A 44671-nucleotide genomic window follows, 5' to 3' on the forward strand; every position below is an offset into this window, starting at 1 on the left:
CAGCGTGACCTTGATGCCGCCCTTGGCCTCGCCGTCCGCGAGCAGGCCGACGACCTTGCCCGCCTTCGCGGTGAGCTCGATGCCGAATTCGACGCTGACCTCGTCGGGCCGCACCGCCCGCAACGGCTCGGCGAGCGAACGCGCGACGCTGGTCACGACGGCCTGGAGGCTCTCGACCCGGGCCTGCACCTGCTCGGCGAAGTCCCCGTAGCCGATGTCCGTGAACGCCGGCCCCGGCGGGCTTCGTCAGCTCCTCCGCCCCGGAGATCCGCGCCCAGACCGGTGTGCCGTCCGGCATCTCGATACGCGTGATACGAGCCCCGCCGTCACCCATGAAAACCCCCGTTCCCCCAACTACCCGCAGGCTAACGGCAGTACGCCGCCGATGCGAGAGACATGGAGCATGACGCCGGGGCTCGGCGGGCCGGTTCTCGACGGACTCGCGCGGCTGCCGCGGACCGCGCCCGAGGACGTACTCCCGGCCTTCGCGGGGCTGTCACCAGGCATTAGGCTTGCCGCATGTACTTCACCGACCGCGGTATCGAGGAACTGGAGAAGCGGCGAGGCGAGGAAGAGATCACTTTCGAGTGGCTCGCCGAGCAGCTGCGTACGTTCGTCGATCTCAATCCCGATTTCGAGGTGCCGGTCGAGCGCCTCGCCACCTGGCTGGCCCGTCTCGACGACGAGGACGAGGACGAGTAGTCAGGCCGGCCCGACGCCATCGGCCCCGTCGGCCCCGAACCGGTCGTAGGCGAGTCCGAGCGCTCCGTGCGCCATCAGCAACACCCCCGCCAGGACCCGGCCGCCACCGCGGCGGCTCATCCCCCGGAGGGCGAGCGGCAGCCCGGCCGCCACCTGGGCGCCGCCCGGTACGCGGGCTCCGGGCCGCGCGTCCAGGGGCCGAGGCCGCTGCTCTCGACCGTGTCGGGTTCGACCTTCACCGCCTCGCGCCGGCCGGTCCAGTCGATCGGTTGCGCTTCGGGCCGGTCGTCGGCCGCCGCGTACAGGCGGTCGCCGGGCGTGTCCGGGTCCAGGCCGGGCGGGAGGGCCAGGCCGATGCGGCCGAGGACGGCGAGCAGTCCGCACAGCCGGATGCGGGCATCGGCGTCCGGGTCAGTCCTTCGAGCGCCTGGACATCCGGTACCGGGTCGAGGCCCAGCCGCTCGGCGGACGTACGCATGGCCTCGTCCTCACCGACCGGCGTGCCGTCCGCGAGCCGGACGTATCCGACCGGGCGCCGGAATCCGGACGCGAGCGCATGGCCGGCCCGGCCGCCGTCCCACCATGGGGCGAGGACGGGCCGACCGCGAGCGCCGTGGCCCGGCCGGCCATGACCCGGTCGACCGGCTCCGCCCCCGTGCCCCCGTGCCCCCCGCCATCGTTCAGCCAGGGCTTTCCCGCGGGTACGAGGACGGACCACCTGTCTCCCGCGGGTGCGAGCAGCGTCTGCTCGCACGGCAGAGGGGCCACCGGCCGTACGTCCTCGGGTTCGGCACGACACAGCAGCAGCGCCCCCTCGGGGGATGTTGCGTTCATGCCCCACACGTAGGGCAATTTGCCCATATTTAGCACCCTTTGATGGACCAACGGCGCAGCGGCACCCCTCGGCTTCCCTTGACTTCCCCGATCCGCGATATATCGTGTTCTGCAAGAGACGCGATATGTTGCGTCGCTCCGCGTTCCCCGGGAGGTCAGATCCATGCCTGTGTCGACATGGGCCATCGCCGAGCCCCAGAAGCTGACCTTCGACGACCCCGTGACGTCGCTCAATGTGCGCATCGTCGGGGGCGCCGTCAATGTCGTCGGCACCGAGGAGCCGACCGCCCGGCTGGAGGTCTCCGCGATCGAGGGCCCGCCGCTGATCGTGACCCTGGAGGACGGCGCCCTCACGGTCGCGTACGAGGGCCTGCCGTGGAACGACTTCCTCAAGTGGTTCGACCTCAAGGGCTGGCACCGCAGCGCGGTCGTCTCGCTCGCCGTGCCGGCCGGGTCGGCGGTGGAGGTGGGTGTGGTCGGTGCCGGAGCTGTCGTATCCGGAATCCGCGGGCGTACGGACGTACGGGGCGTCAGCGGCGACACCACACTCGTCGGGCTCGCAGGTCCGGTCCGGGCCGAGACGGTATCCGGCGGTGTGGAGGCCCAGTCGGTCACCGGCGATCTGCGCTTCCAGACGGTCTCGGGCGATCTGACGGTCGTCGAGGGCGCCGGGGCCTCGGTACGGGCGGACTCGGTCAGCGGCAACATGGTGCTGGACCTGGACCCGACCGGGAAGCCCACGGACATCCGGCTGGCCACGGTCTCCGGCGAGGTCGCCATCCGGCTGCCGCACCCGGCGGACGCGACGGTCGAGGCGAACACCGCGAGCGGCGCCGTCTCCAACGGCTTCGAGGATCTGCGGGTCAGCGGCCAGTGGGGGGCGAAGAAGATCACCGGCACGCTCGGCGCCGGGACCGGGAAGCTGAGGGCGACGACCGTCTCGGGATCGATCGCCCTGCTGCGCCGCCCACCGGCCGAGGACGATCCGTACGATGCCGAGCCGACCGGAAAGGTGCTCTGACATGCCCCCCGTATTCGCCCACGGCCGCCTCCGCCTCTATCTGCTGAAGCTGCTCGACGAGGCCCCTCGCCATGGCTACGAGGTGATCCGGCTCCTGGAAGAGCGCTTCCAGGGGCTGTACGCGCCCTCGGCGGGCACGGTCTATCCGCGCCTCGCCAAGCTGGAGGCCGAGGGTCTCGTCACCCATGCCACCGAGGGCGGCCGCAAGGTCTACTCGATCACTGACGCGGGCCGCGCCGAACTGGCCGGCCGCACGGCCGAACTCGCCGATCTGGAAATGGAGATCAGGGAATCCGTCTCCGAACTCGCCGCCGAGATCCGGGACGATGTCCGCGGCGCCGCCGGCAAGCTGCGCAGCGAGATGCGGGCCGCGGCGCACGAGACCAGGCACACCTCCGGCGGCCCCACCGGCCGCAAGGGCGACCGGGAGTCCGTCTTCGGTGACCTCGGCGACTTCGGCGACAAGGAGGCATGGCGCGCCGCGAAGGAGGAGCTGCGCAAGGCCAAGCACGAGTGGAAGGAGCAGGCCCGCCGGGCGAAGGACGAGTCCCGCCGTGCCCGCGAGGACGCCCAGCAGGCCCGCCGCCAGGCCAAGGAGGCCCAGGACAGGGCACGCGAGCAGATGCAGAACGCCGCCCGCCAGGTCCAGGAACACTTCGCGCGGGGCGACTGGCCCTCGGGCGTACGGGAGGGGCTGGCCGAGATCACCGGTCAGCTGGGCAGCTTCGCGAGGACGGGCAGCTGGCCCCCGTACACGAAGCCGGAGCCCGCCGACGCCGACCCGGAGTGGGGCAAGGACACCGCAGGGACCGGCGACCCGGCCCGCGATCTGGACCGCCTGCTCGACCGCTTCCGCGACGACATCCGCGACGCGGCCCGGGACCGGGGTGTCACGGAGGAGCAACTGACGGAAGCGCGCCGCCATCTGTCGACGGCGGCGGCCCACATCGGGGCACTGCTCCGGAAGGACGGCGCGGGGAGCTGACGCGGGCCGGGGACGGAGCCCCGGCCCTCAGACCACGGACGACGGGCTCGGATCACCCGCGCCTCCGTCCCCGCCCCCGTACAACGCACGGTTCACCGTCTCGTACGTCGCGCCATGTGCGGCGAGTACGTCGGCGACCACGCCGGGGCAGGCGGTGAGCGCCAGCAGGAGGTGCTCGTCGCCGATGAAACGGTCTCCGCGCCCCACCGCGATCCGCAGCGTCCTCGTCAGGACGTCCTTCGACCCGCGGGTGAACGGGCGACGCCCCGCCCCCCGCCGCCGGGTCCTGTCCAGCGCACCCTCCCCGTGGGCCTCCTCGACACGGGCGACGATCTCGGCGACATCGATGCCGATACCGGCGAGTGCGTCCGTATCGACCCGGGTCAGCCCGCCGCGGCGGCGCGCGGTGACCAGATCGGCCTCGACCGCCGCGCGACGGTCGGCCAGGCCCAGCGAGGTGATGGCGAAGGAGGCCCGGCCGGCCCGCCGGTCCAGCAGGGCGAGCAGCAGATGTTCCTCGGTGACCGCTTCGACGTCGGTCCGTTCGGCATGGGTCACAGCGCCGGTCACGGTCGCCCGGGCACTCTTGGTGAATCGTTCGAACATCAATGCCTCCCGTACTTCTTGTGCACGGCCTGTCGGCTGACGCCCAGCTCGGCCGCGATCTCCTGCCACGACCAGCCCTTCACACGGGCGCTTCTGACTTGCACGGCTTCGAGTTGCTCCAGCAGCCGTCGCAGTGCGGCGACCGCCCGCAGCCCCACCCGGGGGTCGTGGTCACCGGCTCGTGCGGCGAGATCCGTTGCTTCGGTCATGATGTCAACTTACGTTGACACAGCATCCTCGTCAACCGTGGTTGACAAGAATGCTGTGGAGACCGGCTCAGCCATGCGCCGCCCAGGTCACCGTGACCGTGACGCGAGCCCCCTTGCGGGCCCGGACAAGCACCTCTCCCCCGCGCCTTCGGACCGTGGCGTGACCTGCCACCGCGACCCGCCACTCCCCGGCCGTCGGTGGCAGGGAGACCTCCGTGGCGCCCCTGCCGTCGGCCGTGTAGGAGAGCCGGTAGACGCCGGCGCTGTCGTCGTACGTGTCGGTACGGACGATTCCGGCGACGGCGGGCGCGTACGGCGTGGCGGTCCGTTCCTTGTTGGCCGCGAAGGCGCCTTCCTTGTCCAGTGCGCAGTAGCCGCCGCCGTAGCACCACACATAGCCCGCCCAGCCGGAGGTGTAGCGGCTCAGGGAGGCCATTGCGTCCCGGTAGAAGCGGCCCATCCGCGGGAGCGTGTTGTTCAGCGGGCCCCATTCGCCGACGACGACCGGGATGTGCCGCTGCTCCGGGTACACGGTGACGGCGGCCTCGTACGACTCGATCCAGCCCGCCGACGGGTCGTAGTCGCCGCCCGCCTCCATCGCGGTGTTGTAGAAGTGCGGCGCGTAGACAGTGCGGTGGTCCCTGATCGCACCCAGCCCGGTGGGGACGCCCTCACCGACGACGGGAGTGGGTTCGACGAACAGCCAGTTGGCCCGGTCCACCGAACGCACCGCGCGCGCCAGCCTGTTGTACATCGGGGTGAGCTGCTGGTCCTCGATGCGGCGGGCAGCCGTCGCCAGGTCCTCCCCTTCCTCGATCTCCCCCATCGGCTCATTGATGAGGTCGTAGCCGAGGACGGCGGGGTGGTGCTCGTAACGGTCGGCGACGACCTTCCACATGCGCGCCTGGGCACGCTGGAGATCGGGGTCCTCGTAGAGATGGGTGAAGGCACGCTGCACGGCGGGCTCGAAGTACTCGGCGAACCAGTCGTCGGGGTGCGGGGTGAAGGGCAGACCATCGGTACGGGTCGCCCAGGCCGGGATGCCGCGGTGGCCGAACGCGGGGCCGAAGACGTCCTGGTGGGCGTCGAGCAGCACCTGGATGTCGTACGTGCGTGCCCAGTCCAGGACCCGGTCGATCCGGCGCAGGTACGCGGCGCTGTAGTGGCCCCGGCGCGGTTCCAGATCGTCCCAGAAGATGAGCAGTCGGGCGAAGTCGAAGCCCTTGGCGCGCAGATCGCGGAAGTGCTTCTCGGTGATGGCTGTCAGCGCCTGGTCACCGCGGTGCGCCTTGTCCTCGACGTTCCATCCGCGCAGGGTGAGGGTTCGGCCCTCGTCGTCGGTGAGGCGGGGGATGCCGGTCCGGTCCGGTGGTGCGGGCTGTGCGTCGGCGGCGGGGGCGAGGACCCCCGCCGCGAGCACGGACGAAGTGACGATCGAGGTGAGTACGCTGCCCATCCGCGTCCGCATTCGCATTCGCATTCGCATGGCGCAGATGAGAACAGCTCACCCCGAACACCTCAAGAGCAGGTGAGCACAATCTTTCCGAACTGGTCGCCCGCGGCCAGCCGTTCGAATCCCTCGCGGGCCCGGTCCAGCGGCAGCACCTCGTCGATGACCGGCCGCACGCCGGTCGTCGCGCAGAACGCCAGCAGATCCTCCAGCTCGTCCTTGGAGCCCATGGTCGAGCCGACGATCTTCAGCTCCAGGAAGAAGATCCGGGTCAGCTCGGCGTGCGAGGGCCGGTCGCCGCTGGTCGCGCCGGAGATGACGAGCGTGCCGCCGGGGCGCAGCGACTTCACCGAGTGGGACCAGGTGGCGGCGCCGACCGTTTCGATGACCGCGTCGACGCGCTGCGGCAGCCGCGCGCCCGGCTCGTACGCCTCGATCGCACCGAGTTCGACGGCGCGCTTGCGCTTGGCCTCGTCGCGGCTGGTGGCGTAGATCCGCAGCCCGGCCGCCCGGCCGAGCACGATCGCGGCGGTGGCGACGCCGCCGCCCGCGCCCTGGACGAGGACCGAATCGCCGGGACGCACCCCGGCGTTGGTGAAGAGCATCCGGTATGCGGTGAGCCAGGCGGTCGGCAGACAGGCGGCCTGTTCGAAGGTGAGCTCCTTCGGCTTGGGCAGCACATTCCAGCTGGGGACGGTGACCTGCTCGGCGAAGGTGCCCTGATAGCGCTCGGTGAGAATGGAGCGGGGTTCTTCCGGGCCGACGCCGTGCCCGGTCTGCCCGATGACGGAGTGCAGGACGACCTCGTTGCCGTCCTCGTCGATCCCTGCGGCGTCGCAGCCGAGAATCATCGGCAGCTTGTCCTCGGCGAGGCCGACGCCGCGCAGGGACCAGAGATCGTGATGGTTGAGGGAAGCGGCCCGGACGCTGACGGTCGTCCAGCCCGGACGCGCCACGGGGGCGGGGCGTTCGCCCAGCTCAAGGCCGTTGAGGGGGTGGTCGCGGTCGATGCGGGATGCGTAGGCGGCGAACATGGCCTTGACGATAGGCCGGGGCGCGCGTCGGCGTAACCAGCCACGGGTGTGACGCGCACCGCGCGGGGGGGCGGGGCAGAATCAGCCCCTCCGGCGATCAAGGAGCGGGGGTCCGAGTGCGGAGCCCCCGGTCACGGAAAGGGGCGGGGTGGGGACGAGCCCGCCGCAGGCGCACCCCGCACCCGGGAACCCGTACCCCGTTCCCCGCCCCGGCCCTCAGCGCCGAGCCACGCCCTCCGCCCGCGCCGCCGCGGCCACAGCGGCCGTGACCGCAGGAGCCACCCGCTCGTCGAACGGCGACGGAATCACGTAGTCCGCCGCGAGCTCGTCGCCCACGACATCCGCCAGCGCATTCGCCGCAGCGATCTTCATACCCTCGGTGATCCGGGAGGCCCGGACCTGGAGGGCACCGGCGAAGATGCCGGGGAAGGCCAGCACATTGTTGATCTGGTTCGGGTAGTCGGAACGCCCGGTCGCCACGACGGCCGCGTACTTGTGCGCGATGTCGGGGTGGACCTCGGGGTTCGGATTCGCCATGGCGAAGACGAACGCGCCCGGTGCCATCGAGGCGACGGCCGCCTCGGGCACCGTACCGCCGGAAACCCCGATGAAGACGTCCGCGCCGGCCAGCGCGCTCTCCACCGGGCCGGAGATCCCGGCCCGGTTCGTGAGCTCGGCCAGCTCGCGCTTGACGTCCGTCAGGTCCTCGCGGTCCCGGCTGACAATGCCCTTGCGGTCGGCCACGGCGACATCGCCGAGCCCCGCCTCCAGCAGGAACTTGGCGATGGCCACCCCGGCCGCACCGGCGCCGGAGATGACGCCGCGCAGCTCGCCGAGGCTCCGGCCGGACAGCTTCGCGGCGTTGCGCAGGGCCGCGAGCGTCACGACGGCGGTGCCGTGCTGGTCGTCGTGGAAGACCGGGATGTCGAGCCGCTCCTGCAGCTTGCGCTCGATCTCGAAGCAGCGCGGCGCCGAGATGTCCTCCAGGTTCACGCCGCCGAAGGACGGCGCGAGCCGGACGACCGTCTCGACGATCTCGTCCGCGTCGGTGGTCGCGAGCGCGATCGGGACCGCGTCGACGCCGCCGAACTGCTTGAACAGAATCGCCTTGCCCTCCATCACGGGGAGGGACGCCTCGGGACCGATGTCGCCGAGGCCGAGGACCGCGGTGCCGTCCGTCACGACGGCGACGACCTGCGATTTCCAGGTGTAGTCGTGGACCAGCTCGGGATTCTCGGCGATGGCGCTGCACACCTTGGCGACGCCGGGCGTGTAGGCGAGGGACAGGTCGTCCTTGTCGCGGACGGGAACGGTGGCCTGCACGGCCATCTTGCCGCCGCGGTGAAGCGCGAAGGCCGGATCGAACGGCTCTTCGGTGGCGTTGTCGGTGGTGCTGTCGCTGCGAGGATTGACGATCTCCGCTGCCATGGTGTTGACCCCTTAAGTCTTCAACGTTTGAGGGTGGCCACTCCTGATTGAGGAGGGGTGGGCGGGCACCGCATACGTTCCCTGCGCCCGGCGGTTGGCCCGCCCCGGCAGGGGGACATACATACGCGCGGGCGCGCCGCACACGCGCCCTGAGCCCCGGATGAGGGGTGTAAAGGTCTTTCTTACCGGACGGACCACGTCACCGACGAGTCCATACCGACGCGGTGATGTGACTCATAGTCGAATATCTGGACAAGTCAGCCAATTGGCGAAATGACGTTCACCGGTCGAGACGCGCCGAAAATCCTCCGGTATCAAGAAGAAAACCCCACAGATGGTCCGGCCTTGATGTACCGGCCCCTTGAGGTTCGGGGATCGCCCGTTACCCGATTTTGACATGACTGGCCCCCTGTTTGGGCAAATTCGAATGGCAAGATGCCGTAATCGCACAGGGCGGCGACATCCGACATCGCGTGTCATACCGCCTGCACCACCCTCACCTGCCGGAGGAACCCGATCATGACCGCAAGCACCACACGTCGTACGGCCGCGAAGTCCCGGATTGCAGCGGTCGGCGCCATCGCGGTCGCCGGCACCATGCTGCTGACCGCCTGTGGCGACCAGACCAAGAGCGGGAACAACAACTCCAGCTCGACGAAGGGCTCCGCGGCCGCCGATCTCCTGCCGCCGGAGATCAAGGCCAAGGGCGTCATCAAGGTCGGCTCGGACATCGCGTACCCGCCGGTCGAGTTCAAGGACAAGTCGGGCGAGACGGTCGGCATCGACCCCGACCTCGGTGCCGCGCTCGGCAAGGAGCTCGGCGTGACGTTCCAGTTCGAGAACGGCACGTTCGACACGCTGATCACCGGCCTGCGCTCCAAGCGCTACGACCTGGCGATGTCGGCGATGACCGACACCAAGGACCGCCAGGAGGGCATCGACTCCGACACCAAGAAGAAGGTCGGCGAGGGAGTCGACTTCGTCGACTACTTCACCGCCGGTGTCTCGATCTACACCAGGAAGGGCGACGACCAGGGCATCAAGACCTGGGCGGACCTCTGCGGCAAGAAGATCGCCGTCCAGCGCGGCACGGTCTCGCACGACCTCGCCAAGTCCGAGTCGAAGAAGTGTACGGGCGGCAAGAAGATCGCCATGGAGACGTTCGACAACGACCTGGAGGCCCAGACCCGGCTGCGCAGCGGCGGCGCCGACGCCGGCTCCTCCGACTTCCCGGTGGCCGCGTACGCGGTGAAGACCTCGGGCGGCGGCAAGGACTTCGAGCTGGTCGGCGAGCAGGTCGAGGCCGCCCCGTACGGCATCGCCGTCGCCAAGGGCAACGACCAGCTGGCCAAGGCCGTTCAGGCGGCCCTGGACGCGATCATCAAGAGCGGCGAGTACGGGAAGATCATCTCCAAGTGGGGCGTCGAGGCCGGCGCGGTCACCGAGGCCAAGCTGAACGGCGGATCCTGAAACGGCTCCGGCGCGGAAAGGCTCTTCCTGTGACTGACATCAAGAAGACGGGCCCGGCCGACCGGCCGCCCATATCCCTCACCCCGGCGGCCGGACCGGAGGCGATCAAGGCCATTCCGGTCCGGCACTACGGCCGGTACGTCTCGGCCGTCATCGCCATCGCCGCACTCGTCGCGATCATCTACGCCTTCAGCCAGGGCAGGATCAACTGGGGTGCGGTCCCCGACTACTTCTTCGACGACCGCATCATCAAGGGCGTCGGCCAGACCCTGCTGCTGACCGCCCTGTCGATGGTGATCGGCATCGTCGGCGGCGTCCTGCTGGCCGTCATGCGGCTGTCGAGGAACCCGGTGACCTCGTCGATCGCCTGGTTCTACATCTGGTTCTTCCGCGGCACCCCGGTCCTGGTCCAGCTGTTCGTCTGGTTCAACCTGGGTCTGGTCTTCGAGTACATCAACCTCGGACCGATCTACAAGGACTACTGGTCGAGCTTCATGACGCCGTTGCTGACGGCGCTGCTCGGCCTGGGGCTCAACGAGGCCGCCTACATGGCGGAGATCTGCCGTGCGGGGCTGCTCTCGGTCGACGAGGGCCAGACGGAGGCGTCGCACGCGCTGGGCATGAGCCACGGCAAGACCCTGCGGCGCGTCGTGATCCCGCAGGCGATGCGGGTGATCGTGCCGCCGACGGGCAATGAAGTCATCAACATGCTCAAGACGACGTCGCTGGTGGCGGCCGTGCAGTTCTACGAACTGTTCAAGTACGCCCAGGACATCGGACAGTCGTCCGGAGCTCCGGTCGAGATGTACTTCCTGGCCGCGGCCTGGTACTTGATCATGACCTCGGTGCTGAGCATCGGCCAGTTCTACCTGGAGCGGTACTACGCACGCGGGTCGAGCCGCAGCCTGCCGCCCACCCCGCTGCAGAAGGTCAGGGCCAACCTGCTGTCCCTGGGCCGCCCGAAGGGAGGCATGGCATGACCGCCATGGTGAAGGCCGAGGGCGTCCACAAGTCCTTCGGCGCCGCGCACATTCTCAAGGGCATCGACCTGGAGGTCGCCCCGCGCGAGGTCTTCTGTCTGATCGGCCCGTCCGGTTCCGGCAAGTCGACCTTCCTGCGGTGCATCAACCACCTGGAGCAGATCAACGCCGGCCGGCTGTACGTCGACGGCGAGCTGGTGGGCTACCGCCAGAAGGGCGACAAGCTCTACGAACTCAAGGACAGCGAAGTCGCTCTGAAGCGCCGGGACATCGGCATGGTCTTCCAGCGCTTCAACCTCTTCCCTCATATGACGGCGATCGAGAACGTCATGGAGGCCCCGGTCCAGGTCAAGGGCGAGGCGAAGGCAGTGGCCAGGGCCCGGGCAGAGCGGCTGCTGGACCGGGTGGGCCTGGCCGACAAGGCCAAGAACTACCCCTCCCAGCTCTCCGGCGGCCAGCAGCAGCGGGTGGCCATCGCCCGCGCCCTGGCCATGGAGCCGAAGCTGATGCTCTTCGACGAACCGACGTCGGCGCTCGACCCGGAGCTGGTGGGCGATGTCCTGGACGTCATGCGCGGTCTCGCGGAGGACGGCATGACGATGATCGTCGTGACCCATGAGATGGGCTTCGCCCGTGAGGTCGGCGATGCGCTGGTCTTCATGGACGACGGCGTGGTGGTCGAGTCTGGCCACCCGCGCGACGTACTGACCGACCCGCAGCACGACCGGACGAAGTCGTTCCTGTCGAAGGTGCTCTAACAGCGCAGAAGGAGGGCGGTACGGACCGATCCGGGTCCGCACCGCCCTCCTCTCCGTGCCCCTGCCCCTGCCCTCTGCTTTCTGTTCTCTACTTCTTCGGCATCAGTTCCGGGCTGAGCATCAGGGTCCGCAGCTGGGCGCGGGTGAGCGGCGGGGTCTTGAGGAGCGGGCCCTGCGCCTGCTTGCTCTTGAGACCGGTGCTGTCGCGGACGGCCAGCAGCCCGCCGTCCTTCAGGGTGAGCCGGCCGACGAGCTCGGGCCCCCACAGGGGTGTGCCCCCGTACTTCATCGGGTCGCTCCAGATGGTCAGCACCCGCCCGTCCGGGAGCTCCTCGCGTACACAGTCCGCCGGACGATGCTCCCCACGGTTCGCCTTGCACAGATCCTCGGCCGGATCGAGTCCGCCGAACTTCTTCGCGACGGACTCCGCGGCCATCATGCTGACGGTGAGATAGCCGACGCCGCCGTCCCTGCGGACGGCGTACTGCCCGTCCAGCGGCCCCACCGGGTGTTCCTTGGCCTGCTCGGGGGTGGCGTTCTTGACGATGACGGCCAGCGAGACCTGTTCGACGCTCCCCACGTCCTTGGGCAGCAGCTTGACCAGCTGCTCGGCCCTGCCGGTGTTCCCCGCGAGCTCGGCCGGGGCCGCCACCGACGACTCCTTCGGCTTCGTCGCCGAGGCGAGGCCCGGTACCGCGACGACTCCGGCGGCGACCACGGCGAGTGCGGCCGCCGATACGGTGACCCGGCGCCGCAGTCGCACCCGGGCGGCTCGGGCGTACACCGCCTGGGTGGAGATGACCGGCTGTCCCGCGTCCGCGGCAACCCGCCCCAACAGCTCATGCACGTCGTTCATACGAACTCCTCTGCCATCTCGGCGCGCAGCGCCGCCAACCCCCGAGCCGCGTGGCTCTTGACCGTGTTCTCCCGCATCCCGAGCAGCTCGGCCGCGGCCTCGACGCTCAGGTCCTCCCAGTAGCGCAGCACCAGTACGGCTCGCTGCTTGGCCGTGAGCCGGGCGAGGGCCGCCCGCACCGCGAGGCCGGTGTCCGTGTCGAGCGCATGGCCCGCGCGGTCGGGCAGTTCGCCGTACGACTGTTCGCGCCGCCAGAACCGGCGGCGGGCCGCGATGTAGGTGTTGACCAGGGTCTTGCGTGCGTACGCCTCGATGTTGTCGAGCCGCCCGTACCGCCGTCCGCCGAGCACCACTTTGACCAGCGTCGCCTGGACCAGGTCCTCGGCCTCGTGCCGGTCGCCGCACAGCAGGTACGCGCTGCGGAACAGCGCGGTACGTCTGCCCTCGACGAAGGCGTGCAGCGCGGCATCATCATCGATCCGCATCGGCGCCCCTCTCCGGGCCCGCGGGTGCGGACCGTCTCACCCTTCCAGTGCGGTGGGACGCACAGCGGGTTGCAGCAGGGGACAGAAAAACGGAAGAGGCAGTACGGGCCACTGCCCGTACCGCCCGTTCCTGGGCATACCGCCGCTACTTCACCGCCAGCACCAGGGTGTCCGACGGCGACGCCCAGACGGCCCGCGCCTCGCCGAACCCCGCCTCGCGCAGGGTGTCGGCGTGCCACCGCACGGACGGCATGTCGCCGTCCGCGTGCTCGCCGTAGATCTTGTACCGCTCCGCGGTCGGCCCGGCGAGGACCGGGTCCTTGGCGGCGAGGGCCCACCAGTCCGCCCAGTCGAGAGCGCCCTGGGCCTTGGCGCGGTCCATGGTTGCGTGGCGATGGGCGCGTTCGGCCGCGTTGATACGGGGGGTCTCGGTGTCGATCATGTGGTCGGCGTTCATGAACAGCCCACCCTCCCTGACGAGCCCGCCGATCCGCCGGTAGAGCGCGGTCAGCGGTTCGGAGTGCAGCCAGTGCAGGGCGGTGGCGGTGAGGACGGCGTCGTACGACTCGTGCGGCAACTTCCCTGCCCAGTCCGGGTCCTTGAGGTCGGCGGTGACGAAGCTGACGCGCTCGTCGCCGTCGAAGTGGCCGCGGGCGATGGCCAGGAGCGCCGGGTCGAGGTCGACGCCCGTGCTGGTGGCCTCGGGGAACCGCTTGAGCAGCCGGTCCGTAATACTTCCCGTACCGCATGCGAGGTCGAGCACTCTCGGTCGAGGCCCGACAATGGCCTCGACCATGTCCAGCATCACCCGGAACCGTTCCTCGCGGTCGGGCATGTACCACTCCTGCTGCCGGTCCCAGCTCGCCTGCCAGGCCGCCCAGTCAGTACCTGTCGTTGTCTCCACCACGAGGAACCTCCCATGTAATACCCTGGAACGAGAAAAGCCCATTACATCGTTCGCTGCATCGACTTTAGACCGACGCCGTAAGGACTACAAGTGGAATTGGCCTATTACTCGGACTATGCCGTGCGTCTGGTCAACACCGAGGAGCCGGACCGCAACAAGGACTCCCTCACCTCCGTCGAGGCGGTCCGCGAGCTGTTCGGCGCCAACCGACAGGCGGCCCGGCGGGCGACCGACGCGGATGTGACCCGTTTCCGGTCCGTACGGGCACGGCTGCGCGCGGTCTTCGAGGCGGCCGACGGCGGTGACGAGACACTCGCCGTCGACCTGCTCAACTCACTGCTGCTGGAGTTCCCGGTCAGCCCGCAGATCTCCGGACACGATCTCCGCGACGAGGACGGCAAGCCGGACTGGCACATGCACCTGGCCGACCACCCGTCGAACGCGACGGCCGGGTACGCCGCCATCGCGGCGATGGGCCTCGCCTTCCATCTCACCTCGTACGGTGTGGACCGGCTCGGCCTGTGCGAGGCGGCGCCGTGCCGCAACGCCTACCTCGACACCTCGACCAACCGCTCCCGCCGCTACTGCTCGGACCGCTGCGCGACCCGCGCCAACGTGGCCGCCTACCGGGCCCGCAAGCGCCTGGAGACGGAACGGGCCGCCGACACCGGCCGCAGCGCGGAGACCGCCCAGGTCACCACACCCCACAGCGACCGCTGATCCTTCTTCAGCGGCCGGTAGCGCGCCCGGACCCTGGCCAGCACGAGCTCCTCGGGCACCGTCCCGTAATCCGTGCTGTCACCGCCCGCGAAGGTGTTGTCGGCCAGCACCCACCAGCCGCCCCGACGGCGCTCGGTGGCCCGCTTGACGATCAGCAGATCCTGCTGGAACGGATGGCGCAGAATCACCACGTCTCCGGGGCGTACCGCCGCCCCGTACTGCACGAGCAGCCAGTCCCCGTCGTGGAGCGTGGGCACCATCGACGGCCCCGTCACCTCCACCACCTGGAACGGCACGCGCGCAGCCAGCCCTCGCCCGGGCTGCTCCTGCGTCAGCTCAGGCAACTCCGGCACCTCCCGCATCTCTCCGGCACCTCCCCGGTCCGTCCAGTACACCGTCCCGTACAGCGTTCCGTACATTCGGCCACTGGTCCCATCCTCACCCTGGACTTTTGGCCTAAGCCCCTGGGGGCACCCACTGAATCCCGCCTCTCACGGAGTAATGTCCCACCTGAGAAGACGATCACGAGGAAGGACAGCTCAATGCTTTCCCGCCTGTTTGCCCCCAAGGTGAAGGTCAGCGCCCACTGCGACCTGCCCTGCGGCGTGTACGACCCGGCCCAGGCCCGCATCGAGGCGGAGTCCGTCAAGGCCGTCCAGGAGAAGTACCAGGCCAACGAGGACCCGCACTTCCGGGCCCGCGCGGTGGTCATCAAGGAGCAGCGCGCCGAGCTCGCCAAGCACCACGTCTCGGTGCTGTGGAGCGACTACTTCAAGCCCCCGCACTTCGAGAAGTACCCGGAGCTGCACCAGCTGGTCAACGACGCCCTGAAGGCGCTGTCGGCCGCGAAGGCCTCCACGGACCCGGCGACGGGCCAGAAGGCGCTGGACTACATCGCCCAGATCGACAAGATCTTCTGGGAGACCAAGAAGGCCTGATCTCCTTCTAGGCCGCTTGACCTGCACTTTCGCGGGTCGTGCGGCTTAGCTGTCCGCACCCGGTCCGCAGGCTGCCGAGCACGGCGTCCATGACGGCCCGGGTGCGGTCTTCTTCCCCGGGCCACAGATGCGCGTAGATCCGCAGCGTGATGACGGCGGACGCGTGCCCGAGGACGAGCTGCACCTGCTTGACGCTCGCGCCGCCTGCGATGAGCGCGGAGGCGTAGAAGTGCCGCAGGTCGTGGGTGACCATGTGCGGCAGCTCGACGGCCTTACGGTCTTCCCGCTCGGCGGCCCCGTTCTCGGCCGCCTGGAGCGCCTTGCGAGCCCCGTTCCACTCGGTCTTCCACCGCCGGTAGTTCTCGGCGGTGAGCCCGCCGCGCGGGGCGAGGGCGTCGGGGGTGCCGCCGGCGGTGACGTACTGCTCCAGGAAGACGCGCAGGCGCACGGGGTGCGGGGGCTCGATGGTGCCGTGCCAGCTGGCGAGGTCGAGCAGGCCGGGGCCGGTGAACGCGCGGGCGAAGTCCAGCAGCCGCCAGCCGCGCTCCCCGATCCAGCCGCGCTCCCCGATGTGGAGGCTGGTGGGGTGGAACTCGGAGTGCACCCAGCCGAACGGTCTGCCGTGTACGCCTACTTCATCGACGGCCGGCTGTTCTGCGTCGCGGTCGACGCGGTCCACGGGCCCCAGGTGAGGCTCTGGGGACGGGAGCTGACCGCCTGCGTCCCAGCTGATCTGGAACGGTTCCTCTTGCACGCGCACAGGTGTGAGGTGCTCGATGTGTCCTACGGTCCGCGGGGGAACCCCGGAGTTAACGAGCTCGGCCTGGTGTTGCGGGCGCAGGAGGCCGCCAGAGGCGTGGTGACCCGACCGGTCATGGTGGGTCGGACCTGGGCAGACCGTTGCACAGACGACTGGGAAGGCGCGATCCCGGAGTGTGAATGGGTGGGTCGCCTGTGGCCCCATCAAGGTGAAACGGGATCGTGGCCTCCGCCCGGTCACAAGACTCAGTGGGGCGGCTGGCAACCTCCCTTCTAGTCTGTCCCCTTCCTGCGACGAGCCACCAGCGCATGGTGCTGGGCGGTCCGTTGTCCGACCTGCTGCCTATGCTTCGCCGCATGCCGAACGAACTTGCGCCACTTCATGGCGTCGACGAGCAAACCTCCTGGCCGACTTCCGAGATGGTGGTCCACTACTCTGTCGCCGCTCCGAGTGAAGCGGAGGCTCGCTCGGTGGCCTCGGCACTGGCTCAACGCGGACACCGGTGGGTGACCGTGCGTCTGGTATATCTTCCGCATCTGGACCCCGGGAACCGACTGTTCGGCAAGCCCGAATTCTCCCGACCTGAGCTGGAGGGTTGGTGGAGCATCGACAGCGTCGTGGACGAAGAAGCTCCCGACCCGGCCTCGGAGTTTCACCAGCACGACTGCGAGAAGGTGGCGGTCGACGCCATCGGCAGAGCACACGGCGGTTTCTGGAACGGCGGATCTCTGGCTAATCGAGAGACCATGCTGCCTGGATTCGACCACCGGGGGCTGGTCCATGAACTCGACCAGAAGCACGCCCATCACATTCGGCGCGACGTGATCTCAAGCTTCCCTCCGCCGACGGAGGAACCCGCCCCGGCCACGCCGCTTCAGTGCACCATCGTCGAACGTCCATTCCCACCCGTGCTGGAGTGTGCGCGACAGGTCGCCCGCGATCAGGAAGCTCAGCAGGGCACTCTGCCCGACGGAACTTCCTGGTGGCTCACCATCGAGGCCGACGGCTTCTCAGACGACCGCGAAGTCGTCTTCGAATTGGCCGACTCGGTCATGCATCAGGGCACCTGCTACCCGCACACCGCCGACGAGATTCCCTTGCTGGCCGGTCTCGCATGTCACGAGGACATCCGTCCCGCGCATCGAGCCCTCTTCACCACGTTCCTGTTCGAAGCGGCCACCATCGGGCAGCGTGTGGCTGCCTCCGGGGCCGACCGCAGAGTGGCCCTGGGCCTTCCACTGGAGGAGACAGCGGACGAACTTGCCGCCCGTCATGCGGTCGAAGCCGTGGCACCGTACCTTCTGGTCCGCTGGGACAGTGAGGACGAAGCCGTACAGTTCACCCTCGCCGCCCTCGCGGCAGCAACCCAGCACCGCGCCTCGGGTACACGCATCCGGCACTTGGCCGAGCGCTGGGCCACGGGGCCCCGAGCGGATGCTCTACGTCTTGCAGCTGCCCTGGCCGAAACCGACGACGCCGAGGTAGCCACCGTTCTCCGCGGCATCGTCGAGAGCGGTGTCATACGCCCCAACAGGGTCCCGAGTCCCCTCGCGCCAGCACGCGGCGCGGCGCTCAACCTGCTCAAAGCTCTGGTCGAGCGGGAGATGTCTCCTCTGCTGGCCCAATGAGGCAGCGCTGCTGGTTCGCCCTGATCCGCAACCGCGCCGGCAGTCCGCACACAGTCCGCAGGACACCCGATAGGGACCGTCGTACCCCATCGCCAGCCATCACCAAAAGGCCAGGTCAGCGCCCCACAGGGAAGATCCCCGCAGGTCACCGGCCCGGCCCGTTACTAGGAGACCAAGAAGGCTTGATCGCCCCGCCCTGGCGACCGCGGCTCCGCCGCAGGCCGGACGGACAATCAGAAGGGCCCGACCGCTTCGACCGGTCGGGCCCTTCCGCGTTCCCGGAACGTCCGGAGACGTACGGGAGATGCCGTCAGCCGTTCGACTGCGGGGCCGGCGGGATTCGAACCCGCGGACGGGGCGGGCAGATCCGCCCGAACCCCCTCAGTCGGCATGAGGGGGACCTCCCGCACGCCGATCGCAATGGGCCGCTCTGCCACGGCTCCGCAACCTGCGGGACTGCGCAGTCCCGTTCCGGGGAGCGTAAGGTCAACACCCGGCAGGAGCCAGCCGTTTGTCCGGCCCGGGGCCGTCACTCCGGTCCGCTTCCCGGCTGCGATGCTGTCCGTCACCGCCGGAACCATGTGGAGCCGGACGGCTCCGATCCCCTTCTTCATACGCGGCGGACGGGAATGATCCCGGCCCGGCCCGGACGCCCGCTGAGCCACGGCTGTCCGCCACCGGCCGGGGCATCACGGATGCCCCCGATGAGTTTCCGGTACGGGATCAGTCGGTATGGGTGGACATGCGCACACAACGGACATGCGCACACGACAGGAGACAGCAATGACCACCGAGGGCTTCACCACATGTCTGTGGTTCGACGGGCAGGCCGAGGAGGCGGCGGAGTACTACCTCTCGGTCTTCAAGAACTCGCGTCTCGGCAGGATCGGCCGCTACACCGAAGCAGGGCCCGGGCCCGCCGGATCGGCGATGGCGGTCGAGTTCGAGATCAACGGCCAGAAGTTCGTAGGGCTGAACGGCGGGCCGCAGTTCACCTTCAACGAGTCCATCTCGTTCCAGATCCGCTGCTCGGACCAGAACGAGGTGGACTACTACTGGAGATGTCTCACCGACGGGGGCGAAGAGGGGCCCTGCGGCTGGCTGAAGGACAGATACGGCGTCTCCTGGCAGGTCGTCCCCGAGGTGCTCATCGATCTGATCAGCGACCAGGACGCCGAGAAGGCCGCGCGGACCACCGCGGCGATGATGACCATGAAGAAGCTGGACATCGCCGCGCTGCAGAACGTGCACGACGGGGGCTGACAGGGCGGGGATGCCGGCCGGGATCGATCCGTCCGGCATCTCCGCATCATCGGCGGGCGGGCCGTTGCTCACCGACGCGTGCCACCACCTGCTCGACGCGGACCGAGGAAGGCGCCGGCGAGCAGGGCGCCGGCCAGGACCAGTGCCGAGTCGACCAGGATCGCGACCGAGACTCCCGACAGGACACCCTCGGGTCCGGTGTCACCGAGGGTGGACATCCGGGCGGTGGCGACGGCGCTCATCACCGGGATGCCCATGGTGATGCCGACCTGCTGGGTCATGGTGGCGAGGCCGGTGGCCAGGCCCTGTTCCTCGTCGGGAAGACCGGACGTCGCGGTGACCATGAAGCCGACGATCATCAGCATGTTGCCCATGCCGCCGATGAAGGTGGCCACGAGCAGAAGCCAGATCCAGGCCCCCGATGTCCCGAGCGCCACCAGGGAGAGCGTGGCGACGGCCTGGATGGCGCCGCCGGTGGCGATGGTCGTGCGGCTGCCGTACCGGCCGACCGCACGGCCGCCGAACGCACCGCCGATCACGGTGCCGATGCCCAGGACGCCGAAGGCGAGACCGGTGGCGAGCGGTGAGTAGCCGAGGACTTCCTGCAGATAGAGAGTGAGCAGGAAGACCAGTGAGGTCTCGGTGACGAAGGCGATCAGGCCGGCGGTATTGCCCCAGATGACGCTGCGCCGCTTCAGGACGCGTACGGGGACCAGGGGCGCCGTGGCCCTCTTCTCGACGGACCAGAAGCCGAGGAGGAGCGCGAGACCTGCGAGGAGTGCGACCAGGGTGGTGGGCGTGGTCCAGCCGGACTCACCGGCCTGGGTCAGTCCGTAGACGAGCAGCAGCAGTCCGCCGGTGACGGTCACGGCTCCGGGGACATCGAGCCGGGGCCGTCGTGCGGGGCGCGAGTCGGTGATGACGGCCGGGGCGAGGGAGGCCACCAGGGCGGCCACGGGCACGTTGACGAAGAAGGCCCAGCGCCAGGAGAGCAGATCGGTGAGCAGGCCGCCGAGGATGGCTCCGGCGGTGAATCCGGCGGACATCAGTGCGCCGTTGAGACCCAGCGCGCGTTCCCGCAGCGGGCCTTCCTTGAAGGCCGTGGTCAGCAGCGCGAGTCCGGCCGGGGTGACCGCCGCCGTGGCGAGACCCTGCAACACCCGGGCGGTGAGCAGAACTTCGGGCGAGGTGGCGAGACCGCCCAGAGCGGAGGAGAGACCGAGTACGACCATGCCGCCCAGGAACAGCCGTTTACGGCCCACGAGATCGGCGACGCGGCCGAACAGCAGGGTGAAGCCGGCGGCGGCGAGCGCGAACGCGGTGGCGATCCACTGCAGGCGGGAGAGGGAGAAGCCGAGGCCCTCGCCGACAACCGGCAGTGCGACGTTCAGGATCGAGAAGTCCACGGCGATCATGAACTGGGCGCCGAGGAGAAGAGCGAGGACCAGCTTCTGCCGTCCGGTCATGCGGATTTTCGGGGACGGCGCGACGGGAGCGCCATCCATGATGTCGGGAGACTGGGCCCGGCTGGGTGCGGACATGGCTGTCCTTCCTCAGAGAGAGGTGTTAATGGGACTACTGTTCCGTTAATGTGAGAGTCACCGTAGCAGAGGAAGCATTACTAATGGAACTGGAGACCCGTTATGACGTCTGAGGGTGTGGAGCCCGGGACCGTCCGGCCCGGTGGCCGTACCGCCCGGGTCCGTGAATCGGTCCTGCGGGCCGCGGGCGACGCCCTGGCCGAGCACGGTTTCGACCGCCTGGACCTCGCCGATGTCGCGCGCCGCGCGGAAGTCGGCAAGACGACCGTCTACCGGCGCTGGTCCACCCCCACCGGCCTGATCGCCGACCTGCTCGACGACATGGCCGAGCAGTCCTCACCCCGTACGGACACGGGTTCTCTGGCCGAAGACCTCCGGGCCAATGCGCGGCTGGTGGTCACCACCCTCACCGACCCACGGCAGGGCGCCCTCTTCAAGTCCGTGATCGCCGCGGCGACCTGCGACCCGCGCACGGCCGAGGCCCTGCACCGCTTCTACGCGATCCGCATCAAGGAGTGGTCCGGCTGCGTCACCGAGGCCGTCGAGCGCGGGGAACTGCCCGCGGGCACGGACGCGGACGAGGTGATCCGCGCCGTATCGGCCCCCCTCTACTACCGGCTGCTGGCCAGCGGCGACCCGCTCGACGAGGCGGCGGCGGATCGTGCCGCCTCAGCCGCGGCCGCGGCGGCACGGGCGGGCGCGTACGTGAGGTGAGGGGTGGTCAGTCGGCCGGGTGGGCACGCAGACGTGCCGCCCACGGGTGGTCGGCGCCCTGGGCCAATGTGATCGTCTCGGTCAGCCAGGCACGCTGGTCCGCGGTGAGGGTCGGCAGTGCCGTCGCGAAGTCCTGTTCGTCCTTGGGCCGCGGGGACTTGGCCTTGTACAGGAGCTGTACCTCGGGACAGAGGTACGGGACGCCGTCCTTCGAGACCCGGCCGAGCCGGTCGAGCGGGAGCCGGATGCGGGGATCGCGGCGGAACAGCCAGTCGGTGCCCTCCACGTCGTCGAGCATGAGCTGGATGCGCCAGGGCTCGGCGGGCCCGGGGCGGCACCAGATGTCATGGACGTGACGCGGCAGGACCTCGCCGGGGAGCCAGGGGCGCAGGGCGCCGGGAGGATCGGCGGCCCACCACTCCCAGCCCGCCAGGATCTGCTGAGCGGTGAGCTGGTCGCGGCGGAGCAGGAGTACGTCGATGTCGCCGTGGTCCCGGAAGGTGTGGCCCACGGCGAGTTCGACCGCGTATCCGCCCGCGATCCACCAGGGGACACGCAACGGGGCGAAGAGGCGGGCGGCCTCTTCGAGCGGGGCCGGATCCCACGGGCCCCAGGGGGTTTCCGTACGCATGGACTGCGGCCCCTCTCCTCTTCCGGTGTCGCCCGCCATGGGATCAGTCCGTTCTCAGCAGATGCCGATAGCTGTCCGGGTGCTCCCTCAGATAGGTGGCCAGACTCATCGCCGGATGCCCGGTGAGGTTCGGTACGGCGTCCGAGACCGTGGACATCTCGCCGGTGGCGATGGCCTCGTACGACGTCACCCAGCCCGCCACCTCCCAGTCCTCGGCACCGTACTGCGCCCGTGAGGCATAGGCCTCCTCGCGGGTCTCCGGTACGTAGGTGATGGTCCGGCCGGTGACCCGGCCCATTTCCTCGGCCGCTTCGGCGAGAGTGAACGCCTCGGGACCCGTGAGGTCGTACGTGAGCCCGTCGTGCCGGGTGTCGGTGCTCTCGGTACCGGCCGGCAGCACGGCGGTCGCGGCGTCCGCGATGTCCTCGTGCGCCACCGCCGACACCCGGCCGTCGCCGCCGGGACCGCGCAGCACCCCGTCGGCTCCGGTCATCGCCGGGAGCCCGGCGAGGTACAGGCTGTCGCGCAGGAAGGTGTAACGGACATCGGCGGCCCGGATGTGCGCCTCGGTGTGCCAGTGGTCCCGGGCGAAGGTGAACGTGGCGTCCGGCGCGGCGCCGAGGAACGAGATGTACACGATGCGTTCGACGCCCACGGCGACCGCCGCGTCCACGGCCGTCGTGTGCTGGCGCACCCGGTCGGGGCTCTCGTGCGCCGAGACGAGGAACAGCGTGTGTGCCCCGGCGAGGGCGCGGCGCATGGCCTCCCCGTCACCGTAGGGGGCCGGCGGTGCGGCGACGGCGCCGGGCAGCTCCGGCAGCCGGGACGGGTCGCGACCAAGGAGCCGCACGGGCACACCGGCGCGCACCAGACGCTGTGCGACACGGCCGCCGACCGCACCGCTCGCGCCGGTGACGGCGACGATGGGGGCGCCTGGGTCCGTGGGGGGTCGGGGGTTCATGCGGGGTCGCCCTCCTTTCGCGGCCAGGGGCGCACCTCCACGACCGCGTCCACCGGGACGGGTCCGTAGATGTGCGGGAATTCCTCGCCGCCGGGCGCGACGGACTCGTACCGTACGGGTGCGGGGAGACGGGCGGGATCGATGACGAGGACCACCAGATCCTGGTCGCCGGCCCCGGCCCGGCTCCCGGCGCCGTACAGCATCTCGGCCACGCCTGCGAGCTGGTGCGGCAGCGAGCAGTGGATGAAGCCCTCTTCGTGCAGGGTGCGGCCGCGGGTGGACATCTCGTACGTCCCGATCCCGCGGGCCGCCTCCCACAAGGGCCCTTCGGTGAGGTGCAGCAGCAGTTCGGCCATGGGCCAAAGCTAGCCGCGTCGACGCGCCCTGCGGGCCATCAGCGTGGCCGCCGATCCGGGAACGAGCAGAACTGCCGCGATGCCGCCGGGAATCCATTCACCGCCGCGGGAACCCGTGTTCGAGCGCGAGCCGCCGTGGCCGGCGTGGTCCGGCCGGTTGTGATCGGACTTGTGCGGCCGGGAGTGGGTGGGGGCGGCCTTCGGTGCGGGGGCCGTTCCCCGTAGGGGCCGGGGCGGGTGATTCCGTCTCCGGATGTCGGGGTGGGCCGGCCGGTTTCCGATGCACCCGGGTGCCCCGATACGTAGGGCCGCACCGGGGCACACCATGCTCGCGAGCGCGCGTCAGGCCGGATCCGCCAGCAGTTCGGCCTCCACCCGCGGGTCCAGACCGACCGCGGGCCGGTCCGGCCGTTGCGGGGCCACGCCGTCCAGTTCGACCAGCCACTTCCAGGTATCGGCGACCGTCTCGTCGACGGGCCGGCAACGCAGACCCGCCGCGTACGCCTTGCTGACGTCGCCCCGGTGCATGGTGTCGTACAGCTCGCCCGGCGGCAGCCAGACGGGCAGATCGCTCCAGGGCTCCACACCTGCCGCGAGGATGGTCCGCGCGGGTGTCCAGCGGAGTTCCGCGTCCGAGCCGGTGGCGCGTGCACAGGCATCCAGCAGTTGCCCCATGGTGGCGTGGCCGGGGCGGCTGACCAGGTTGTACGGCCCGTGCAGACCACCGTGCCCCGCGTCCAGGAGCCAATCGGCGAGGTCGCGGGCGTCGATGTACTGGAGCATCAGGTCCGGTGTCCCCGGGGCCAGTACGGGCCCGCCGCGGGCGATCCGCAGCAGCCACCAGGGCAGTCTGCCCACATTCTCCCAGGGGCCCAGGATCAGTCCCGCGCGGGCCAGCAGGGCCCGGTCCCCGAAGGCGCCGAGTGCGGCCAGTTCACCGCCGCGTTTGGCAAGGGGGTACGAGACGTCCCCACCGGCGTCGGGCGAGGCACCGGCCACCAGCGGGCCGTCCTCGGACAGACCGGCCGGGGCCGGGTAGTCGTACACGGAACGGCTGGAAACGTACGCGTACCGGGCGGCCCGGTCGGCCAGCAGACGGGCCGCGTCCCGTACGGCCGAGGGGGCGCCGCTCCAGGTGTCAACGACCAGGTCCCAGTCGGGCGTTCCCCCGTGGCGGCCGTCGGCCGCGGCCAGCGCGGCGAGGCCGTCGTCGGTGGTGCGGTCCCCGAGGAGTTCCGTCACGCCCTGCGGGGGTGCGTGACGGCCGCGGTGGAACACCGTGACCTCCCAGCCGCGCGCGAGCGCCGCCTCGGTGACGGCGCGACCGACGAATTCCGTACCGCCCAGCATCAGAAGCCTCATGGGACCGACTCTGCCCGCCGGACGGCCGGGTCGGAACAGGTCCTCGCTCTCGGCGGAATCGCACAGCGGTCCCTCACTGTGTGCGGGCGAGCGGGCTGTGGTTGCGCAGCAGCCACTGGTGGTACCCGGCCGCCCGCTGGGCCGCCTCCCGGTAGGCCGCCTCCAGCTCCCCGTACACGGTCGCCATGTCGGCGCCCGGCCGGGACACCAGCAGCAGCCGTACGGCCAGGGGATCGTCGCGCAGCGGACGGATCGCCATGTCGTCGCGCGGCCCGGAGGTGGGCTGGCAGGGTGCGACCGCCTCGCCGAGCACGACGAGGGACGCGGCGGTGAGGTAGTCACCGTGCAGGACGGTCGGCGCGAGACCCGCCTCACCGAACACCCTGCGCAGACCGTCCCATTCGCCGTCCACCGTGGGGTCGACCATCCACCGGTCGGCGGCCAGGTCCTCGAGGTCGACCACGGACCGGGCCGCGGCCGGATGGTCCCGTGCCATGGAGATGAACTGCGGCTCGCGGTCCAGCAGTACGCGCTGCTCCAGGCCCTCCGGGATGGCCAGCGGAAAGCCCTCGACCTCGTGCACGAAGGCGACATCGAGGCCGCCCGCATCGACCGTATGCAGCAGGGCACTGGCCGATACGTCGACCCGCAGCGAGATGTCCGTGCCGGGCAGCCGGAGCCGCAGCCTGCGCAGCCAGCCGCCGATGACCCGGCTCGCGGTGCAGCCGATGCGCAGCCGCGGGCCCGAGGCGCGGACCGCGTCGGCCTCCGCCTTCGCCTCGCTGACCAGGGCGGTCATTCCGTCGACCAGGGGGCGTGCCCGGCTGAGGACGGCGCGGCCGAGCAACGTCGGCCGGCAGCCGGTCCGCTCGCGGCTGAACAACTCGGCGCCCAGAGTGTTCTCGATCCGCCGCAACTGGGTGGTCAGGGAGGGCTGGCTCACGCCCAGCCTGCGGGCCGCGCGGTGCAGGCTGCCCGTGTCGGCGATGGCGCACAGCGCCCTGAGGTGTCTCACCTCAAGCTCCATACGGTCGAGCGTAGGGCGGCGCGCCACGGTCGCACCAGACGCCCCAATCCCATCAAAGTCCGTTAATTCACCGGGAGTTGACGGAGACGTCGACAACGGCACCGGGGGTGGCGATAGGCCGGTGCTATCGCCGGTTGACATCATCCGCCACGGCTTCCGCTCCCCGACACTCTGTGCGTACCGCACCCGTCCGAGTCCGATGACCGGACGGGTTCATCGGACAGGTAATCGGTAGGAGACCCCCCATGAGACACCCCAGGACCGTCATGTCGGCCGTGATCGGCCTCGGCTTCGGACTCGCGGCCGCGCTGGGCACCGCACCCGCCATCGCCTCCTCTCCCGCATCCGCCGCACCCCCCGCCGCCGCCTCGGAGGCCCACGCGGGCTACACCTCCGGCTCCGGGTCGCACGAGAGCGCCGCCGCGAACAAGGCGTTCTTCGAGGCAGTCGCCAAGTCCGTCGCCAAGAAGCGGGCGGCGAACCCCGGCGCCCAGGCGGTCACCATCGTCTACAGCACCGCCAACGCGCCGAGCTTCCGCACCCAGATAGCCAACAGCGCGCAGATCTGGAACGGCTCGGTCTCCAACGTCCGGCTGCAGGAAGGCTCGAACGCCGACTTCGCCTACTACGAGGGCAACGACCCGAGCGGCTCGTACGCCAGCACCGACGGGCACGGCAACGGCTACATCTTCCTCGACTACGCGCAGAACCAGCAGTACAACTCGACCCGCGTCACCGCGCACGAGACCGGTCATGTGCTCGGCCTGCCGGATCACTACTCCGGTCCGTGCAGCGAGCTGATGTCGGGTGGCGGCCCCGGCACGTCCTGCACGAATCCCTATCCCAACGCGAACGAGCGCAGCAGGGTGAACTACCTGTGGCAGAACGGCTTCGCGGCCGCACTCGCCCGCAGCGGCTCCTGACCGCTGTCCGGCCGCTCAGCGGCACCGGGGGCCACCTCGTAGGACGGGGTGGCCCCTTGGGCGTCCGACGGACAGGTGAATGCTCGCCCCCACTTGATCCGCCCGCAGCGAACGGGCCGGGCGTGCCGCTCGTTCCGGGGGATGCTGGAAACGGCCGCCACAGGCGGGCCGTCCCCCATGGAGGTACGAGCGTGAGCGAGCGTCCCGATTCCCTGTACGAGGCCGTCGGCGGCATGGACGCACTGCGCCGGCTGAGCATCACCTTCTACGACAACGTGCTGGCGGATCCGCTGCTCGCACCCGTCTTCGCGGATTTCACCCCGACCCATATCGAGCATGTCGCCGTCTGGCTGGCCGAGATATTCGACGGCCCCGCCGACTTCACCGCGCAACACGGCGGCCACCAGGCCCTGTTGCGCGTCCACCTCGGGCTGTCCATCACCGAGCAGCAGCGGCTGCGCTGGATGGAGCTGATGACGGACGCCGTCGAGAAGGAGCTCCCGGACGACGCGCTGCTGCGCCGCCGGGTCCTGGAGTACTTCGACTGGGGCACGGGCGTCGCCCGCGACGTGTCGGCGTCCCCGGTCGGCGCGGACCTCGGCGATCCCGGCCCGACGCCACGCTGGGGCTGGGACGGCCTGCGCTGACCTACGGGTTGTCGAGTGCGGTACGGACCAGGGCCAGCAGCTCGTCCTCCGTCATCCCCAGCTCGCGTGCGTCCGCGGCCACCTCGCGTACGCGCTCCAGCAGCCGGGCCCGGTGCGGGGATGCGCCGCCGGTGATGACCGCACCGCGCCCCCGGCGCAGTTCGATCAGCCCCTCCTCCCGGAGCTGCTGATAACCCCGCAGCACCGTATGGACATTGACCCCCAGGGAATCGGCGAGCACCCGGGCGGCGGGCAGACGCTCGCCCGGCACCACCGCCCCCTCGGCGACGGCGCGGCGCACGGACGCCGCGATCTGATCACCGAGCGGCACGGTGGAGGTGGGATCGACCCGGAAGAGCATGGTCAGTGCTCCGCTCGGCGCTGGTCGATGAGGGTGTTGAGGAGCGCGGCGCCGGTCGCCGAATCGTCGACGGTCACCGCGAAGTCCCGGCCGCCGGCCAGTGTGGCCACGATTCCCTCACCGGAGCGGATCATGAGGCCGCTCCGGCCTGGACGGATGCGATAGCCCCAGCCCCCGTACTCCGCAAGGGGGTTGATGTCCCTGCTGGTCGCGGCCTCGATCCGGTCGAGCGGCACTCTGAGGCGCGGCCAGGGCAGCATTCCCGAGATGGTGATGCCGCGCCGGTCCACCACCACGTACGGCCGGGCGAAGGCGGCCAGCAGCACACCGAGGAGCAGTAGCGGAATCGCCGCCGCCCAGCCCGAGACGAAGAGCAGCACCACCCCGCCGGCCACGAGCCCGAGCGCGATCAGCGGCAGCCACCAGCTCCCGGCGCTGCGCGCCCATCCGGCGACCTCCCCGTCGGCGAGCGCGATCCGCGCACCGTCCCCGGCCTGCCCGGTCGCGGTCGGCTGCTTCGGTACGGGACCGAGCGCGGCCAGCGCCATCCCCAGCCCTCCGGCGAGCACGGCGACCCCCAGGGCGACGGCGAGCTGCCACATCGGGAACGACACACCTTGCGCCTCCCCTTGCGCATTCTCACCGGCATCCACGTTGGCGAGCAGCACGGCTGTCATCACCCAGCCGAGGAATCCGGCGAAGGCATACCCACCGGCGACCAGCCATCGATAGGCCCACCCGTAGAACTTCCCCCGCACCACCGTGAGAGCCCACAGAGCGCCGGTCACGGCGAACAGCAGAACGCCGGCCATGGCGTGCCACACCTGCCCCGCATAGCCGTCCGACCGGCCATCGGCCCGGAAGTGACTGGCCAGTTGCCCGGGAAGTCGGTCGCGGAAGACGCCGAGCAGCACCAGATCGGTGGCGAGCGCGAGCAGGAACGGCAGGGCGACGAGAGTGGCCCGGCCCAGATTCTTACGCTTCATGAAAACCTCCATTGTTTGCATGCTAGTAGAACAATGGAGGTGGGGCAAAGCTTTGACGGCATGCCGTGGGGATGGCATGCCGTCGGGGATGGCGGGAAGAGGTACGGACCGCCCTCGTCGCGGTCAGGAACAGTCCGACGAGCAGCGGGAGGGCGGCAGCAACCGGTCAGGCAGAGAAGATCAGGCCAGCTCCAGCGGGAACGCACCCCGGTGCCCGGTGCCGGCGCCCTGATCCGGGCGGGACTCGTACTCGCGGCAGCTCCAGATCTCCTGGACGAATCCGGTCCGCCGGTCCCACAGATCCAGGACATCGCCCTCACCGGCCGCCCCGCGGTAGGCATCCTTGGCGCCCCGGAAGCATGCGAGGCCGCCGGAAAGGCCGCGGCCGGGGGACGGGAAGTAGTCCGAGAAGGCGCAGGCGATACAGGTCTGCAGGCGCACGCCGGGCGGCAGGGCGCGCTGGATCGTGGCGAGGGCGGACGCGAAGTCGCTCTCCGCACGATGGGACCGGTAGGCCGCCCCGCCGAACTGCAGCTCCAGGTAGAGATACGGATCGGGGCGGCGCAGCGACAACAGGCAGCTGAGCGTGGCCTGATGTACGGATTCGTCCCAGAGAACCGGGAGCGGCAGGTCCCATTCCAGGACACAGTCGCCCAACGCGCCGTCCACCAGAGCGAACAGGCCGTCGGCCGGTGGTGTGCCGGCCACCGGGGTGAGGCCGTCGAAGCTTTCGCCCTCGAAGTCGATGCCCCTGGCCCGGAGGCGGAGTTGCTGTCCGTCGGTGGTGAGGATGACGGCATCGGAACCCTGTCGGTCCCGGTACCACCCTGCCCATGACTCATCTGTCATGGGCACGGACTGTAGCCCGTGCCCATGACAGTCGCCCGGTCGCCCTCCTTTTCGTCTCATGGGCCTTGTGACCTCGGCACCTTGCTCCGCTCTCCTTCCTCCGCCCCCTTCACCGCTCCCGGCTCTCCGCCCCTTTCTCCGCGCCCCCTCCGATCCCGCTCCGCCTGCCGCTCCCTCCTTTCCGTGCTCAGTGCGTCCGGCGGGTGACGAACTCCGCCAGGGTCAGGAGATCGCCCGCCGGGGACAGGTCGGGAACCGCCCGGGAGAGGTGGTGGACCGCGCGCGCCATCCGGTCGGCCGCGCAGATCTGCGCCCACTCCCGGCCGCCGGCCCGGTCGACGGCATCGGCGGCGCGGCTCACCTCATCGGGCGTGTTCACCGATCCCCGGTAGAGCGCGGCCAGTTCGGCCGCCGCGGGCGTGCCGGAGGTCAGCGCGGCGACCACGGGCAGGGACTTCTTATGGGCTACGAGATCCGCCCCGACCGGCTTTCCGGTCTGCGCCGGATCACCCCAGATGCCGATCAGATCGTCGATGAGCTGGAAGGCGAGGCCCGCCTCCCGGCCGAATCCGTCCATCGCGCCGACCGCCCGCTCTCCCGCGCCGGCGTACAGCGCACCCAGGGCGCAGGCGCAGCCGAGCAGGGCTCCCGTCTTGGCGGTGGCCATGGTCAGGCACTCGTCCAGCGAGACTTCGTCCGGACCGCGTTCCTCGAAGGCGCAGTCGGCCTGCTGGCCCGCGCACAGCTCGATGACACAGGTCGAGAGCCTCGCCGAGGCGCGGGCCGAGGCCGGGCCGGTGTCCTCGGCAAGCAGCCGCTGGGCGAGGGCGAGCATGGCGTCACCGGCGATGACCGCGTCCGGAATACCGAAGACCGCCCAGGCCGTGGGACGGTGCCGACGGGTCCGGTCCTCGTCGATGACGTCGTCGTGCAGCAGGGTGAAGTTGTGGGCCAGTTCCACGGCGACGGCTGCCCGTACCGCCCGTTGCGGGTCGCCGCCCAGCGCCCGGGCGGCGGCGAGGACGAGCGCGGGCCTGATCGCCTTGCCTGCCCGCCCCGACGACGGGGTGCCGTCGGCCTGCTGCCAGCCGAAGTGGTACATCGCTACGCGACGGATCGATCCGGGCAAGGAGTCGACGGCGGCGTGCAGTTGGGGATCGACGAGGGTGCGGGTCTGTTCCAGGAGGGCTGTGGCCTCATGGCCCTGCGTTGCGAGGGCGGCCGGGTCGTTGTCACCCGGGGCCCGGGGTTTGGGTGGTTGGGGTGCGTGGTGGGTCTTCATTGGGGCGTCCTCCCGAGATCGCCCCGGGCACGGCTGCCCGGTGGCGGTGGTTGACGGGGGCCCGGACATCGCCGTCCGGGCCCCCGATGGGCTACCGCCAGCGGCTGACCTCGACGTTTTCCAGTACGCCGAGGGCGTCCGGTACGAGGATGGCCGCGGAGTAGTAGGCCGTCACCAGGTAGGAGATGATCGCCTGCTCGTCGATGCCCATGAAACGGACCGACAGGCTGGGCTCGATCTCGTCGGGGATGCCGGTCTGCTGAAGTCCGATGACGCCCTGCTCGGCCTCACCCGTCCTCATGCAGATGATCGACGTGGTCCGGGCGTCGGTGACCGGGATCTTGTTGGACGGGAAGATCGGCACGCCCCGCCAGGCCGGCACACGGTGTCCGCCGACGTCCACACTCTCCGGCACCAGACCGCGCTTGTTGCATTCACGGCCGAATGCGGCGATGGCCCGCGGATGCGCGAGGAAGAGCTTCGAGCCGCGGCGGCGCGAGAGCAGTTCGTCCATGTCGTCGGGGCTGGGCACCCCGTCGTGCGGCTGGAGGCGCTGCCCGTAGTCGCAGTTGTTGAGCAGACCGAACTCACGGTTGTTGATCAGCTCGTGCTCCTGGCGCTCGCGCAGCGCCTCGACCGTGAGCCGCAACTGCTGCTCGGTCTGGTTCATCGGCTGGTTGTAGAGGTCGGCGACCCGGCTGTGGACCTTCAGCACGGTCTGGGCAACGCTCAGTTCGTACTCACGCGGCGCCGATTCATAGTCCACGTACGTGTGCGGGACGACGGCTTCGCCGACATGGCCGGCGGAGAGATCGATCTCCGCCTCGCCGTACTTGTTGGTGCGCTGCTGCGGAATGCTGAGCAGTCCGGCGAGATGGGTGCGGAGCGAATCCGCGCGCTCGGCAAGATTCAGCACATCGGCCCGCCTCAGTGTCAGCACCGTGCAGGCGGTGACGGCACGGGCCGTGTACTCCCAGACGGCGTCGCCGTCGATCAGGGCGCGGTCGCCGAAGTAGGCCCCGTCGGCGTGGACCCCGAGCACCGTCTCGTCCCCGTACGGGCCGGTGCCGACCTTCTCGACCTTGCCGTGCGCCAGCAGGAAGACACGGTCCGCCGCGTCCCCGGCGCCGGCCAGCACCTGGCCGGCGGCGATTTCACGTTGCTCGCACCGCCGGGCCAGCTCTCCGAGCACCTCCTCGTCGCCGAACTCCCGCAGGGCGGGCAGTTCCCCGAGCTCGGCGGGGATGACCGTGACCCGGTCACCGGTCTGCACGAAGGTCACCCGGCCGTCCCCGACCGAGTAGCTCAGCCTGCGGTTCACCCGGTAGGTGCCACCTTGTACCTGCACCCATGGCAGCATCTTCAGCAACCACCGTGAGGTGATCTCCTGCATCTGCGGAGCGGACTTGGTGGTCGTCGCGAGGTTCCGCGCCGCTGCCGTGCCCAGACTCTGCTGCGGCGGCACCGGCGCGTTCTGAACCTCTTCACCAACGGACATCTGACGTCCTCTCGATCATCGGCTGACCTGCACGAAGAAGCCTTTCAGCACGGAGAGTCGGTACGCCATTACACAAAAGAGTGTGACTATTCGGGCTTTGGGCTGGGCACGACGCTCAGCAATGTCCACGGGTCCCATTAATTTGCATCCCTGATGCAAATTATCTACCGTGTCCGTCATGCGGCTGACGAGATTCACCGACGTGGCGCTGCGCGTACTGATGCGCCTCGCCGTCGTGGAGAACGAGGACCCGCCGACCACCCGGGAGGTGGCGGCGACCATGCAGGTGCCGTACACCCACACCGCGAAGGTCGTAGCCAAGCTCCAGCACCTCGGCCTCATCGAGGCGCGCCGGGGCCGCGGCGGCGGGCTCAGCCTCACCGGAGCGGGCCGGGCCGCCTCGATCGGCGGACTCGTCCGGGAGCTGGAGGGCCCCGGCGACGTCGTCGAGTGCGAGGGCGCCACCCCCTGCCCCCTGCGCTCGGCCTGCCGGCTGCGCGGCGCCCTGCGCCGGGCGGAGGACGCCTTCTACGCCTCACTCGATCCGATCACCGTCGCCGAACTCGTCACCTCCCCCACCGGGCCGCTGCTCATCGGCATCAGCCGCGGCCGCCCGGCCACCGACTGAGCCACCGCACACCGCACCACGGGCGCCATCGCCCGGTTTCACACTGCCCAAAAATACGCATCTCACATACCAATTCAAGAATCCAGGAGTCACCGATGCTCTCCGAGACGTCGACCGCCACCGTCCGTGCCACCCTCCCCGCCGTGGGAGCGGCCATCGGAGACATCGCCGATCTCTTCTACCGCAAGCTCTTCGACGCCCACCCCGAGCTGCTGCGTGACCTCTTCAACCGTGGCAACCAGGCGTCCGGCGCCCAGCGCCAGGCTCTCGCGGGCTCCATCGCCGCCTTCGCGACCCAGCTGGTCGAGCACCCGGACACCCGCCCCGACGTGATGCTCAGCCGGATCGCGCACAAGCACGCCTCGCTCGGCGTCACCGCCGCGCAGTACGACGTCGTGCACACCCATCTGTTCGCCGCCATCGCCGAGGTGCTCGGCGACGCGGTCACCCCGGAGGTCGCCGCCGCCTGGGACGAGGTCTACTGGCTGATGGCGGGCGCCCTGATCTCGATCGAGGAGCGGCTGTACGCACAGCAGGGCGTCGTCGCCGGTGACGTGTGGCGCGAATGGGAGGTGACCACCCGGATCGAGGAGACGGCGGATGTCGCCACCTTCCAGCTCCGCCCGGCAGACGGCGCACCCGCCCCCGCCTTCCGCCCCGGCCAGTACGTCTCCGTACAGGTGGAACTCCCCGACGGGGCCCGCCAGATCCGCCAGTACAGTCTCTCCAGCGCCCCCGGCTCCCCGCTCCGCTCGATCACCGTCAAGCGGGTGCACGGCGGCGGCTCGCCCGACGGCGAGGTCTCCCGTCATCTGCACGCCGAGATCGGGTCGGGCGACCGGCTGCGCGTCTCCGCCCCGTACGGCGATCTCGTACTCGACTCCGCCGACGCCCCGCTCCTGCTCGCCTCCGCGGGCATCGGCTGCACCCCGATGCTGTCGATGCTGGAACACCTCGCGGCGACCGGACACCGCGCCCCGGTCACCGTCGTGCACGGCGACCGCTCCCCCGCCGACCACGCGCTGCGCACCGACCACGCGATGCTCACCGGCAAACTCCCCGACGCGATCGCCCACTTCTGGTACGAGAACCCGGAACCCGGCCACCCCGCCGACCGCACCGGCCGGGTCGACCTGAGCGGCCTCGCGATCGCCCCCGGCACCCATGCCTACCTCTGCGGCCCCCTGCCCTTCATGCGCGCCGTACGCACCCAGTTGCTGGCCAAGGGCGTCCCGGCGGCGGACATCCACTACGAGGTGTTCGGCCCCGACCTGTGGCTCGCCCAGGACTGAACCCGGCCCACGGCGAGCAGAATTGACCGGATCGGCTCGCACGCGGCCCGGACAACCGGTCCGCACCCGGTCGGCCACGGCCGCGCCGACCACGCCGGACTCGGCGACGACGACGTACTGCGCGCCGTCGTCGCCGAGAAGCGCCTCCCGTCCGACAACGAGGCCGACACCGACCGGAACAAACACTTCTACGGCTTCGGGTGGGAGAACCTCGGCGACAGTGAGAACCCCTGGCCCGACGAACAGCTCGAAGCGATCGGGAAGCCGACGCCGCGGTCTGCCGTCACCACAGCTGGACGTCCCGCTCGGTGATCGGCCACAAGGAGTGGCAGCCCGGCAGGATCGATCCCCACGGCTTCTCGACGGACTCCATGCGGCACCGGATCCACAACCGCCCGAAGCGACCCGCACCCACCCGGCACGGCATGCCAGGGCATGGCGCGGCGACAATTGCGGCATGCCCCCCGAAGCACTCGACCTCTCGCGCCTGCAGCCGGTGCTCCCCTCGCCCCTGCAACCGGCCGAGGACGTGCGCTTCGCACGCCACGGCGTACGGCTGCTGCTCAAACGCGACGATCTGATCCACCCCGATCTCCCGGGCAACAAATGGCGCAAACTCTCCCCCAACCTGCGGGCCGCCGCCGGGCGCACCGTGCTGACCTTCGGCGGCGCGTACTCCAACCATCTGCGGGCCACCGCCGCCGCCGGACGGCTGCTCGGCTTCCCCACCATCGGAGTCGTACGCGGTGACGAACTGGCCGGCCGTCCCCTCAACCCCTCGCTCGCCCGCTGCGCCGCCGACGGGATGACCCTGCATTTCGTGGACCGTACGACGTACCGCGCGAAGGCCGATCCAGAGGTCCTGGCGGGACTGCTGAGCGCCTTCGGGGAGTGCTGTGTCATCCCGGAAGGCGGCAGCAACGCCCTGGCCGCACAGGGCTGTACGGAGCTGGGCCGCGAGCTTCACGGCCGGGCCGATGTGGTCGCGGTCGCCTGCGGCACCGGCGGCACCCTCGCCGGACTGGCCGCCGGCCTCGCACCGGGGCAGCGCGCCCTCGGCATCCCGGTGCTGCGCGGCGGTTTCCTCGGCGACGCGGTGCGGGAACTGCAGCAGGAGGCGTTCGGCGGGCCCGCCGGGTCGTGGTCCCTGGACGAGCGCTTCCACTTCGGCGGCTACGCCCGTACGACCCCGCAGCTGCACGCCTTCGCGGACGACTTCGAGCAGCGGCACGGGCTGCCCGTCGAGCACCTCTATGTCGCCAAGCTGCTGTACGCACTCACCGCGATGACCGAGGAGGGCGCGTTCCCCCCGGGAACCACGGTCGCGGCCGTCGTCACGGGCCGGCCGTAGGCGCATCCCGCCGGACGGGCCCTCAGCACCCTCTCAGGGCGCTTCCGACTCCTCCCGGTAGGCCGCCGCCTCCTCCAGGTCGAGCCGTCTGAGCAGCGTGCGGAGCATCTCGTCGTCGATCTGCCGTTCGTCCCGCAGCCGCACGAAGACCTCGCGCTCGGCTTCGATCATTTCCCTGGCCAGGCGCCGGTACGTGTCGTCCGCCGACTCCCCGGTCACCGGATTGGCCGCACCCAGCCGCTCCCACACCGCGTTGCGGCGGCGCTCCAGGACGGTGCGCAGCCGGTCGGTGAGTGGTCCCGGCAGAGAGTTGCGCCGGTCGGTGAGCAACTCCTCCAGGCGCGTCTCGGCGGCCGTGGACGCCTCGCTCTGCGCCTGCGCCTCGGCCAGGGTCTCCGCCGTCGCATCGCGCCCCGGAAGCTTCAGGACGCGCACCAGCAGCGGCAGGCTGAGCCCCTGGACGACGAGGGTGCCGATGACGGTGGTGAAGGTCAGGAACAGCACCAGATTGCGGGCCGGGAATGCCTGCCCACCGGTCGTGAGCAGGGGGATGGAGAAGGCGATGGCGAGCGAGACGACCCCCCGCATCCCGGCCCAGCCGACGATCAGCGTCCCCGTCCAGGTGGTCTCGGTCTCGCGCTCCCTGATCCGTTTCGACAGCCACCTGGGCAGATACGTCGCCGGGTAGACCCAGAGGAAGCGGACCACGACGACGGCAAGGAACACGACCACCGCGTACCGGAGGGCATCCGCCACTGCGTAGGTGCCGAGCCCCTTCAGCACGAAGGGCAGCTGGAGCCCGATCAGCGCGAAGACCGCGGACTCCAGGATGAACGCGACCATCTTCCAGACGGCCGCCTCCTGGAGCCGGGTCGCGAAGTCGACCTGCCAGGAGCGGTGGCCCAGATAGAGCGCGACGACGACCACGGCGAGCACTCCGGAGGCGTGTACGCGTTCGGCCGCCGCGTACGCCACGAAGGGGATCAGCAGCGACAGCGTGTTCTGCAGCAGAGCTTCCTTGAGGTGCGTACGGAGCCAGTGCAGCGGCACCATCAGCGCCAGGCCGACCACGATGCCGCCGACCGCGGCGAGGAGGAATTCGCCGATCCCGGCACCCCAGCTCATGCCCTCGCCGACGGCGGCGGCGAGGGCCACCTTGTAGGCGGTGATCGCGGTGGCGTCGTTCACCAGGGACTCGCCCTGCAGGATCGTCGTGACCCGGCCGGGCAGCCCGACCCGGCGGGCGATCGCGGCGGCCGTGACGGCGTCCGGCGGGGCGACGACCGCGCCGAGCACCAGCGCGGCGGTGAGTGGCAGGTCCGGCACGAGGCGGTACGCCAGCCAGCCGACCGCGACGGTCGCGAACAGGACGTAACCGACGGAGAGCAGCGCGACCGGCCGGAGATTGGCCCGCAGGTCGAGGTACGAGCTGTCGACGGCCGCCGTATAGAGCAGGGGCGGAAGCAGCAGCGGCAGCACGATGTGCGCGTCCAGGGTGTACGTCGGCACCCCGGGCAGGTACGAGGCGATCAGCCCCACCGTGACCAGCAGCAGGGGGGCCGGCACCGGGGTGCGGCGGGCGGCCCCCGCCACGGCCGCACTGGCCGCGACCAATGCCACCAGCGGCAATGCGTCCATCTCACGGTCCTCGCATCCGTCGTAACCTGACAATCATGAGTGATTGCGCGCACGTGTCCGAACTGCCGCGCCCCGAGCCGGTCCCGCGCAGCGAGACCTGCCTCGGGTGCCTCGAGGCGGGCACCCACCCGGTGCAGCTACGGCTCTGTCTGCTCTGCGGTCATGTCGGCTGCTGCGATTCGTCGCCGCTGCAGCACGCCACCGCGCACTTCAAGGAGACCGGTCATCCGGTGATGCGGAGCTTCGAGACGGGCGAAAGCTGGCGCTGGTGCTTCGAGGACGGTTCGATCGTCTGACGCCTGGGTACGTCAAACCGGCGCCGGTTGTTCGTAATTGACCGCCGCAGACCTCTACCCACTGTGTGTACTCATGGGCTTACCATGAGTGACAGTCATGGGCTGGGGGTCCGGCGACACGGCATCATGGATCGCGATAGCGTCGCCGGACCAGAACCGAAGACGTACCGCATGGCTCCGGGGCACCCTTCCCGGATCCTCGAAAGAGTTTGTGCCACCTTGGAGGTGAGGGTGTCCCAGATCGCAGGCGAGCCCGGGAATCAGGACTTCGTAGAGGTCCGGCTGCCCGCTGCGGGTGCCTACCTGTCGGTGCTGCGTACGGCAACGGCCGGTCTCGCAGCGCGCTTGGACTTCACTCTCGACGAGATCGAGGATCTTCGCATCGCGGTCGACGAGGCCTGCGCGATCCTGCTTCAGCAGGCCGTGCCGGGCTCCGTCCTCAGCTGTGTCTTCCGGCTCATCGAGGATTCTCTCGAGGTGACCGTGTCGGCCCCGACGACGGACGGCCGGGCGCCGGAGCGAGACACCTTCGCATGGACGGTGCTCTCCGCGCTGGCCGGAAAGGTCGAGTCCTCGGTCGCCGACGACCGTACTGTCAGCATCAGCCTCTACAAACAGCGCGGCGCGGGACCCGGGCCGGCGTGAGCAACGGGAACGGGGACGGTCCTGTGCGGGACGAGACGATCCGACCAGGGGTGGTGCGCGCAGCAGGCATCCCGGAACAGCAGGCCCTGCCCCATCCGGTGGACGGGGCGGACGGGCCTGCGGGCCGTACGGCCGCGGTGGAGCAGTCGCAGGCGGAGCAGGCAGGCCAGATGAGCGAGCACGGGCACCACGATCCACACGACCGCAGCGGGGCACGGGCGCTGTTCATCGAACTGCGCAAGCTCCCCGACGGGTCGGCCGAGAAGGCGGAGCTGCGCAATCAGCTGGTGCGGATGCATCTGCCGCTCGTGGAGCATCTGGCCCGCCGGTTCCGCAATCGCGGCGAGCCTCTGGACGATCTGACCCAGGTCGCCACGATCGGCCTGATCAAGTCGGTGGACCGGTTCGACCCGGACCGCGGCGTCGAGTTCTCGACGTACGCGACCCCCACGGTCGTCGGCGAGATCAAGCGCCACTTCCGTGACAAGGGCTGGGCGGTCCGGGTGCCGCGCCGGCTCCAGGAGCTGCGGCTCTCGCTCACCACGGCCACTGCCGAACTCTCCCAGCAGCACGGCCGCTCGCCGACGGTGCACGAACTGGCGGAGCGGCTGGGCATCTCCGAGGAAGAGGTCCTGGAGGGCCTGGAATCGGCCAATGCGTACAGCACGCTCTCGCTGGACGTGCCGGACACGGATGACGAGTCCCCGGCGGTCGCGGACACGCTGGGTTCCGAGGACGAGGCGCTGGAGGGCGTCGAGTACCGGGAGTCGCTCAAGCCTCTGCTGGAGGACCTGCCGCCGCGCGAGAAGCGGATTCTGCTGCTGCGCTTCTTCGGCAACATGACCCAGTCGCAGATCGCGCAGGAGGTGGGCATCTCGCAGATGCACGTCTCGCGGCTGCTGGCCCGCACACTGGCGCAGCTGCGCGAGCGGCTGCTCGTCGAGGAGTAGCGCGAAGGGCCGGTTCGGGCGCGGGGGCCGGCGGAAACGGCCGCGCCCGTGCCGGGCAGCGGCGACCGGCGGTCGGCTCGTACGTGCAGCACCCGCGCCGGGGAATCGCCGGCATCCGGGGCCGCCTCGCCCGGACACCGGGCGTCCGGCTCAGGCGTCCGGCGTGGTGCCCGGCCGGCGGATGCCGAGTGCCTCGACGGTCGTCGGCCTGACCAGCTGGTAGAGCGCCGTCAGGGTCATTGCGGCGAGGACGATCCCGGCCGGGATCAGTACGCCGTGCGACCTCAGCAGCGTCCAGGCCACCGGAAGCCCGATGATCTGCGTGATGAGCGCGGGGCCGCGGCTCCAGCTGCGCCGCCGCAGCAGTCCACGGGCGGCGAACAGCGGGATCAGGGCGAGCGCGATCAGCGTCAGACCGCCCATCTCCGCCTGCTGCGGGCTCTCGGGGCGTCCGAGCAGACCCATGACCAGCATGTAGATCCCGCCGATGGCCAGCGCCGCCCCTTCCAGGGCGGTGAGTCCGGCAACGAGAGTGATCCTGCTCGGCTTCGCCGGTTCGAGCCTCGGCGAGGGCGACGAGGCGGGCGTGTTCTGCTGAGTACTCACCCTTGCAGGTTGGCATCCCGGCGCCGCGAAAGCGAAGCCGGGGTCGGAATCGGTACGGGAACGGACGACCGGCCCGCCCCGCAGCACCCGGACCGTCACCGAGCGTGAAGGTCATGGGGCAGGACTTCAGAGCGATACCACGCGGTAGGTAGTCTGGCCGTCATGCGCGCACTCCTTGTGGTCAATCCAGCTGCTACCACCACCAGTGCGCGGACGCGTGATGTGCTCATCCACGCGCTGGCCAGCGAGATGAAGCTGGAGGCCGTGACCACGGAGTACCGGGGCCACGCCCGGGACCTGGGGCGGCAGGCCGCGGACTCCGGAGAGATCGACCTGGTGGTCGCCCTGGGCGGCGACGGCACGGTCAACGAGGTCGTCAACGGCCTGCTCCACAATGGCCCCGACCTGGACAACCTGCCGAGTCTCGCGGTCGTTCCCGGTGGCTCCACCAATGTTTTCGCGCGTGCCCTGGGGCTGCCCAACGATGCGGTGGAGGCGACCGGCGCGATCCTGGACGCACTCGCCAACCGCACCGAACGCACGGTCGGTCTCGGGCTGGCGGCCGGCACGCCGGGCACCGAGGACGAGTCGGTTCCGGAGCGCTGGTTCACTTTCTGCGCCGGGCTCGGATTCGACGCGGGCGTGGTCGGCCGGGTCGAACAGCAACGCGAACGCGGCAAGCGCTCGACGCATGCGCTGTATGTACGCCAGGTGATCCGGCAATTCCTGGAGGAGCCGCACCGGCGGCACGGGGTGATGACACTGGAGACGCCCGGACAGGAACCGGTCACCGACCTCGCGCTGTCCATAATTTCCAACACGGCTCCGTGGACGTACCTGGGGAATCGCCCCATGTACGCGTCCCCGAAGGCCACCTTCGACACCGGCCTGGACGTGCTCGGGCTGAAGCGGCTCTCCACCTCGGCGGTCGCCCGCTACGGCACCCAGCTGCTCACTTCGACCCCGGAGAAGGGTCCGTCCGGCAAGCACGCCGTTTCACTGCATGACCTCACAGACTTCACCTTGCATTCAAAGGTGCCGCTGCCCTTCCAGATGGACGGCGACCACCTGGGAGTGCGTACCAGTGTGACGTTCACAGGCGTACGCCGTGCACTGCGTGTGATTGTGTGAGTGGAAGGGACCAAAGTCCTTTAACTCGAACGTTTGGGCTGGGCTCCACCCCATAGAAGTACGGCTGTGACCTAGTCGACACCGAGGAATCAAAAAAAAGTTTCCAGAAGGGGTTGTATCCGCAGCCGAGGTTTGCGAATCTCTACATGGCGATCGGGACGGCCCGCAACAACGGCCTCCACTGAGAGCCAGAACCCCTCCTCACTTCACAGGACCACAACCAGTTCATCTGGGCGTCGGCCCGTCACCTGCGGGGGGATTCGTGAAAGCGTTCACATTCACAAGCACCAGTATGTAATACCAAGGAGAGGTAGCAGCCATGGACTGGCGTCACAACGCCGTTTGTCGTGAGGAAGACCCCGAGCTGTTCTTCCCCATCGGCAACACCGGTCCTGCGCTGCTGCAGATCGAGGAAGCCAAGGCCGTCTGCCGTCGCTGCCCCGTCATGGAGCAGTGCCTGCAGTGGGCGCTCGAGTCCGGCCAGGACTCCGGCGTCTGGGGTGGCCTCAGCGAGGACGAGCGCCGCGCGATGAAGCGCCGTGCCGCTCGCAACCGGGCGCGTAACGCCAGCGCCTGATCCGACGCCACCGCTACGAGCCTCAGCCAGGCGGCGCGTACAGAGCGTACGCACAACCCCGCCCCCCGAGTCGCAGCGCGCAGTACCCCCGAAGCGCATGCATGAACAGTGAGCCCGGACCGTGATCAACGGTCCGGGCTCACTGCTGTGTTCGTACCTTGCCGGCCGCCGGGGCTACTTCTGGGCGCGGACCGGGATGTCGAGAACGACCTGGGTGCCGCGGTCCGGGGCCGGGACCATGCCGAAGGTGCCGCTCAACTCGCCCTCCACCAGCGTCCTCACGATCTGCAACCCCAGGTTGCCGGCGCGCTGCGGGTCGAATCCCTCGGGCAGTCCGCAGCCGTCGTCCTGGATCGTGATCAGCAACCGCGTCCCGGCGGAGCTACCGCCGCGTACCGCCGACACTTCCACCGTGCCGGACTCGGCGAGGGTGAAGGCGTGCTCCAGGGCGTTCTGCAGGACCTCGGTGAGTACCATCGCCAGCGGTGTGGCCACTTCGGCGTCGAGAATGCCGAAGCGTCCCGTACGGCGACAGGTGACCTTGCCCGGGGAGATCTCGGCGACCATCGCGATGACCCGGTCGGCGATCTCGTCGAACTCCACGCGCTCGTCCAGATTCTGGGACAGCGTCTCATGGACGATGGCGATCGAACCGACGCGCCGTACCGCCTCGTTGAGCGCCTCTCGGCCCTGGGCGGAGTCCATCCGGCGGGCCTGGAGCCGCAACAGGGCAGCGACGGTCTGGAGGTTGTTCTTCACCCGGTGGTGGATCTCCCGGATGGTGGCGTCCTTGGTGATCAACTCCCGCTCGCGGCGGCGCAGTTCCGTGACGTCCCGGAGGAGGACCAGGGAGCCGATCCTGACCCCCTTGGGCTTGAGCGGGATCGCCCGGAGCTGGATCACCCCGCCCGCGCACTCGACCTCGAACTCACGGGGCGCGTATCCGCTGGCGAGTTTGACCAGGGCCTCGTCAACCGGGCCGCGGGAGGGGGCGAGTTCGGCGGTGATCCCGCCCAGGTGCTGGCCGACCAGGTCGGAGGCGAGGCCGAGGCGGTGGTAGGCGGAGAGACCGTTGGGGCTGGCGTACTGGACGACCCCGTCGGCGTCGAGCCTGATCAGCCCGTCGCCGACGCGCGGCGATGCGTCCATGTCGACCTGCTGGCCGGGGAACGGGAAGGAGCCGGCGGCGATCATCTGGGCCAGGTCGGAGGCCGACTGGAGGTAGGTGAGCTCCAGCCGGGACGGTGTACGGACGGTCAGGAGGTTGGTGTTGCGGGCGATGACCCCGAGAACCCGGCCCTCACGGCGTACGGGGATCGACTCGACCCGTACCGGCACCTCCTCGCGCCACTCCGGGTCGCCCTCGCGCACGATCCGGCCCTCGTCCAGCGCGGCGTCGAGCATCGGGCGGCGGCCGCGCGGCACCAGGTGGCCGACCATGTCGTCCTGGTAGGAGGTGGGGCCGGTGTTGGGCCGCATCTGGGCCACGGACACATAGCGGGTGCCGTCGCGGGTGGGAACCCACAGCACGAGGTCGGCGAAGGACAGATCGGAGAGCAGCTGCCACTCCGAGACCAGCAGATGCAGCCACTCCAGGTCGGTGTCACTGAGGGCTGTGTGCTGGCGGACGAGGTCGTTCATGGAGGGCACGTGTGCGAGCGTACCCGCGGATGGGCAATGGTTCCGAACCGAACGACCCGGCCGTACGTGTAAGGGCGGGGGCCCGGAAAATTGCGGCCGTCCGACGGATGGACATGGGCGAATGGTCTAGTCCACAATGCTCAAGACAGAGCTTCCGCTCTCCCCGCACAGGAGGGTGGATCGAGGTACCCGCGCTCTCTGCCCTGACTGCGCAGGCACCTCTCCCCGGCCGGGGGCACCGCACACCGCCGGCCGAGCAACTCAGGGCTGCGGTGCCGGACGGGCTGAGGGTCCCGTCCCGGCGCCGCGGCCCGCGGGTGTTCTCCGGCCGTCGCCCGTACCCGGCCCGTGATCAGCGGGTCTCGGTGACCTCGACCGGTGCGCGACGCGTCCGGATCCTGACCGCGGGCGATCACCACCTCGTACGCCGGCATCCGCGGCGGCAGGATCTCCAGGATCGGCCGTACCTCTTCGGCAACCCCCGCCGCCGGCGGCACGAAACCCGCTGACGCCACCTCCACCTGGGCCTTCGGGCCGACCACGAACAGGTCCGCGCCACGGCCGCGCAGCCGGTTCAGGACGGGCTGGAGGGCTTGGCCGCCCCGGCCGTCCGTGACGACCGCGATCACCGGGAAGGTGTTGTCGGCCACGGCGCGCGGGCCGCGCGGCGGATCGGCGCCGGAGCAGGAGAGAGCCGGGATGCAGCTGGTCTCCATCCGGCTTCTGCTAGATTGGACCCTGATTGGTCTATACCACATGATTCAACTCTTCAGATCGGCAGGCCCCGCGTGGAAGTTGTCATCGTCCCGGACGCCAAGGCAGGCGGCGAACTCATCGCGGAAGCCATCGGCGCCCTGCTGAGCCGCAAGCCCGACGCCCTTCTCGGCGTTGCCACCGGCTCTACCCCGCTGCCCATCTACCAGGCGCTGGCGGCCAAGGTCCGCTCCGGCGCCGTGGATGCCTCCCGCGCCCGCATCTGCCAGCTCGACGAGTACGTCGGGCTGCCGGCGGGCCACCCCGAGTCCTACCGCTCCGTGGTGCTGCGCGAGGTCGTCGAACCGCTCGGCCTGTCCGAGTCGTCCTTCATGGGCCCCGACGGCTCCGCCGAGGACGTCCTGGCCGCCTGCCAGGCATACGACAAGGCGCTCACGGAGGCCGGCGGGGTGGACCTGCAGCTCCTCGGCATCGGCACCGACGGGCACATCGGCTTCAACGAACCGTGCTCCTCGCTCGCCTCCCGTACCCGGATCAAGACGCTCACCGAGCAGACCCGGGTCGACAACGCGCGCTTCTTCGACAACGACATCTCGCAGGTGCCGCACCACGTGATCACCCAGGGCATCGGCACCATCCTGGAGTCCCGCCACCCGATCCTGCTCGCCACCGGCGAGGGCAAGGCGGACGCCGTGGCGCAGACGGTGGAAGGGCCGGTGGCCTCGATCGTGCCCGCGTCGGCGCTGCAGTTGCATCCGCATGCGACGGTGGTGGTGGACGAGGCTGCCGCGTCGAAGTTGAGGCTGGCGGACTACTTCCGCGCCACGTATGCGGCGAAGCCGCTGTGGCAGGGGGCTTTAGACCGACCTGCAAATGGGGGGTGGGAGAAGGAGCGGGGCTGGGTGCGTGCAGCTGCAAGGCGGAGGAGGGAGGCAACGCGAAGGGGGCCCCTCCCATGCCTTTCGGGCTATGGGGGAGTTGTTGACCGACGACAACGCCGCGGGTGTGCGTGCCCAGCCCCGCGACGCCG

At 70.0% G+C, this 44671-nt stretch carries 44 protein-coding genes and 6 pseudogenes; 23 read left to right on the forward strand and 27 right to left on the reverse strand.

The features are described from left to right. Nucleotides 1–334, reverse strand: a pseudogene (locus tag GA0115254_RS46920) (CU044_2847 family protein); the annotation flags it as partial. A gap of 185 nt (nucleotides 335–519) precedes the next feature. On the opposite strand from GA0115254_RS46920, the gene GA0115254_RS36395 reads away from it, so the two are divergent. Then, a complete protein-coding gene (locus tag GA0115254_RS36395; RefSeq protein ID WP_014176503.1) occupies nucleotides 520–702 on the forward strand; it encodes a DUF6104 family protein in 183 nt (60 codons plus the stop codon). Here GA0115254_RS36395 and GA0115254_RS36400 read toward each other — a convergent pair. After that, a pseudogene (locus GA0115254_RS36400) lies at nucleotides 703–1536 on the reverse strand (hypothetical protein). A gap of 163 nt (nucleotides 1537–1699) precedes the next feature. Here GA0115254_RS36400 and GA0115254_RS36405 point away from each other — a divergent pair. Together GA0115254_RS36405 and GA0115254_RS36410 are read left to right on the forward strand one after the other, a co-directional pair. Continuing rightward, nucleotides 1700–2557, forward strand: a complete 858-nt coding sequence (locus GA0115254_RS36405; protein ID WP_093899542.1) for a DUF4097 family beta strand repeat-containing protein — start codon at nucleotides 1700–1702, stop codon at nucleotides 2555–2557. A 1-nt stretch (nucleotide 2558) separates the two neighbouring features. After that, on the forward strand, nucleotides 2559–3542 hold the full coding sequence (locus GA0115254_RS36410) for a PadR family transcriptional regulator (protein WP_093899543.1): 984 nt from the start codon (nucleotides 2559–2561) through the stop codon (nucleotides 3540–3542). 27 nt (nucleotides 3543–3569) lie between these two features. On the opposite strand, the gene GA0115254_RS36415 is transcribed toward GA0115254_RS36410, so the two are convergent. The 5 genes from GA0115254_RS36415 to GA0115254_RS36435 all read right to left on the reverse strand — a co-directional run bounded on the left by GA0115254_RS36415 (nucleotide 3570) and on the right by GA0115254_RS36435 (nucleotide 8269). After that, nucleotides 3570–4148 carry a Clp protease N-terminal domain-containing protein gene (locus tag GA0115254_RS36415; protein ID WP_093899544.1) on the reverse strand — a complete coding sequence of 193 codons (579 nt, stop codon included), beginning with the start codon at nucleotides 4146–4148 and terminating at the stop codon, nucleotides 3570–3572. Then, nucleotides 4148–4357 carry a sigma factor-like helix-turn-helix DNA-binding protein gene (locus GA0115254_RS36420; RefSeq protein WP_093899545.1) on the reverse strand — a complete coding sequence of 70 codons (210 nt, stop codon included), beginning with the start codon at nucleotides 4355–4357 and terminating at the stop codon, nucleotides 4148–4150. The genes GA0115254_RS36415 and GA0115254_RS36420 overlap by 1 nt, the downstream gene beginning before the upstream one ends. Before the next feature lie 67 nt (nucleotides 4358–4424). After that, nucleotides 4425–5813, reverse strand: a complete 1389-nt coding sequence (locus GA0115254_RS36425; RefSeq protein WP_093899546.1) for a cellulase family glycosylhydrolase — start codon at nucleotides 5811–5813, stop codon at nucleotides 4425–4427. 62 nt (nucleotides 5814–5875) lie between these two features. After that, nucleotides 5876–6841, reverse strand: a complete 966-nt coding sequence (locus GA0115254_RS36430) for a zinc-binding dehydrogenase (protein ID WP_093899547.1) — start codon at nucleotides 6839–6841, stop codon at nucleotides 5876–5878. Nucleotides 6842–7057: 216 nt separating this feature from the next. Further along, nucleotides 7058–8269, reverse strand: a complete 1212-nt coding sequence (locus tag GA0115254_RS36435) for an NAD(P)-dependent malic enzyme (protein WP_093899548.1) — start codon at nucleotides 8267–8269, stop codon at nucleotides 7058–7060. A 519-nt stretch (nucleotides 8270–8788) separates the two neighbouring features. On the opposite strand from GA0115254_RS36435, the gene GA0115254_RS36440 reads away from it, so the two are divergent. Genes GA0115254_RS36440 through GA0115254_RS36450 form a run of 3 tightly spaced genes read left to right on the forward strand, consistent with a single transcriptional unit; the run spans nucleotide 8789 to nucleotide 11477 of the window. Then, entirely contained in the window at nucleotides 8789–9739 is a 951-nt protein-coding gene (locus GA0115254_RS36440; RefSeq protein ID WP_093899549.1) for an ABC transporter substrate-binding protein, read from the forward strand. A gap of 29 nt (nucleotides 9740–9768) precedes the next feature. Continuing rightward, nucleotides 9769–10719 (forward strand): amino acid ABC transporter permease, encoded by a 951-nt coding sequence (locus GA0115254_RS36445; RefSeq protein ID WP_093899550.1) that lies wholly within the window; start codon nucleotides 9769–9771, stop codon nucleotides 10717–10719. Beyond that, nucleotides 10716–11477 carry an amino acid ABC transporter ATP-binding protein gene (locus GA0115254_RS36450; protein ID WP_093899551.1) on the forward strand — a complete coding sequence of 254 codons (762 nt, stop codon included), beginning with the start codon at nucleotides 10716–10718 and terminating at the stop codon, nucleotides 11475–11477. Before GA0115254_RS36445 ends, GA0115254_RS36450 begins: the two co-directional genes overlap by 4 nt. A gap of 88 nt (nucleotides 11478–11565) precedes the next feature. On the opposite strand, the gene GA0115254_RS36455 is transcribed toward GA0115254_RS36450, so the two are convergent. The 3 genes from GA0115254_RS36455 to GA0115254_RS36465 all read right to left on the reverse strand — a co-directional run bounded on the left by GA0115254_RS36455 (nucleotide 11566) and on the right by GA0115254_RS36465 (nucleotide 13767). Next, complete coding sequence (locus GA0115254_RS36455) at nucleotides 11566–12333, reverse strand: hypothetical protein (RefSeq protein ID WP_093899552.1); 768 nt, start codon at nucleotides 12331–12333, stop codon at nucleotides 11566–11568. Then, nucleotides 12330–12818 (reverse strand): sigma-70 family RNA polymerase sigma factor, encoded by a 489-nt coding sequence (locus GA0115254_RS36460; RefSeq protein WP_093899553.1) that lies wholly within the window; start codon nucleotides 12816–12818, stop codon nucleotides 12330–12332. Before GA0115254_RS36460 ends, GA0115254_RS36455 begins: the two co-directional genes overlap by 4 nt. Before the next feature lie 145 nt (nucleotides 12819–12963). Further along, complete coding sequence (locus GA0115254_RS36465) at nucleotides 12964–13767, reverse strand: class I SAM-dependent methyltransferase (RefSeq protein ID WP_176740434.1); 804 nt, start codon at nucleotides 13765–13767, stop codon at nucleotides 12964–12966. Between the two features lie 48 nt (nucleotides 13768–13815). Between GA0115254_RS36465 and GA0115254_RS36470 the strand changes: the two genes are divergently transcribed. Further along, nucleotides 13816–14445, forward strand: coding sequence for a CGNR zinc finger domain-containing protein (locus tag GA0115254_RS36470; protein ID WP_093899555.1), 630 nt, complete (start codon nucleotides 13816–13818; stop codon nucleotides 14443–14445). Here the strand turns inward: GA0115254_RS36470 and sodX are convergent. Next, nucleotides 14349–14807: a nickel-type superoxide dismutase maturation protease gene (gene sodX, locus GA0115254_RS36475; RefSeq protein ID WP_176740437.1), complete on the reverse strand. Its 459-nt coding sequence runs from the start codon at nucleotides 14805–14807 to the stop codon at nucleotides 14349–14351. The two genes, GA0115254_RS36470 and sodX, sit on opposite strands and share 97 nt — an antisense overlap. A 180-nt stretch (nucleotides 14808–14987) precedes the next feature. On the opposite strand from sodX, the gene sodN reads away from it, so the two are divergent. After that, complete coding sequence (gene sodN, locus GA0115254_RS36480; protein WP_093899557.1) at nucleotides 14988–15383, forward strand: superoxide dismutase, Ni; 396 nt, start codon at nucleotides 14988–14990, stop codon at nucleotides 15381–15383. A gap of 7 nt (nucleotides 15384–15390) precedes the next feature. Here the strand turns inward: sodN and GA0115254_RS46925 are convergent. Further along, nucleotides 15391–16059, reverse strand: a pseudogene (locus GA0115254_RS46925) (tyrosine-type recombinase/integrase); the annotation flags it as partial. Between the two features lie 392 nt (nucleotides 16060–16451). On the opposite strand from GA0115254_RS46925, the gene GA0115254_RS36490 reads away from it, so the two are divergent. Together GA0115254_RS36490 and GA0115254_RS36495 are read left to right on the forward strand one after the other, a co-directional pair. Beyond that, complete coding sequence (locus GA0115254_RS36490) at nucleotides 16452–17771, forward strand: hypothetical protein (RefSeq protein WP_093899558.1); 1320 nt, start codon at nucleotides 16452–16454, stop codon at nucleotides 17769–17771. Between the two features lie 783 nt (nucleotides 17772–18554). After that, nucleotides 18555–19034: a VOC family protein gene (locus tag GA0115254_RS36495; RefSeq protein ID WP_093899559.1), complete on the forward strand. Its 480-nt coding sequence runs from the start codon at nucleotides 18555–18557 to the stop codon at nucleotides 19032–19034. Nucleotides 19035–19102: 68 nt separating this feature from the next. On the opposite strand, the gene GA0115254_RS36500 is transcribed toward GA0115254_RS36495, so the two are convergent. Further along, complete coding sequence (locus GA0115254_RS36500) at nucleotides 19103–20575, reverse strand: MFS transporter (protein ID WP_093899560.1); 1473 nt, start codon at nucleotides 20573–20575, stop codon at nucleotides 19103–19105. Between the two features lie 102 nt (nucleotides 20576–20677). Here GA0115254_RS36500 and GA0115254_RS36505 point away from each other — a divergent pair, with 102 nt between their 5' ends. Continuing rightward, the gene (locus GA0115254_RS36505; RefSeq protein WP_093899561.1) at nucleotides 20678–21289 is read left to right on the forward strand and encodes a TetR/AcrR family transcriptional regulator; all 612 of its coding nucleotides are present in this window, start codon (nucleotides 20678–20680) and stop codon (nucleotides 21287–21289) included. A 7-nt stretch (nucleotides 21290–21296) separates the two neighbouring features. Here GA0115254_RS36505 and GA0115254_RS36510 read toward each other — a convergent pair whose 3' ends face one another. The 5 genes from GA0115254_RS36510 to GA0115254_RS36530 form a co-directional block, all read right to left on the reverse strand. Next, the gene (locus GA0115254_RS36510) at nucleotides 21297–21920 is read right to left on the reverse strand and encodes a nucleotidyltransferase domain-containing protein (RefSeq protein WP_093899562.1); all 624 of its coding nucleotides are present in this window, start codon (nucleotides 21918–21920) and stop codon (nucleotides 21297–21299) included. A gap of 43 nt (nucleotides 21921–21963) precedes the next feature. After that, entirely contained in the window at nucleotides 21964–22881 is a 918-nt protein-coding gene (locus GA0115254_RS36515; protein ID WP_093899563.1) for an NAD(P)H-binding protein, read from the reverse strand. Continuing rightward, nucleotides 22878–23237 (reverse strand): DUF952 domain-containing protein, encoded by a 360-nt coding sequence (locus GA0115254_RS36520; protein ID WP_093899564.1) that lies wholly within the window; start codon nucleotides 23235–23237, stop codon nucleotides 22878–22880. Before GA0115254_RS36520 ends, GA0115254_RS36515 begins: the two co-directional genes overlap by 4 nt. Before the next feature lie 342 nt (nucleotides 23238–23579). Further along, the gene (locus tag GA0115254_RS36525; protein WP_093899565.1) at nucleotides 23580–24587 is read right to left on the reverse strand and encodes an NAD-dependent epimerase/dehydratase family protein; all 1008 of its coding nucleotides are present in this window, start codon (nucleotides 24585–24587) and stop codon (nucleotides 23580–23582) included. Nucleotides 24588–24672: 85 nt separating this feature from the next. Then, on the reverse strand, nucleotides 24673–25626 hold the full coding sequence (locus GA0115254_RS36530) for a LysR family transcriptional regulator (protein ID WP_093899566.1): 954 nt from the start codon (nucleotides 25624–25626) through the stop codon (nucleotides 24673–24675). A gap of 245 nt (nucleotides 25627–25871) precedes the next feature. Between GA0115254_RS36530 and snpA the strand changes: the two genes are divergently transcribed. Both snpA and GA0115254_RS36540 read left to right on the forward strand, forming a co-directional pair. Next, nucleotides 25872–26549, forward strand: coding sequence for a snapalysin (gene snpA / locus GA0115254_RS36535; RefSeq protein WP_256102962.1), 678 nt, complete (start codon nucleotides 25872–25874; stop codon nucleotides 26547–26549). A 191-nt stretch (nucleotides 26550–26740) separates the two neighbouring features. Further along, nucleotides 26741–27196 carry a group II truncated hemoglobin gene (locus GA0115254_RS36540; RefSeq protein ID WP_093899568.1) on the forward strand — a complete coding sequence of 152 codons (456 nt, stop codon included), beginning with the start codon at nucleotides 26741–26743 and terminating at the stop codon, nucleotides 27194–27196. 1 nt (nucleotide 27197) lies between these two features. Here GA0115254_RS36540 and GA0115254_RS36545 read toward each other — a convergent pair whose 3' ends face one another. The 5 genes from GA0115254_RS36545 to GA0115254_RS36565 all read right to left on the reverse strand — a co-directional run bounded on the left by GA0115254_RS36545 (nucleotide 27198) and on the right by GA0115254_RS36565 (nucleotide 32172). Next, complete coding sequence (locus tag GA0115254_RS36545) at nucleotides 27198–27557, reverse strand: GntR family transcriptional regulator (protein WP_093899569.1); 360 nt, start codon at nucleotides 27555–27557, stop codon at nucleotides 27198–27200. A gap of 2 nt (nucleotides 27558–27559) precedes the next feature. Continuing rightward, nucleotides 27560–28543 (reverse strand): SdpI family protein, encoded by a 984-nt coding sequence (locus GA0115254_RS36550; protein ID WP_093899570.1) that lies wholly within the window; start codon nucleotides 28541–28543, stop codon nucleotides 27560–27562. Between the two features lie 180 nt (nucleotides 28544–28723). Then, a complete protein-coding gene (locus GA0115254_RS36555) occupies nucleotides 28724–29392 on the reverse strand; it encodes a DUF6304 family protein (protein WP_093899571.1) in 669 nt (222 codons plus the stop codon). A gap of 187 nt (nucleotides 29393–29579) precedes the next feature. Further along, complete coding sequence (locus tag GA0115254_RS36560) at nucleotides 29580–30674, reverse strand: family 2 encapsulin nanocompartment cargo protein polyprenyl transferase (protein WP_093899572.1); 1095 nt, start codon at nucleotides 30672–30674, stop codon at nucleotides 29580–29582. A 91-nt stretch (nucleotides 30675–30765) separates the two neighbouring features. Then, nucleotides 30766–32172 (reverse strand): family 2B encapsulin nanocompartment shell protein, encoded by a 1407-nt coding sequence (locus GA0115254_RS36565; protein WP_093899573.1) that lies wholly within the window; start codon nucleotides 32170–32172, stop codon nucleotides 30766–30768. A gap of 178 nt (nucleotides 32173–32350) precedes the next feature. Between GA0115254_RS36565 and GA0115254_RS36570 the strand changes: the two genes are divergently transcribed. The 4 genes and pseudogenes from GA0115254_RS36570 to GA0115254_RS36585 all read left to right on the forward strand — a co-directional run bounded on the left by GA0115254_RS36570 (nucleotide 32351) and on the right by GA0115254_RS36585 (nucleotide 35443). Beyond that, on the forward strand, nucleotides 32351–32800 hold the full coding sequence (locus tag GA0115254_RS36570; RefSeq protein WP_093899574.1) for an RrF2 family transcriptional regulator: 450 nt from the start codon (nucleotides 32351–32353) through the stop codon (nucleotides 32798–32800). Between the two features lie 95 nt (nucleotides 32801–32895). After that, a complete protein-coding gene (locus GA0115254_RS36575; RefSeq protein WP_093899575.1) occupies nucleotides 32896–34092 on the forward strand; it encodes a globin domain-containing protein in 1197 nt (398 codons plus the stop codon). A 63-nt stretch (nucleotides 34093–34155) separates the two neighbouring features. Then, nucleotides 34156–34493, forward strand: a pseudogene (locus GA0115254_RS48015) (N-acetylmuramoyl-L-alanine amidase); the annotation flags it as partial. 56 nt (nucleotides 34494–34549) lie between these two features. Further along, on the forward strand, nucleotides 34550–35443 hold the full coding sequence (locus GA0115254_RS36585) for a 1-aminocyclopropane-1-carboxylate deaminase/D-cysteine desulfhydrase (RefSeq protein ID WP_093899576.1): 894 nt from the start codon (nucleotides 34550–34552) through the stop codon (nucleotides 35441–35443). 33 nt (nucleotides 35444–35476) lie between these two features. Here the strand turns inward: GA0115254_RS36585 and GA0115254_RS36590 are convergent, their stop codons facing one another. Next, the gene (locus GA0115254_RS36590) at nucleotides 35477–37081 is read right to left on the reverse strand and encodes a Na+/H+ antiporter (RefSeq protein WP_093899577.1); all 1605 of its coding nucleotides are present in this window, start codon (nucleotides 37079–37081) and stop codon (nucleotides 35477–35479) included. Nucleotides 37082–37116: 35 nt separating this feature from the next. Between GA0115254_RS36590 and GA0115254_RS36595 the strand changes: the two genes are divergently transcribed. The 3 genes from GA0115254_RS36595 (at nucleotide 37117) to GA0115254_RS36605 (ending at nucleotide 38972) form a co-directional block, all read left to right on the forward strand. Continuing rightward, nucleotides 37117–37377, forward strand: coding sequence for a UBP-type zinc finger domain-containing protein (locus GA0115254_RS36595; protein WP_093899578.1), 261 nt, complete (start codon nucleotides 37117–37119; stop codon nucleotides 37375–37377). Between the two features lie 231 nt (nucleotides 37378–37608). Further along, nucleotides 37609–38022, forward strand: a complete 414-nt coding sequence (locus GA0115254_RS36600; protein WP_093899579.1) for an ATP-binding protein — start codon at nucleotides 37609–37611, stop codon at nucleotides 38020–38022. After that, nucleotides 38019–38972: an RNA polymerase sigma factor SigF gene (locus GA0115254_RS36605; RefSeq protein ID WP_370741003.1), complete on the forward strand. Its 954-nt coding sequence runs from the start codon at nucleotides 38019–38021 to the stop codon at nucleotides 38970–38972. The genes GA0115254_RS36600 and GA0115254_RS36605 overlap by 4 nt, the downstream gene beginning before the upstream one ends. 150 nt (nucleotides 38973–39122) lie before the next feature. Here the strand turns inward: GA0115254_RS36605 and GA0115254_RS36610 are convergent, their stop codons facing one another. Beyond that, nucleotides 39123–39578 carry a hypothetical protein gene (locus tag GA0115254_RS36610; RefSeq protein WP_176740435.1) on the reverse strand — a complete coding sequence of 152 codons (456 nt, stop codon included), beginning with the start codon at nucleotides 39576–39578 and terminating at the stop codon, nucleotides 39123–39125. A gap of 162 nt (nucleotides 39579–39740) precedes the next feature. On the opposite strand from GA0115254_RS36610, the gene GA0115254_RS36615 reads away from it, so the two are divergent. Together GA0115254_RS36615 and GA0115254_RS36620 are read left to right on the forward strand one after the other, a co-directional pair. Continuing rightward, complete coding sequence (locus GA0115254_RS36615; protein ID WP_093899581.1) at nucleotides 39741–40709, forward strand: diacylglycerol/lipid kinase family protein; 969 nt, start codon at nucleotides 39741–39743, stop codon at nucleotides 40707–40709. A gap of 319 nt (nucleotides 40710–41028) precedes the next feature. Next, nucleotides 41029–41286: a WhiB family transcriptional regulator gene (locus GA0115254_RS36620; protein ID WP_003953983.1), complete on the forward strand. Its 258-nt coding sequence runs from the start codon at nucleotides 41029–41031 to the stop codon at nucleotides 41284–41286. Between the two features lie 174 nt (nucleotides 41287–41460). Here GA0115254_RS36620 and GA0115254_RS36625 read toward each other — a convergent pair whose 3' ends face one another. Beyond that, nucleotides 41461–42927: a PAS domain-containing sensor histidine kinase gene (locus GA0115254_RS36625; RefSeq protein ID WP_093899582.1), complete on the reverse strand. Its 1467-nt coding sequence runs from the start codon at nucleotides 42925–42927 to the stop codon at nucleotides 41461–41463. Between the two features lie 352 nt (nucleotides 42928–43279). Further along, a pseudogene (locus tag GA0115254_RS36630) lies at nucleotides 43280–43646 on the reverse strand (glucosamine-6-phosphate deaminase); the annotation flags it as partial. Nucleotides 43647–43715: 69 nt separating this feature from the next. Here GA0115254_RS36630 and nagB point away from each other — a divergent pair. Continuing rightward, nucleotides 43716–44495, forward strand: a pseudogene (gene nagB / locus GA0115254_RS36635) (glucosamine-6-phosphate deaminase); the annotation flags it as partial. Nucleotides 44496–44671: the final 176 nt, after the last annotated feature.

Source organism: Streptomyces sp. Ncost-T10-10d (assembly GCF_900091955.1).
GTDB lineage: Bacteria > Actinomycetota > Actinomycetes > Streptomycetales > Streptomycetaceae > Streptomyces.

Bases quoted from the DNA above. Each gene is read 5' to 3' on its own strand.
- GA0115254_RS36620 (WP_003953983.1), top strand. From the start codon at position 41,029: ATGGACTGGCGTCACAACGCCGTTTGTCGTGAGGAAGACCCCGAGCTG.
- GA0115254_RS36450 (WP_093899551.1), top strand. From the start codon at position 10,716: ATGACCGCCATGGTGAAGGCCGAGGGCGTCCACAAGTCCTTCGGCGCC.
- GA0115254_RS36525 (WP_093899565.1), bottom strand. From the start codon at position 24,587: ATGCTGGGCGGTACGGAATTCGTCGGTCGCGCCGTCACCGAGGCGGCG.
- GA0115254_RS36545 (WP_093899569.1), bottom strand. From the start codon at position 27,557: ATGCTCTTCCGGGTCGATCCCACCTCCACCGTGCCGCTCGGTGATCAG.
- GA0115254_RS36510 (WP_093899562.1), bottom strand. From the start codon at position 21,920: ATGCGTACGGAAACCCCCTGGGGCCCGTGGGATCCGGCCCCGCTCGAA.
- GA0115254_RS36530 (WP_093899566.1), bottom strand. From the start codon at position 25,626: ATGGAGCTTGAGGTGAGACACCTCAGGGCGCTGTGCGCCATCGCCGAC.
- GA0115254_RS36460 (WP_093899553.1), bottom strand. From the start codon at position 12,818: ATGCGGATCGATGATGATGCCGCGCTGCACGCCTTCGTCGAGGGCAGA.
- GA0115254_RS36425 (WP_093899546.1), bottom strand. From the start codon at position 5,813: ATGGGCAGCGTACTCACCTCGATCGTCACTTCGTCCGTGCTCGCGGCG.
- GA0115254_RS36520 (WP_093899564.1), bottom strand. From the start codon at position 23,237: ATGGCCGAACTGCTGCTGCACCTCACCGAAGGGCCCTTGTGGGAGGCG.
- GA0115254_RS36550 (WP_093899570.1), bottom strand. From the start codon at position 28,543: ATGAAGCGTAAGAATCTGGGCCGGGCCACTCTCGTCGCCCTGCCGTTC.
- GA0115254_RS36585 (WP_093899576.1), top strand. From the start codon at position 34,550: ATGCCCCCCGAAGCACTCGACCTCTCGCGCCTGCAGCCGGTGCTCCCC.
- GA0115254_RS36410 (WP_093899543.1), top strand. From the start codon at position 2,559: ATGCCCCCCGTATTCGCCCACGGCCGCCTCCGCCTCTATCTGCTGAAG.
- GA0115254_RS36490 (WP_093899558.1), top strand. From the start codon at position 16,452: ATGGTGCTGGGCGGTCCGTTGTCCGACCTGCTGCCTATGCTTCGCCGC.
- GA0115254_RS36625 (WP_093899582.1), bottom strand. From the start codon at position 42,927: ATGAACGACCTCGTCCGCCAGCACACAGCCCTCAGTGACACCGACCTG.
- GA0115254_RS36575 (WP_093899575.1), top strand. From the start codon at position 32,896: ATGCTCTCCGAGACGTCGACCGCCACCGTCCGTGCCACCCTCCCCGCC.
- GA0115254_RS36435 (WP_093899548.1), bottom strand. From the start codon at position 8,269: ATGGCAGCGGAGATCGTCAATCCTCGCAGCGACAGCACCACCGACAAC.
- GA0115254_RS36415 (WP_093899544.1), bottom strand. From the start codon at position 4,148: ATGTTCGAACGATTCACCAAGAGTGCCCGGGCGACCGTGACCGGCGCT.
- GA0115254_RS36505 (WP_093899561.1), top strand. From the start codon at position 20,678: ATGACGTCTGAGGGTGTGGAGCCCGGGACCGTCCGGCCCGGTGGCCGT.
- GA0115254_RS36455 (WP_093899552.1), bottom strand. From the start codon at position 12,333: ATGAACGACGTGCATGAGCTGTTGGGGCGGGTTGCCGCGGACGCGGGA.
- GA0115254_RS36395 (WP_014176503.1), top strand. From the start codon at position 520: ATGTACTTCACCGACCGCGGTATCGAGGAACTGGAGAAGCGGCGAGGC.
- GA0115254_RS36495 (WP_093899559.1), top strand. From the start codon at position 18,555: ATGACCACCGAGGGCTTCACCACATGTCTGTGGTTCGACGGGCAGGCC.
- snpA (WP_256102962.1), top strand. From the start codon at position 25,872: ATGAGACACCCCAGGACCGTCATGTCGGCCGTGATCGGCCTCGGCTTC.
- GA0115254_RS36515 (WP_093899563.1), bottom strand. From the start codon at position 22,881: ATGAACCCCCGACCCCCCACGGACCCAGGCGCCCCCATCGTCGCCGTC.
- GA0115254_RS36565 (WP_093899573.1), bottom strand. From the start codon at position 32,172: ATGTCCGTTGGTGAAGAGGTTCAGAACGCGCCGGTGCCGCCGCAGCAG.
- GA0115254_RS36430 (WP_093899547.1), bottom strand. From the start codon at position 6,841: ATGTTCGCCGCCTACGCATCCCGCATCGACCGCGACCACCCCCTCAAC.
- GA0115254_RS36595 (WP_093899578.1), top strand. From the start codon at position 37,117: ATGAGTGATTGCGCGCACGTGTCCGAACTGCCGCGCCCCGAGCCGGTC.
- GA0115254_RS36420 (WP_093899545.1), bottom strand. From the start codon at position 4,357: ATGACCGAAGCAACGGATCTCGCCGCACGAGCCGGTGACCACGACCCC.
- GA0115254_RS36560 (WP_093899572.1), bottom strand. From the start codon at position 30,674: ATGAAGACCCACCACGCACCCCAACCACCCAAACCCCGGGCCCCGGGT.
- GA0115254_RS36405 (WP_093899542.1), top strand. From the start codon at position 1,700: ATGCCTGTGTCGACATGGGCCATCGCCGAGCCCCAGAAGCTGACCTTC.
- GA0115254_RS36440 (WP_093899549.1), top strand. From the start codon at position 8,789: ATGACCGCAAGCACCACACGTCGTACGGCCGCGAAGTCCCGGATTGCA.
- GA0115254_RS36615 (WP_093899581.1), top strand. From the start codon at position 39,741: ATGCGCGCACTCCTTGTGGTCAATCCAGCTGCTACCACCACCAGTGCG.
- GA0115254_RS36500 (WP_093899560.1), bottom strand. From the start codon at position 20,575: ATGTCCGCACCCAGCCGGGCCCAGTCTCCCGACATCATGGATGGCGCT.
- GA0115254_RS36465 (WP_176740434.1), bottom strand. From the start codon at position 13,767: ATGGGCTTTTCTCGTTCCAGGGTATTACATGGGAGGTTCCTCGTGGTG.
- GA0115254_RS36555 (WP_093899571.1), bottom strand. From the start codon at position 29,392: ATGACAGATGAGTCATGGGCAGGGTGGTACCGGGACCGACAGGGTTCC.
- GA0115254_RS36570 (WP_093899574.1), top strand. From the start codon at position 32,351: ATGCGGCTGACGAGATTCACCGACGTGGCGCTGCGCGTACTGATGCGC.
- sodN (WP_093899557.1), top strand. From the start codon at position 14,988: ATGCTTTCCCGCCTGTTTGCCCCCAAGGTGAAGGTCAGCGCCCACTGC.
- GA0115254_RS36590 (WP_093899577.1), bottom strand. From the start codon at position 37,081: ATGGACGCATTGCCGCTGGTGGCATTGGTCGCGGCCAGTGCGGCCGTG.
- sodX (WP_176740437.1), bottom strand. From the start codon at position 14,807: ATGCGGGAGGTGCCGGAGTTGCCTGAGCTGACGCAGGAGCAGCCCGGG.